This is a genomic window from Fibrobacter sp. UWB2 (assembly GCF_002210425.1).
Taxonomy (GTDB): domain Bacteria; phylum Fibrobacterota; class Fibrobacteria; order Fibrobacterales; family Fibrobacteraceae; genus Fibrobacter; species Fibrobacter elongatus.
Map to the genome: position 1 here is coordinate 113,920 of NZ_MWQK01000001.1, position 57,671 is coordinate 171,590.

At 50.1% G+C, this 57,671-nt stretch carries 50 protein-coding genes and 4 tRNA genes (2 of these 54 only partly in view); 28 read left to right on the forward strand and 26 right to left on the reverse strand.

Annotated elements, in window-relative coordinates; all coding sequences use genetic code 11:
• The 5 genes from B7982_RS00535 to B7982_RS00555 all read left to right on the forward strand — a co-directional run.
• A protein-coding gene (locus tag B7982_RS00535; RefSeq protein WP_014545217.1) for a squalene/phytoene synthase family protein crosses the window boundary here: on the forward strand, window positions 1-706 show its 3' portion. 377 nt of this gene lie to the left of the window's left edge; only the last 706 of its 1,083 coding nucleotides appear in the window; the start codon falls outside the window, past its left edge; its stop codon occupies window positions 704-706.
• Between the two features lies 1 nt (window position 707).
• A complete protein-coding gene (gene lspA / locus B7982_RS00540; RefSeq protein ID WP_088659094.1) occupies window positions 708-1,292 on the forward strand; it encodes a signal peptidase II in 585 nt (194 codons plus the stop codon).
• Window positions 1,293-1,307: 15 nt separating this feature from the next.
• Entirely contained in the window at window positions 1,308-2,582 is a 1,275-nt protein-coding gene (locus tag B7982_RS00545; RefSeq protein ID WP_088659095.1) for an RluA family pseudouridine synthase, read from the forward strand.
• A 21-nt stretch (window positions 2,583-2,603) separates the two neighbouring features.
• Entirely contained in the window at window positions 2,604-4,031 is a 1,428-nt protein-coding gene (gene murC / locus B7982_RS00550) for a UDP-N-acetylmuramate--L-alanine ligase (protein ID WP_088659096.1), read from the forward strand.
• A 65-nt stretch (window positions 4,032-4,096) separates the two neighbouring features.
• Window positions 4,097-5,353, forward strand: coding sequence for an amidohydrolase (locus B7982_RS00555; protein WP_088659097.1), 1,257 nt, complete (start codon window positions 4,097-4,099; stop codon window positions 5,351-5,353).
• 78 nt (window positions 5,354-5,431) lie between these two features.
• Here B7982_RS00555 and B7982_RS00560 read toward each other — a convergent pair whose 3' ends face one another.
• From B7982_RS00560 to nadB, 3 genes are read right to left on the reverse strand one after another with little or no spacing between them, the layout of a single operon-like run.
• Entirely contained in the window at window positions 5,432-6,166 is a 735-nt protein-coding gene (locus tag B7982_RS00560; RefSeq protein WP_088659098.1) for a CvpA family protein, read from the reverse strand.
• A gap of 12 nt (window positions 6,167-6,178) precedes the next feature.
• Window positions 6,179-7,228, reverse strand: a complete 1,050-nt coding sequence (locus B7982_RS00565; RefSeq protein WP_088659099.1) for a serine/threonine-protein kinase — start codon at window positions 7,226-7,228, stop codon at window positions 6,179-6,181.
• Between the two features lie 22 nt (window positions 7,229-7,250).
• Entirely contained in the window at window positions 7,251-8,834 is a 1,584-nt protein-coding gene (gene nadB, locus B7982_RS00570; protein WP_088659100.1) for an L-aspartate oxidase, read from the reverse strand.
• A gap of 156 nt (window positions 8,835-8,990) precedes the next feature.
• On the opposite strand from nadB, the gene B7982_RS00575 reads away from it, so the two are divergent.
• On the forward strand, window positions 8,991-10,922 hold the full coding sequence (locus B7982_RS00575; RefSeq protein WP_088659101.1) for a peptidylprolyl isomerase: 1,932 nt from the start codon (window positions 8,991-8,993) through the stop codon (window positions 10,920-10,922).
• 110 nt (window positions 10,923-11,032) lie between these two features.
• Window positions 11,033-11,105: transfer RNA gene (locus B7982_RS00580), tRNA-Glu, on the forward strand.
• Between the two features lie 317 nt (window positions 11,106-11,422).
• Here the strand turns inward: B7982_RS00580 and B7982_RS00585 are convergent.
• Window positions 11,423-12,469 carry a hypothetical protein gene (locus B7982_RS00585; protein ID WP_088659102.1) on the reverse strand — a complete coding sequence of 349 codons (1,047 nt, stop codon included), beginning with the start codon at window positions 12,467-12,469 and terminating at the stop codon, window positions 11,423-11,425.
• A 123-nt stretch (window positions 12,470-12,592) separates the two neighbouring features.
• On the opposite strand from B7982_RS00585, the gene B7982_RS00590 reads away from it, so the two are divergent.
• On the forward strand, window positions 12,593-13,291 hold the full coding sequence (locus B7982_RS00590) for an OmpA family protein (protein ID WP_014544883.1): 699 nt from the start codon (window positions 12,593-12,595) through the stop codon (window positions 13,289-13,291).
• Between the two features lie 125 nt (window positions 13,292-13,416).
• On the opposite strand, the gene B7982_RS00595 is transcribed toward B7982_RS00590, so the two are convergent.
• From B7982_RS00595 to B7982_RS00610, 4 genes are all read right to left on the reverse strand, one after another.
• A complete protein-coding gene (locus tag B7982_RS00595; protein ID WP_088659103.1) occupies window positions 13,417-14,250 on the reverse strand; it encodes a S1 RNA-binding domain-containing protein in 834 nt (277 codons plus the stop codon).
• Window positions 14,251-14,375: 125 nt separating this feature from the next.
• The gene (locus B7982_RS00600) at window positions 14,376-14,912 is read right to left on the reverse strand and encodes a DUF5662 family protein (RefSeq protein WP_088659104.1); all 537 of its coding nucleotides are present in this window, start codon (window positions 14,910-14,912) and stop codon (window positions 14,376-14,378) included.
• 38 nt (window positions 14,913-14,950) lie between these two features.
• The gene (locus tag B7982_RS00605) at window positions 14,951-15,769 is read right to left on the reverse strand and encodes an ADP-ribosylglycohydrolase family protein (RefSeq protein ID WP_088659105.1); all 819 of its coding nucleotides are present in this window, start codon (window positions 15,767-15,769) and stop codon (window positions 14,951-14,953) included.
• 150 nt (window positions 15,770-15,919) lie between these two features.
• Entirely contained in the window at window positions 15,920-17,515 is a 1,596-nt protein-coding gene (locus B7982_RS00610) for an ABC-F family ATP-binding cassette domain-containing protein (RefSeq protein WP_073424004.1), read from the reverse strand.
• Between the two features lie 126 nt (window positions 17,516-17,641).
• Between B7982_RS00610 and B7982_RS00615 the strand changes: the two genes are divergently transcribed.
• The 5 genes from B7982_RS00615 (at window position 17,642) to B7982_RS00635 (ending at window position 23,359) form a co-directional block, all read left to right on the forward strand.
• Window positions 17,642-18,391 carry a CAP domain-containing protein gene (locus B7982_RS00615; protein ID WP_088659106.1) on the forward strand — a complete coding sequence of 250 codons (750 nt, stop codon included), beginning with the start codon at window positions 17,642-17,644 and terminating at the stop codon, window positions 18,389-18,391.
• 144 nt (window positions 18,392-18,535) lie between these two features.
• Entirely contained in the window at window positions 18,536-19,270 is a 735-nt protein-coding gene (locus B7982_RS00620) for a hypothetical protein (protein ID WP_144065897.1), read from the forward strand.
• Between the two features lie 9 nt (window positions 19,271-19,279).
• A complete protein-coding gene (locus B7982_RS00625; protein ID WP_088659108.1) occupies window positions 19,280-21,052 on the forward strand; it encodes a PCMD domain-containing protein in 1,773 nt (590 codons plus the stop codon).
• A gap of 74 nt (window positions 21,053-21,126) precedes the next feature.
• On the forward strand, window positions 21,127-22,623 hold the full coding sequence (locus tag B7982_RS00630) for an ABC transporter permease subunit (RefSeq protein ID WP_088659109.1): 1,497 nt from the start codon (window positions 21,127-21,129) through the stop codon (window positions 22,621-22,623).
• Window positions 22,613-23,359, forward strand: coding sequence for an amino acid ABC transporter ATP-binding protein (locus B7982_RS00635; RefSeq protein WP_088659110.1), 747 nt, complete (start codon window positions 22,613-22,615; stop codon window positions 23,357-23,359). The genes B7982_RS00630 and B7982_RS00635 overlap by 11 nt, the downstream gene beginning before the upstream one ends.
• 170 nt (window positions 23,360-23,529) lie before the next feature.
• On the opposite strand, the gene B7982_RS00640 is transcribed toward B7982_RS00635, so the two are convergent.
• The 7 genes from B7982_RS00640 to B7982_RS00670 form a co-directional block, all read right to left on the reverse strand.
• Complete coding sequence (locus tag B7982_RS00640; protein WP_088629106.1) at window positions 23,530-23,907, reverse strand: hypothetical protein; 378 nt, start codon at window positions 23,905-23,907, stop codon at window positions 23,530-23,532.
• Between the two features lie 67 nt (window positions 23,908-23,974).
• A complete protein-coding gene (locus tag B7982_RS00645) occupies window positions 23,975-25,201 on the reverse strand; it encodes an SUMF1/EgtB/PvdO family nonheme iron enzyme (RefSeq protein WP_088659111.1) in 1,227 nt (408 codons plus the stop codon).
• Between the two features lie 3 nt (window positions 25,202-25,204).
• Complete coding sequence (cdaA, locus tag B7982_RS00650) at window positions 25,205-26,053, reverse strand: diadenylate cyclase CdaA (protein ID WP_085490523.1); 849 nt, start codon at window positions 26,051-26,053, stop codon at window positions 25,205-25,207.
• On the reverse strand, window positions 26,040-26,867 hold the full coding sequence (folP, locus tag B7982_RS00655) for a dihydropteroate synthase (RefSeq protein WP_233138295.1): 828 nt from the start codon (window positions 26,865-26,867) through the stop codon (window positions 26,040-26,042). The genes cdaA and folP overlap by 14 nt, the downstream gene beginning before the upstream one ends.
• Before the next feature lie 96 nt (window positions 26,868-26,963).
• Complete coding sequence (gene ftsH / locus B7982_RS00660; RefSeq protein ID WP_088659113.1) at window positions 26,964-29,066, reverse strand: ATP-dependent zinc metalloprotease FtsH; 2,103 nt, start codon at window positions 29,064-29,066, stop codon at window positions 26,964-26,966.
• Window positions 29,053-30,288: an ATP-binding protein gene (locus tag B7982_RS00665; protein ID WP_088659114.1), complete on the reverse strand. Its 1,236-nt coding sequence runs from the start codon at window positions 30,286-30,288 to the stop codon at window positions 29,053-29,055. Before B7982_RS00665 ends, ftsH begins: the two co-directional genes overlap by 14 nt.
• A gap of 108 nt (window positions 30,289-30,396) precedes the next feature.
• Window positions 30,397-31,413 (reverse strand): hypothetical protein, encoded by a 1,017-nt coding sequence (locus tag B7982_RS00670; protein WP_088659115.1) that lies wholly within the window; start codon window positions 31,411-31,413, stop codon window positions 30,397-30,399.
• Window positions 31,414-31,472: 59 nt separating this feature from the next.
• Between B7982_RS00670 and B7982_RS00675 the strand changes: the two genes are divergently transcribed.
• Window positions 31,473-31,682: a hypothetical protein gene (locus B7982_RS00675; protein WP_088659116.1), complete on the forward strand. Its 210-nt coding sequence runs from the start codon at window positions 31,473-31,475 to the stop codon at window positions 31,680-31,682.
• Between the two features lie 91 nt (window positions 31,683-31,773).
• A complete protein-coding gene (locus B7982_RS00680; RefSeq protein WP_088659117.1) occupies window positions 31,774-32,769 on the forward strand; it encodes a nuclease-related domain-containing protein in 996 nt (331 codons plus the stop codon).
• 65 nt (window positions 32,770-32,834) lie between these two features.
• On the opposite strand, the gene B7982_RS14975 is transcribed toward B7982_RS00680, so the two are convergent.
• The 3 genes from B7982_RS14975 to metK form a co-directional block, all read right to left on the reverse strand.
• The gene (locus B7982_RS14975; protein ID WP_198953156.1) at window positions 32,835-32,987 is read right to left on the reverse strand and encodes a hypothetical protein; all 153 of its coding nucleotides are present in this window, start codon (window positions 32,985-32,987) and stop codon (window positions 32,835-32,837) included.
• A 62-nt stretch (window positions 32,988-33,049) separates the two neighbouring features.
• Window positions 33,050-33,604 carry a hypothetical protein gene (locus tag B7982_RS00685; RefSeq protein ID WP_088659118.1) on the reverse strand — a complete coding sequence of 185 codons (555 nt, stop codon included), beginning with the start codon at window positions 33,602-33,604 and terminating at the stop codon, window positions 33,050-33,052.
• Window positions 33,605-33,712: 108 nt separating this feature from the next.
• The gene (gene metK, locus B7982_RS00690; protein ID WP_088659119.1) at window positions 33,713-34,906 is read right to left on the reverse strand and encodes a methionine adenosyltransferase; all 1,194 of its coding nucleotides are present in this window, start codon (window positions 34,904-34,906) and stop codon (window positions 33,713-33,715) included.
• Between the two features lie 235 nt (window positions 34,907-35,141).
• Between metK and B7982_RS00695 the strand changes: the two genes are divergently transcribed.
• From B7982_RS00695 to B7982_RS00715, 5 genes are all read left to right on the forward strand, one after another.
• The gene (locus B7982_RS00695) at window positions 35,142-35,906 is read left to right on the forward strand and encodes a Nif3-like dinuclear metal center hexameric protein (RefSeq protein ID WP_088659120.1); all 765 of its coding nucleotides are present in this window, start codon (window positions 35,142-35,144) and stop codon (window positions 35,904-35,906) included.
• A gap of 174 nt (window positions 35,907-36,080) precedes the next feature.
• Window positions 36,081-37,001, forward strand: a complete 921-nt coding sequence (locus B7982_RS00700; protein ID WP_088659121.1) for a M23 family metallopeptidase — start codon at window positions 36,081-36,083, stop codon at window positions 36,999-37,001.
• 50 nt (window positions 37,002-37,051) lie between these two features.
• Window positions 37,052-38,278 (forward strand): lamin tail domain-containing protein, encoded by a 1,227-nt coding sequence (locus B7982_RS00705; protein WP_088659122.1) that lies wholly within the window; start codon window positions 37,052-37,054, stop codon window positions 38,276-38,278.
• 34 nt (window positions 38,279-38,312) lie between these two features.
• Window positions 38,313-39,044: a hypothetical protein gene (locus B7982_RS00710; protein WP_233138296.1), complete on the forward strand. Its 732-nt coding sequence runs from the start codon at window positions 38,313-38,315 to the stop codon at window positions 39,042-39,044.
• Between the two features lie 9 nt (window positions 39,045-39,053).
• Window positions 39,054-39,710, forward strand: coding sequence for a hypothetical protein (locus B7982_RS00715; RefSeq protein ID WP_088659124.1), 657 nt, complete (start codon window positions 39,054-39,056; stop codon window positions 39,708-39,710).
• 35 nt (window positions 39,711-39,745) lie between these two features.
• Here the strand turns inward: B7982_RS00715 and B7982_RS00720 are convergent.
• The 7 genes from B7982_RS00720 to B7982_RS00750 all read right to left on the reverse strand — a co-directional run bounded on the left by B7982_RS00720 (window position 39,746) and on the right by B7982_RS00750 (window position 44,092).
• Window positions 39,746-39,821, reverse strand: a tRNA-Asp gene (locus tag B7982_RS00720).
• Between the two features lie 25 nt (window positions 39,822-39,846).
• Window positions 39,847-39,921: transfer RNA gene (locus B7982_RS00725), tRNA-Val, on the reverse strand.
• Window positions 39,922-39,927: 6 nt separating this feature from the next.
• Window positions 39,928-40,119, reverse strand: a complete 192-nt coding sequence (locus B7982_RS00730) for a hypothetical protein (RefSeq protein WP_088659125.1) — start codon at window positions 40,117-40,119, stop codon at window positions 39,928-39,930.
• A gap of 202 nt (window positions 40,120-40,321) precedes the next feature.
• Window positions 40,322-40,397: transfer RNA gene (locus tag B7982_RS00735), tRNA-Asp, on the reverse strand.
• A gap of 98 nt (window positions 40,398-40,495) precedes the next feature.
• The gene (locus B7982_RS00740) at window positions 40,496-42,772 is read right to left on the reverse strand and encodes an HD family phosphohydrolase (protein WP_088659126.1); all 2,277 of its coding nucleotides are present in this window, start codon (window positions 42,770-42,772) and stop codon (window positions 40,496-40,498) included.
• Window positions 42,773-42,783: 11 nt separating this feature from the next.
• The gene (locus B7982_RS00745) at window positions 42,784-43,746 is read right to left on the reverse strand and encodes a PhoH family protein (protein ID WP_088659127.1); all 963 of its coding nucleotides are present in this window, start codon (window positions 43,744-43,746) and stop codon (window positions 42,784-42,786) included.
• Complete coding sequence (locus tag B7982_RS00750; RefSeq protein WP_088659128.1) at window positions 43,736-44,092, reverse strand: hypothetical protein; 357 nt, start codon at window positions 44,090-44,092, stop codon at window positions 43,736-43,738. The genes B7982_RS00745 and B7982_RS00750 overlap by 11 nt, the downstream gene beginning before the upstream one ends.
• An 82-nt stretch (window positions 44,093-44,174) precedes the next feature.
• Between B7982_RS00750 and B7982_RS00755 the strand changes: the two genes are divergently transcribed.
• The 6 genes from B7982_RS00755 (at window position 44,175) to B7982_RS00780 (ending at window position 54,476) form a co-directional block, all read left to right on the forward strand.
• The gene (locus B7982_RS00755) at window positions 44,175-45,551 is read left to right on the forward strand and encodes a Xaa-Pro peptidase family protein (protein ID WP_088659129.1); all 1,377 of its coding nucleotides are present in this window, start codon (window positions 44,175-44,177) and stop codon (window positions 45,549-45,551) included.
• 50 nt (window positions 45,552-45,601) lie between these two features.
• Complete coding sequence (locus tag B7982_RS00760) at window positions 45,602-49,027, forward strand: MFS transporter (RefSeq protein ID WP_088659130.1); 3,426 nt, start codon at window positions 45,602-45,604, stop codon at window positions 49,025-49,027.
• A gap of 29 nt (window positions 49,028-49,056) precedes the next feature.
• Complete coding sequence (locus B7982_RS00765; protein ID WP_088659131.1) at window positions 49,057-49,974, forward strand: hypothetical protein; 918 nt, start codon at window positions 49,057-49,059, stop codon at window positions 49,972-49,974.
• A gap of 113 nt (window positions 49,975-50,087) precedes the next feature.
• On the forward strand, window positions 50,088-52,412 hold the full coding sequence (locus tag B7982_RS00770; RefSeq protein WP_233138297.1) for a DUF6055 domain-containing protein: 2,325 nt from the start codon (window positions 50,088-50,090) through the stop codon (window positions 52,410-52,412).
• Between the two features lie 97 nt (window positions 52,413-52,509).
• Window positions 52,510-53,574: a sialate O-acetylesterase gene (locus tag B7982_RS00775; protein WP_088659133.1), complete on the forward strand. Its 1,065-nt coding sequence runs from the start codon at window positions 52,510-52,512 to the stop codon at window positions 53,572-53,574.
• A 20-nt stretch (window positions 53,575-53,594) separates the two neighbouring features.
• Entirely contained in the window at window positions 53,595-54,476 is an 882-nt protein-coding gene (locus B7982_RS00780) for a toxin-antitoxin system YwqK family antitoxin (protein ID WP_088659134.1), read from the forward strand.
• 94 nt (window positions 54,477-54,570) lie between these two features.
• Here the strand turns inward: B7982_RS00780 and B7982_RS00785 are convergent, their stop codons facing one another.
• Window positions 54,571-55,956, reverse strand: a complete 1,386-nt coding sequence (locus tag B7982_RS00785; RefSeq protein ID WP_014545144.1) for a TrpB-like pyridoxal phosphate-dependent enzyme — start codon at window positions 55,954-55,956, stop codon at window positions 54,571-54,573.
• 324 nt (window positions 55,957-56,280) lie between these two features.
• Here B7982_RS00785 and tgt point away from each other — a divergent pair, with 324 nt between their 5' ends.
• Window positions 56,281-57,423, forward strand: coding sequence for a tRNA guanosine(34) transglycosylase Tgt (gene tgt, locus B7982_RS00790; protein WP_088659135.1), 1,143 nt, complete (start codon window positions 56,281-56,283; stop codon window positions 57,421-57,423).
• A gap of 21 nt (window positions 57,424-57,444) precedes the next feature.
• A protein-coding gene (locus B7982_RS00795) for a DUF2156 domain-containing protein (protein WP_088659136.1) crosses the window boundary here: on the forward strand, window positions 57,445-57,671 show its beginning. The gene runs 736 nt beyond the window's last position; the window shows 227 of its 963 coding nt (coding positions 1-227); it begins with the start codon at window positions 57,445-57,447; its stop codon lies off the right edge, out of view.

Genomic DNA, 57,671 nt, shown 5'->3' on the forward strand with positions numbered 1-57,671 from the left:
TTTGAAGTCGCTTCCTAAGAACTACCAGAAGCCGGTTTGCGACGTGGTGATTGAAATGTGCGGTGGCATGGCGAAGTTTGCACTCCGTCAGGAAGCTGCGCTTTCGGCGGGCTGGTTTACGCTTGCGAACGTGGGCGAACTCGATGAATACTGCTACTATGTGGCAGGCATTGTCGGCAAGCTCTTGACCAAGTTATTCTCGGCGGACACGTGCTTTATCAATGCAGAACGCGAGGCGGAACTTTCGAAGCTGGACGTGAGCTTTGGGCTTGCCTTGCAGGTCGTGAACATCGTGAAGGACTGCGTCGAGGATTCTGGACGCCGCGTGTGCTTTATCCCTGAAGAGATTTGCAAACGTCATGGTTTTGCGCATCCGAGCGAACTTTTTGCTGCAGGAGCTGATGCTCAAAAATGCGGCGCAGTGCTTTCGGAACTTGTCGAGAAGGCTTGGCATCATTTGGACGATGCGATTGCCTATACGAAGCTCATCCCGAACATCAAGATGCGCACGAGGCTCTTCTGCCTCTGGCCGCTCTTTATGGCGGCGGAGAACTTGAGCTTGATCGGGAATGGCGTGTCGGTGTTCACTTCGGACAAGAAGGTGAAAATCACGCGCGATACCGTGAAGCGAATTGTCAAGGAAACGTCGATGCACTTCTATTCGGACAAGTGGATTGATGAAGCTTATAAGAAAATCAAAGGATAATATGGAAAAGTTTTATAATAAGTGGCCGTTCCATGTGGCGGTGATTGTTTTTAGCATTATTTCTGACCAGTTGACGAAGCTGTGGGCGGTGTCGCGTTTTACCGACGAAGCTGGGAATTTTACGTACGAGAAAATTCCTGTGATTGGTGAACTAGTGCGCTTCCAGCTTGTGTACAACAAGGGCGCTGCGTTCAGTAGCCGTCCGCAAGACTTGATGCCGTTCTTGCCGCCTTGGGTGTTCTTTTTGTTGATTTCGATTGTCGCCGCTTTTGCACTCGCTTGGTTCTATAAGTCCATCGACAAGCGTGATTACTTGAGCCGCTTGGGCGTTGTGATGATTCTCGGCGGTGCTGTCGGAAACTTCATCGACCGCATGCGTATGCAGATGGTTGTGGACTTTATCGACTGCGATTTCCCGGACTTTATCATGACTCGATTCCCGACGTTTAACGTGGCGGACTCGTTCGTGACTGTTGGCGTTGCTCTTGTGATTCTGTCTCCCGTGATCTTGCGTAAGCTGCATAAGCAAATTAAGGAAGAAAAAGACGCGGAAAAAAGTGCTAAAGAAAACCCGCCAAACCCCTAAATCCTAATACAAAAAATGAATTATATCGTAGAAGAAAAACATAATGGTGAACGTATCGACAAGTTCCTTGTCGGCGTTATGGAAAATGTCTCCCGCACAGACGTGCAGAAGCTGATTGAAGCAGGCGAAGTCAAGGTCGGCGGTGGCAAAGTATCCAAGAACTTCCGCGTAGAAACGGGGATGGCGGTTGTCGTTGAAAAGATGATCGAGAAGGAATCTTCGACGCTTGAACCCGAAGATATTCCGCTGAACATCGTTTATGAAGATGACGATATCGTGGTTATCAACAAGCCGCGCAATTTGGTGGTGCATCCGGGTAATGGCGTGAGCAAGGGAACGCTTGCTGCAGCACTCTTGTACCATTTCAAGGAAAATCTTTCGACCGTGAACGGTCCGCTTCGTCCGGGTATTGTCCACCGTCTGGACAAGGATACGCCGGGGCTTATGGTGGTCGCAAAAAACGATGCCGCTCATAGGCATTTGGCGCACCAGCTCGAAACTCGCACGCTCCATCGCACGTACAATGCGCTTGTATGGGGTTGCCCGCGTGACCTCGAAGGAACGATTGACGCTCCGATTGGCCGCAACCCGAAGAACCGTCTCAAGATGGCGGTGGTGAAGGGCGGTAAGGAAAGCCGTACGCATTACGTTGCCAAACAGTTCTTTGCGATTGCAACGCTTTTGGAATTGCAGTTGGAATCTGGCCGTACGCACCAGATTCGTGTGCATAGCCGTTACACGGGCCATCCGGTCGTTGGCGATCCACTTTACGATGGTCGTGACGAAAGTTTGAACCGCGTGCCGCCTCTGATGAAGCCGGTGGCGGAGAAGGTTCTTGAAATTGCTCCGGCGCAGCTTTTGCAGGCCGTGAAGATTGAACTCATCCATCCGCGCACGAACAAGAAGCTTACGTTCAAGGTCCCGATGGAAGAGCCGTTTGCAAATGTGCTCAAGCTCTTGAAGAAGGAATGCCCGGCATCGGCGCCTGTGTATGACGAAGAAGAAGGTTTCCGCGATTTCGATGCGCAGATTCGCTTTGACGAAGATGATGAATTTGACGAATACGCAGAACCGCTGGAAATCTCGCCGGATGAAGCCGCTCCTGTGAAGGAACGCAAGACGCGTGCCCAGCGCCTCGCCGAGAAAAAGGCGACTGCCGCCAAGCGCCGTGCCGTTGCCGCTGAACGCAAGCTCATCAAGCAGATGAAGGCCGCTCGTCGCAAGGGAATTGCCCCGGAAGACTTTGTGGAACCAGGTTACGAACCCACAATCGATCCGGAATTGCTTTAATCTAAAACTTACAAGCTAACAATGACTAATTCTTACTTCTTTATCGGTGTTGCTGGCGTGGGCATGAGTGCTATCGCGCAGTATTTGGTGGGCAAGGGCGTTGCCGTGAGTGGTAGCGACCGTCAGTTTGGCGAGTTCCTGAACGGGAATGCCGAGAAGCCGCTTGTCATGAGTCAACTCGAAGATTGCGGAATCAAGTGCTTTGCGCAGGATGGTTCCGGAGTTGTCGAAGGTCTTACCGCCGTCGTGGTGAGCACCGCGATTGAAGATACGAATCCGGATTTGAAGCGCGCGAAGGAACTTGGCGTCCCGGTGATGCACCGCAGCGAAATGCTCGCAAAGATTTCCAAGGAAGCACGCACGATTGCGATTAGCGGTACGAGCGGAAAGTCGACGGTGACCGCGATGGTTTACCACATTCTCGAATATGCGGGACTCCAGCCGTCTGTGATGACGGGGGCTGGCCTCGTGAACTTGCAGGCTCAGGGCAAGATTGGAAATGCTGTGAGTGGCAAGGGCGAATGGCTCGTTGCCGAAGTCGATGAAAGCGATGGAACGCTTGTTCGCTATGAACCGGAAATCGGCGTCATTTTGAACATCGACAAAGACCACAAGGAAATCTCCGAGCTCGAACAAATTTTCTTGAAGTTTAGCCAGAACGTTTTGAGCGCAGGTCACATCTTGATTGTGAACGATGCGCACCCGCTCGCAAAGAAGTTTAGCGCCGGTCGTGAATTTGACTTTGGCTATGAAAGCTATGTAAGCGTCCAGGGAATTGATTTTAAGTCGGTCGGGACTCACATCCAGTTCCGCGTGCGTCATAGCAATGAACTTGTGAAGTTCGAAATTCCGCTGCCGGGCAAGCACAATATGGAAAATGCTTTGGCCGCCACAGCCGCCGCACTTCGCGCGGGCGTTTCGCTCCACACATGTGCCGATGCGCTTTCGTCTTTCCCGGGCGTGTTCCGCCGTCACCAGATTCTCGGGACATTCAACGGCGTGACGCTTGTCGATGACTTTGCTCACAATCCGGCGAAAATTGCCGCAAGCATCAAAAGCGCCCAGGACTTTACTGAAGGCCGCGTGATTGCTTGGTTCCAGCCACATGGCTTTGGTCCGACGCGATTCTTGCGCAAGGACTTGGTGGACTTTATCGCCAAGACGCTCCGCCCGATGGACATGGATTTTGACCGCAAGAACGATGTGATGTTCTTCAGTGAAATCTATTACGCTGGCGGAACGGTCACGCGTGACATTAGCGCAGGCGACCTTGCGGACGACTTGATTCTCAAGGGTTGTGAGGCTATTTACATTGCTGACCGCAACGAGTGTGCTAAGAAAATGCTAGAATATGCAGAGCCGGGTGACACGATTTTGCTGATGGGCGCGAGAGATCCTAGCTTGCAAGAGTTCGCTCGCTCGGTAAAGCAACTTTTGGAAAATCGTTAAGCGCATCAGGATCGCGCGGTCGTGTTAGACTCGTGTGGTCTTGTCAAAAATAGGGGAAAATTGCAATGGACAAAAAGATTGTTCTAAAAAATGTGTTTTTTGATGGCGCAAAGCGCGACATCTTGATCGTCGGTAATCTCTTTGAAAAGGTCACGCGTCTGCTGGAACCGTCTGATTACGATGGCGCCGAAATTGTCGATTGTTCGCATTTCGCAATTATGCCCGCGTTTTACAATGGCCATACGCATGCGGCGATGAGCTTATTGCGCGGCTATGCCGACGACATGGAACTTGGCAAATGGCTCAACGATTACATCTGGCCGATGGAAGCTAAGTTCACGGATGACGATATCCGCGCGGGGAGTCGATTGGCGATTCTTGAAATGATCAAGTCGGGAACGGTATTCTTTGCCGATATGTATTGGCATCGCGAACAAACGGTCCGTGTTGTCGAAGAAATGGGAATCCGTGCGGCTATTGGCGTTACCATGGCCGAAAATTTGTTGACTCCTGAGGGCTGGGCGAGAAATATAGACTTCATGAGAAAGCACAAGTGCGAATCGGAACGTGTGCAGCTTGTGGTGATGCCGCACGCCGTTTATACGGTGGGTGAGGAGAAAACCGCAGAACTCATAGAACTTGCCCACGAAGAAAATTACAAGATTCACACGCATTTATCCGAAACGATGACTGAAATTAAGAATTGCATGGAACAGTTCGGCTGTACGCCTGTGGAATTCTGGAAACGTTTGGGCGGTTTGAATTCGAATTTCTCGGCGGCGCACTGCACGCATTTCACGGCGTCTGACCGCAAGATTTTTGCGGAATCGGGTGCAACCGCAATTCTGAACCCGTGCTCCAACATGAAGCTGAACAGCGGCATTCCGCAGGTTGCCGAAATGCTCAAGGACGGCATGAAGCTTGGTCTTGGCACGGATGGCGATTCGTCGAATAATAATCTCGACATGCAAGAAGAAATGAAGACGATTGCGCTTTTGGCGAAGTATCTCGGAACCGCAGAAACGCTCCCAGCAGAAGAAACTCTCAAGATGGCTACATGCAATGTTGCGCAGTTCTTTGGAATCAATGCCGGCCGCATTGCAGAAGGCTATCTCGCAGATTGCTTGCTGATTGACTTGAACAATGAACGCATGGTGCCGTGCTACAACATCTATAGCAACTGGGTCTATTCCGCAAATTCTAGCGCAATCGATTCTGTGATGTGCAACGGCAAGTTCGTGATGCGTGGCCGCCACGTCGATGGGGAAGAAGAAATTCTCCGCGATGCTCGCGAATGCGCTGCACGTCTCGCTTCGAAATAAAGAGGCGACTTTCAGACGCCTCTCGTTTTCTTGCCTCTGTTTTGTCAAGCCCGCTTTTGCGGGCTTTCTCTTTTTCAGTTACTTTTTAGCAGAGCTTGAAGACGAAGCGGAATCGCTCGAGGTCCCGTTTTCGAACGTTTTTAATGCGGCGTCCTTAGCGGCAATAGCGGCGTCTTTTGCCTTCTCGGCTGTTTCGCTAACTTTGTTTGAAAGGCTATCAGCGGCGTTCTTGACGGCTGCCTTTGCGCTATCGGCTGCTTCTTCTGTCGAACCTTTAGCTTTGTCTGTAATTGTCTTTGTAAGTTCGCTTGCCTTTTCTTTTGCCATCTTGCGGAGATTTACTTCGTCAGAAGAATATCCCATGGCTTCAAGTGAAGACTTGTATATGCTATAGAATACCGCATCGTTCCTCGTGTTCTTGAGGTTCCCTTCGACGGGGAGCAAATGCAGAATTGTGAGAAATAAGAAGCAGATAAGCGAAGCTTTGATAACGCCGAAAAGCAATCCCAGAATGCGGTTTGTCTTTCCGACGATGGTGTTCTTGATGGAATCGCCGACCAGGTGCCCGATGAACGAGAACAGAAGGAACGGCACCAAAAAGCCGATGCACGTGCAAATGAGGTGCGCGGCAAAGTCTCCAAAAGCAAAATTGCGTATAAAGAAACCACACAAAAGGTCTTGGGCGAAATACGCACCAAGAATCGCTGAAATCCACGCACAGAGCCTAAACACGCTGCTCAGAAGTCCGCGCCACAACCCAAGGACGCTAAAAACGAGCAGGCAAGCTGCGCACGCAATATCTATCCAATTCATTGGACAAATCCTCTAGATAGCTAGGTGAATAGCGACGGACGCTATTGCAGTGACTATCACTCCTAGTAAAAAGCCTATACCGTACTTAAATGTAGTTTTTTGTGGCTTGGGAGAGATGACCGTGTCGACCGGTTGGTCTTCGTTTACCGTGTCAGCCCATTCGGCGATGTAGGGGGTCATGTCGCGCGGGTATTCTCTCATGAGGTCGGCAAGCTCGTTTGCGGCATCGCATGCCGAAGACGGGCGCTTGCTCGCGCGCTTGTTGAGTAGTTTCAATACGAACTTGCGGAGAGGCTTGGGGACATCATCCGGGAAAACTTCGAGCTTGAATTTCATCTTGAGGATGTTTTCGCGCGTTTCTTCGAAGTCCTTGCCGCGGAAAAGGTTCTCGCCAATGAGCATTTCGCTCGCGATGATGCCTATGCTAAAGAGGTCGCTTGCGTAGTTGACCTTTTCGCCCATGATTTGCTCGGGGCTCATGTAGGCGGCGGTGCCGATGATGCAACCGGTCTGCGTGAGTTCCTTGCCGATTTCAAGCGGGGTATCCGTGTGGGCGATGCCAAAGTCCAGGAGGCGAACACGGCCGTCCTTGTCAATCATCATGTTTGCGGGCTTTAAGTCGCGGTGGGTCACGCCGTTGCGGTGGGCATGGCTCAATGCACTCAAAAGTTCGTACAAAATGGTCTCGACAACCCAGACAGGCGGTCGCTTGTTTCTCAGGAGCAAATCCTTGAGGCTCGAGCCCTGCACGTATTCCATCGACATCGTGTAGTTGCCATCGCTATCTTTCCAGAGGGCATACGGCTGAATGATGCTTGGATGGTTAAGGTGGGCGAGGATACTCCCTTCTTGCAGGAATCTCTTGATGTAGATGTCCTGCTGGTTCAAGTTTGTATTGAGTCTCTTGGCAACGACAAGTCTGTCGAGAGACGGGTCCCGACAAAGCCACAGGCTACCCATGGCTCCGCTGTTCAGAGCTTGTATTGGTTTGTATCCGCCGATTTTAGACGGGAGCTGATCTTTGACTTTCTTTCTGGACTGTGTTGCCTTGACCTCTTCCATGCTGCCCTATATAGAAAAAGATTTATTTCTTGTCGCTCAGGTAAATGCTCTGGTGCTTTGTCTTCGGGTCCTGATTGGGGTAATCGAGGATGTAGTGGAGACCGCGAGATTCCTTGCGACGGAGGGCGGCAATGAGAATCATCTTGGAAACCTGAAGGGCGTTCAGGAATTCAAGGTAGTGCAAGTTTTCAGTTTCTTTGTTCTTGATGGCGGTATCGACATCCTTCTGGAGTTCTTCGATGACCTTGAGACCTTGGTTGAGGCCAGCGACGGTACGGACAATGCCGCAGTGCGTCCACATCATGTCTTGGAGCATCTTCTTGCGCTTGCGCCAGTAGGCGGCCTTTGCGAAGCTGACTGATTCCTTGGCGGAGGACTTGCTTGGAATTATCTTGTCTTTAACGATGCCGCTCTTTTCGATATCATCGACAGCGCGGATGGCAAATACGACGCTTTCCAAAAGCGAGTTAGATGCAAGACGGTTTGCGCCATGGACGCCCGTTGCAGCAACTTCGCCGCAAGCATAGAGTCCCTTGATTTCGGTGCGGGACCATGTGTCGACGAGAACGCCACCGCACATGTAGTGGGCAGCCGGGACGACCGGAATCCATTCCTTGGTGATATCGATGCCTGCATCCATGCACTTAGAATAAATGTGCGGGAAGTGGCTCTTGATGTCCTTCGGGGTGCGGCCAGAGAGGTCGATAAACATGTGGTCCTTGCCGAGACGCTGCATTTCGCTGTGGATGGCGCGAGCGACAATGTCGCGCGGGGCGAGGGAGTGCAGCGGGTGCACCTGGTTCATGAATTCTTCGCCCTTGTCGTTCTTGAGGATGCCGCCAAAACCGCGCACCGCTTCGGAAATGAGGAACGGCTTCTTGAACTTCGGTGCGTACAAACTTGTCGGGTGGAACTGCATGAACTCGATATCCTGGAGGGCGGCGCCAGCGCGTGCTGCAATTGCCATGCCATCGCCACAGCTATCGGGCGGGCAGACGGTGTACTGCCAAATGCGGCCTGCACCACCAGTCGAAAGAATGGTAGCCTTTGCGTAGATGCGTTCGACTTCGCCAGACTTCTGGTGAATAATCTTTGCACCGATGCAACGCTTGTTCTTGCCTTCGCCTTCGCAAATCAAATCCTTGATGTAGCAGTTCTCGAGGTAGTCGATGTTCTTTTGCTTGTGAAGTTCGCAAAGGAGGGCGCGCATAATCTCTTTACCGGTGAGGTCTGCGGCGTGCAAAATGCGGTGGTGACTGTGTCCGCCTTCGAGGTGGAGGTCAAATTGAGTCTTGTCTTCGGGCGACGGTGTGAACTGGACGCCCCACTTGACGAGCTGCTTGATAGTCGTGGGACCGTTCTTCACGAGAATTTTCACGGAGTCCTTTTTGCAAAGACCTGCACCTGCTTCGAGGGTGTCTGCCACATGGAATTCAAATTTGTCTGTTTTTTCGGTGACAGAGCAGATACCGCCTTGAGCGTAGTTCGATGAGCCGTCCGGCTTTGCACCTTTGGTTAAAATGACAACGTGGAACCCTTTTTCTGCCGCGTGGAGGGCGGCGCTCAATCCAGAAATGCCGGCACCCAGAACCAAAATATCGTACATGAGATACTCCAAAGGAATTGTTGTATTTTTATATCCCATAAATAGAAAAAATAGGGCTTTTCGGCATTATATTTGGCTTGTAATTTCGATAAAATAAAATGCAAACATTTTTTTTTGCTATTTTTCGAGCGACAAAATTTTAATGGAGTTGTCTCTATGTTAACGTGGATTAATGAAAAAGCCAAGTGGGTAATTGTGATCTTTGCCGCCGGTATCGCTATCGGTCTTCTCGCCATGGACCGTGTTCCGGACCAGGGCCGCAGCTATCCTATTGGTGTTGTCAACGATACCAAGATTTCCTATGCGGACTTCGATTCTCGCGTGAAGATGATCGTGCAGAACCAGTATCAGAACCAGCACTTGGATGACGAACAGTATTCTCAGCTCCGTGCCCAGGTGTTCTCGAGCTTCGTTCGCCAGGCTCTCTTTGCCGAACAGTACGAAACGGCCGAACTTAGCGCCTCGGTTGCTGAACTCAAGAACGAATTCAAGCGCAATTCCGACGCCGTTCGCGCACGCTTGGTCCAGGAAGCTCAGGCTCGCCTCTATGCCATCCAGCAGCAGGCTTCTTCTCAGGAAGACTTGATGCAGCGCACTCAGGCCTACATCTCTTCTCTCCCGAAGTTCCTCACCGACACGACTTTCAACAAGGCTGACTATGACGCTTGGATTGAAACTCCGGCCGCTTACCGCTGGAGTGCCATGCTCATGCTCGAAGACGAAATGAAGAACAATACCATTCCGGCTCGTCAGCTTCAGACCTTGGTCGGCGCTTCTGTCCATCCGACTTCTCTCGAAGCCAAGTGGGCTGTTGAACGCCGCATGACGGACTACGAACTGCAGGTGGCGGTCGCCCCGAGCGCATCCTTTGTTGTGGATAGCAACGCCGTTGATAGCGTCATGGTCGCTGGCTATTTCAACGCTCACATGGATAGCTTCTTTGTGCAGAAGGACGTGGCTCAGTTCCAGTACGTCTCTCTCCCGGTTGAAGCTACTGCCGGTGATGATGCTAGCATCCGCGAATACGCAATGACCCTTTACTACCAGCTCACGGATTCTTCTTCTACGACGACGTTCGAAGACATGGCTCGCGTTTCTTCTGAAGATCCGGGCAGCGCAGAAAAGGGGGGCGTCCTGAGTGAAGATTTCGTCGGTCGTGGCACTTACGTCAAGCCGTTCGAAGATGCTGCTTTCGCTCTTGATTCTGGCAAGATTTCTGAACCGGTCCGCTCTCAGTTCGGTTACCACATCATCAAGTCCTACGGCAACGTGAAGAATGCTAAGGGCGAAGTTGAAAAGGTCAAGGTCGGTCACATCCTCCTCACCGTGACGGCTTCTTCCAATACTATTGATAGCCTCGAAAAGATTCTCACCAACATCAAGAAGGATGTTGATGCTGGTTCTGACTTGCTGACCGAAGCTCAGGCTCGTGGTCTCGAAGTCAAGACTTCTGAATGGGTTTCTAACGATGGCAACATTGCAGCTTTCGGTTACCTCAAGGGTCTCGCTTCTTTCGCTTGGCCGAACGAAAACCTCCCGAAGGAAGAAAGCGAAATTTCTGGCGTGCTCAGAAACAACAAGTGGGTTGTTATCGCCAAGAAGATTGGTTCTTACAAGGCTGGCGAACGTAGCCTTCCGCTTTACTACAACGATATCAAGGCAACGCTTATCAAGCAGAAGTCTGCCAAGGCTGCTGAAAGCTACTTGAACTCTGTTGCCGCCCAGGTCAAGGCTTGGAATCCGGCTGATACCGCTACCAAGATTGAAAAGGTTGAACTCGAAACCAAGAACGCTTCTGTCGACGGCTTTGTTCCGGGCTTCGGCTACGGCAATGCTCAGATTGCACGCGTTGTGGGCAAGGCTACTGTTGGTGAATGGACCGCTCCGGTTGTTGCCGAAAATGGCGCCGTGATGCTCAAGGTCGTTTCCAAGAAGACTCCGAAGCTCGAAGAAGTAGAAGAAGCCATCAAGCAGGATGTGGACAACTCCTACCGCTTTGGCGTGATGACTGCTTTCAACGACTACGTCACTTCTCTCGAAGCTTCTACGCCGGTCAAGAGCAACCTCGACCTCTTCTACAGAGACTAAGGGCTTTTGCGAGAGCTTGACTCTCGTGAGCGTGCACAAAAATCCGTCAGCAAATAAACTCAATTATTGGTTGACGGAATTTGCTTAATTTGCTATAATGTGCCGCACTCGCCCCCATCGTCTAGTGGCCCAGGACTCGGGATTCTCATTCCCGCAACAGCGGTTCGAGTCCGCTTGGGGGTACTAAAAACGACCAACGAAAAGTTGGTCGTTTTTATTTTCCGCCCCAGGGGTATAAAAAAGTCTAACCGAAAAGGTTAGGCTTTTTTTGTAATATGAAAGTCTTGCGGGCGGGGCCCCAGCTCGGAGTTGACGCCTACGGCGTCAGCGGCTTCACTCGGTCATGTGCGCCTGCAAGCAGTCGCCCGCGACTCTCGTTTTGCACGCTACTGCGAAGGATTCTGTAAAACTAAAAAAGCCTGGGTGTTTTACCCTGGCTTTTCAAATGCTTTAGCGAGCTTCGCGCAGTTTAGTTAATACCCGCGCATTTTAGCTTTCAATTACTTGATGGTGCTTGTGAGGCGGAAGGCAAAACCAACGTCGCTGATTTCGTTACCGCTGTAGACGCTGAACTGGAGCTTGGACTTGCCGACCTTCTTGGCCCATGCAACGGTCCATGCCCAATCGTCGATGTTCTTGCCATCGGTGAGGTCTGCGCGGTCATTGATGTGTTCCCATTCCACGTAGAGGCTGCTCATGAGTGTGTTCAAGAAACCGGACTTCGGAGCAAATTCAGCACCAATGTAGAACGGATGGTAAGAAGCAGACTTCAGGTACTTATATTCCGGAGCGACATAGTTCGACACTTTTTCGTTGATGCCATCTTCTTGCGTGAAAATGAAACCGTATTCACCGTAGAGGCGGAAGAATTCCACCGGGTTGAAGCTCAAGTAGGTAGCAAGGCGGTGGGTGACGTATGCGGTGTTTTGGATCAGGTCAAGGGCGTTCACGCGGTAGGCAAACTTTGCTTCGAGCGGGAAGTCGAACTTGAGGTCTTCTTCAATGCGAACGTAGCCGGTGTTGGCCTTGTTGTCTCTTGTGGCAATCATGGCGTTGAAGTTGGAGTAACCTGTCTTCCAGCCAAGTTCAATGGCGTTGTGGCTGTAGTCGCGCATCCAGAGGCCGCGAGCCGTGAGGTCCTTATCGATGTAAGTACCGAAGTGAGTGGACTGAGACCAGTCCGTCTTCCAGTGACCGACCTTGATATTGAAGGCGTGGTCATTGTATGCCCACTTGTAGTTAGCCCAGTAGAGGTCTGCGAGAATCTTGTCGTAGCTAGTGGTTTTGCCGTCGCCGTCCTTAATCTTGTTGCCGAACTGCGGGGCGAAAATGCGCAACATGACCTGTGCGTCGAAGTTATCGCTCTTGTAGAGACCGCCAATGTTAGCGCGGATCCAGAAGGAGCTCAGGTTGTTGTCGTCATCGGCGAGAGTCTTGGTTGCCTGAGTCTGGACGTTGCCCTTGAGGCTGAATTCGCCATCGGCTGCGAAGGCGGCAGTGCACATACCTGCGACCAAAAGTGCGCTTGTCATTTTTTTGAAGTTCATAGTTTCTCCATGTAAGTTTTTCGTGCACAAATTTAGAAAAATCGGAAAATATTTAAAGATAATTTGAAAGTAAGCGATTCAATTTTTATTTTTGCCTCACAAAATATCCATTGGAGTACAAGAATGAGAATGATTTCCCGCATTGCATTTTCGGCAATAGTGGCAGTTTCTTTTGCATCTGCCGGCAAACTTGCACCGAACAAGACGCACGCCGTGCTGAACGTGACTTACACGAACGAAGAAAACGTTCCGCATGCCAAGAAAAAGCTCACGTTTGTGGGGCAGAACAAGGGAAAAAAGGTGGTCATCACGACGGACGTGTATGGTGAAGCTAGCTTCCATATCCCGCGTGAAGATTCCTACACGATTCTCTGCGAAAGCTTGACGGGACCGTTTGAATGCGGCGAAACTCCGTATGTTTCCCGCACGGCAAGCACGGGTGGAATTTCGGTCGTTTTTGACGATACTCGTTCCGAACTTACGGGCGTGACGTTCAAGGCGGGCAGCGCTGAACTTGTGCCGAGCTCCTTGAAGACTCTCAATGCCGCGATTGCAGGGCTCAAGCGCAATCCGAAGGCCAAGATTGAGGTGGAAGGCCATACAAGTAGCGATGGCTCCGCAGAACTCAACCAGCAACTTTCTGAAGATCGCGCAAACAGTGTCCGCAATTATATGATTGAACAGGGGATTGATGCTGACCGCGTGACTGCTGTGGGTTATGGCCCGAGTCGCCCGAAGGGTGACAACTCGACAGAAGCGGGTCGCCGCGCCAACCGTCGTATTGAGCTTAAAGTGCTCAACGCCGACGAAGTGAATTTCTAAAAACGAAATCTAAATAACCGAGATGCGCGGCCGATGAGCCGCGCGAATCTTGAAAATGCAAAAAGCCGCAATCGCGGCTTTTTTTATAGAGTCATCCTGAAGCGAAGCGACGGGATCCATTATTTTTAAACTGCGCGAATCCCGTCTTCGGTGATCACGATTTTTTCTTCGCGGAAAAGCGTCCCGATAATCTTCTTGAACGTCTTTTTGGACATGCCGAATTCACGACGGATAGTTTCCGGATCGGTGTGGTCGCCGTAGGGGAGGAATCCGCCCGCAGCTTCGAGCTTTTGCATGACCGCATTGGGACTTTCGCTCTTCATCATGCCCTTGTAACCGATCGGAGTCAAGTTGAGCGTAATCTTTCCGTCGCTCGTGAAACGCTGGATGAATCCGGGCATCGTATCGCCGATGTAGATGCGTTCCATGCCGGGCGTCATCATGAGGCGGCCCGTGTAGCGGTAATCTACGAGGCAATCGACATAGTCGGGCGTGACTTCGTAAGCGGCAAGTTCTACGCGCTGGCCGATATGCAAGTCGTTCGTGTCCGGATCGATAAAGCTCTTGATTTTTTCGGTGGCGATGATGCGTCCGCTCTTTTCGTCTTCGAGTACAAAGACTACGCAGCGGTCGCCTTTCTGCAATTCGCCAAGTTGCTGCTTGAAGGGGAGGTACAAATCCTTGTTGAGCCCCCAATCCAAGAATGCGCCAACGCGGTTGACTTCCTTGACGGTGAGCACCGCAAATTCGCCTACCTGGGCGAGCGGCTTCTCGAGTGTTGCGATCGGGCGGTCTTCGGAGTCCGTGTAAACGAACACGTCAATGATTTCGCCTTCGACAAGCGTGAATTTGTTGCGGTTGCCGGGGAGGAGCACGCTTCCGCCAGTTTCAAGTTCCAGGTAGTAACCCTGTGGCGTGATAGATTCGACGCGTGCGCGGTTAATTCTTCCAAGTTCCATAATTTGCCTTTCCGTTCAAGTGATGCCGCGAACAATCGCGGTTCATTTTTGTCATGCCCGCCATCGAGCGGGCATCTCCTATAAATATACTTTTTTGTGCGAGTGCCCGCAAGGGCTCTTGTTGTTTACTCAGTCGGCAGTTCCTTGCAATGCCGCATGAACCTAAGCGTTTCTTTTTCGCCATCCGTCGCAAGCTTCTTGAGCAAGAACAGCAACTTCTTGTAAGTCGTTTCCGTCATTTTCTCGTGCGCAGTGCTTTTCGTCAAATACTGGAGCGGAGCTTCTTGCGTGTAGTTTTTCTTGTTGTACGTCTTGGAGGCAGCCACGCGGTCGCAGAACATCTCCTTGATGTAGCGGTCCGGCATGTCCATCGGCACGATTTTCTTTGTCTTCATGTCGTAATCGTACCAAAATTCAAAGTGGTGCTTGTTGCGCCCCTTGTGGTGCATCCATGCAAGACTGTAGCCCGTATCGCGGCGTTCGCCGTTGTTTGGCGATTCCTTGCCCGTGTAATACTTTGCACCAGGAATGAATTCGGTAGGGCTGTACTTCGACAAATCGTGGAACAGCCCCTGCAACCCGATACCGGCCTTGATGCAAAGCCGAATCACTTCGTTCCTGTGCTTGGTAATCGTAATGAAATGACGAATAGGATGGAACATGCCAAAAAATTAGCAAAAGCCGGGCATCCCGGCAATGTTTATTGCAAAATCCGATTCCCGTATTTATTTTCGAATTCCGTCACGAGCTTGTGTGGTTCCGGGAAGTAGTACTTGAGAATGTTCATGCCTACTTTATAGATTTTTTGCGGAATGCCGAATACTGCTTCGGCGATACCGCCCGCAATGCAGGCGAGCGTATCGCTATCCCCGCCGAGGGACACTGCGTTTCTGATGGCATCTTCGTAGTCCGTCGCTTCCAAGACGCAGCGGATGGCTTGCGGAACCGTCCCTTGGCAAAGCGCCGCTCCCGGATAAGACCAGCTATATTCCGGACGCAGTTCATCAATTGTGAAATTCAGATCATAGCTGAATTCGCTCTCGATGGTCGTCTTGATTTCGTCCTTGCTCGCTCCCATGCGGGCTATGAAAATTGCAAGTGCAGTCGCCTGCGCTCCCTTGATTCCTTCGGGATGGTTGTGCGTGCATTCGGCAGATTCCTTGGCCTTGGCGAGCACCTCTTCCTTGGTGTTAAACGCCCAGCCTACCGGCGAAATGCGCATGGCAGAACCGTTCCCGCAACTGTCGTATGGCGTGCCAAAACCATCGCGGCGTGCCTTGACGACATATCTGGTGAACCCTCCGCCGTAACCGCCGACAGGGCATTCGTACTTGCTTGCGTAAGCGACGTAATACTTCCACGCTTCGCCTCCGCGCATAATCCAGTCTGCCGTAGCAAACGAGAGAATGCTATCGTCTGTGGGCGATACCCCATCAGGGAACAGCTCAAAATCCTTAGCTTTGTAGTTTTCGAATTCGTAAATGGAACCGACGGTATCGCCGATAATTGCTCCAATCATAAAAATCTCCTTATTCCAATAATAATATCGTATAATGCGTGCGAATTGTAAAATGAAAAAAAATCCCTGCCACTTGCTGTGACAGGGATCTTAACTTTGTCATGCCCGCCACTGAGCGGGCATCTCCGTTTCAAAACAGAGAACTGCTAATTACTTCTTCTTCGTCTTCTTGGTTTCAAGCCATTCGTCGAAGGTGATGCTGCGGTCAACAACACCATTCGGCGTGAGTTCCAAAACGCGGTTTGCGACAGTTTGGACAAATTCATGGTCCTGCGAGCAGAAGATGACCGGGCCCTGGAATGCCTTGAGGCCGTTATTCAAAGCGGTGATGGCTTCCAAGTCGAGGTGAGCGGTCGGTTCGTCGAGGAGCAAGCAGTTGGCGTTCGAGAGCATCATCTTCGAAAGCATGCAGCGTACCTTTTCACCACCGGAGAGCACGTTGGCGCTCTTGAGGGCTTCTTCACCGGTAAAGAGCATACGGCCGAGGAAGCCGCGGATGAACGTTTCGTCCTGTTCCTTGCTGTACTGGCGCAGCCAATCCACGAGGGAGAGGTCTGTCTTGAAGTAAGCGTCGTTGTTTTTCGGGAAGTAGTTGTAGCTGATGGTGTTACCCCACTTGAGCACGCCATCCGGAGCCTTGATTTCTTCGGCGATGAGCTGGAAGAATGCGGTCTTGAGTGTGTCGTATTCACCGACGAGAGCGACCTTGTCCTGGTTGCCGAGCGAGAAGTCGAATCCCTTGCAGACGATGCCGTCGCCGCCATCAACGGTGGCATTCTTGACTTCGAGCACAATCTTACCTGGTTCGCGGTCCATCTTGAAGTTCACCCACGGGAACTTACGGCTCGATGCCGGCATTTCTTCGACGGTCATCTTGTCCAAAAGCTTCTTACGGCTGGTGGCCTGCTTGGCCTTTGCAGCGTTAGAGGCGAAGCGGCGGATGAACGCCTTGAGTTCTTCAATCTTTTCTTCAGCGCGGCGGTTCTGGTCCTTGCGCTGCTTCTGGGCGAGCTGGCTTGCTGCGTACCAGAATTCGTAGTTACCGCCGTAAATGTTGATCTTGCCGTAGTCGATATCGCATGTGTGCGTGCAGACAGCGTTCAAGAAGTGACGGTCATGGCTCACCACGATCACGATGTTTTCGAAACGTTCGAGGTAGTCTTCGAGCCAGCCGACGGTTTCCAAATCAAGGTGGTTCGTCGGTTCGTCCAAGAGCAAAATGTCCGGGTTGCCAAACAGAGCCTGGGCGAGGAGCACGCGGATCTTCTGGCCGCCATCGAGTTCGGACATCAAGTTGTAGTGGAATTCTTCGGGAATGCCGAGGCCCTTGAGGAGCACGGCTGCGTTGGAGTCGGCTTCGTAACCGCCGATTTCACCAAAGCGCGTTTCGATTTCCATGGCCTGCATGCCCTGTTCTTCGGTCATTTCAGGGAGCGCGTAAAGTTCGTCGCGCTTCTTGCTCAGTTCATAAAGTTCCGGGAAACCCATCATCACGGTTTCGAGGACCGTGTTATTTTCGTAGGCGAAATGGTCCTGCTTCAAAACGGCGATACGTTCGCCCGGGTCCTTCGTGACTTCACCCGTGTTCGGTTCGAGTTCGCCCGAAAGAATCTTGAGGAATGTGGACTTGCCGGCACCGTTTGCGCCGATGACACCGTAGCAGTTGCCTCTCTTGAAGGAAAGATTCACTTCCTTGAAGAGGACGCGGCTACCATACTGGAGACTGACATTAGAAACATTAAGCATGGCGCCAAAGATAGTAAATTGTGGGTCGGGATTGTAGAGGGCTTGGGCATTGCTAGCCCGAAAAAGCTATTATTAAACGAGTCATCCTGAGCAATGTGAGGGATCCAGTTATTTTTGAGGGAGACTATGAAAATTAATTTATTCGGTAATATGGCTAAGTATGCGACTTGCGCTGCTTTTGCGTTTGCGTTTACATCGTGCTCTGATCATGCTTCGGTCGTGAGGTATGAATACCATGAATATGAACAAGAAGCAGAACAGCAGCCTTCACCTTCCGAAGTCTTGAATTCATCGTCTTCCGTAAAATCTTCATCTTCCAAAAAGTCTGCGAGCAGTTCATCATCTGAAAAGGCTGCCACATCTTCGTCTTCCGAGAAATCGGCCGCCTCGTCTTCATCCTCGGCAAGGTCTTCGTCTTCTTCCGCGGAAAAGTCCTTTTTCAGCGAAACCTGGCGCGAAGATTGCCTTGCGAAAATCAACGAATACCGTGCGACAGAAAATCTTGACCCGCTGACGCTTGCACCTGAAGAAAAGCAGACCTGTACCGATCAGGAAGCTGCAGACGATCTCGCCGAAAACAAGGCTCATGGTCACTTTGGCAATTGCGGCGAAGGCGCGCAAAACTCGGGTCCGAACTTCAATACCTCTTGGCGCAAAACGGCAACTGAAGCTACCGATGCTTTCCTCAAGATGATGTGGGAAGATGAAAAGGCTCTCGTGACTAGTGGCGAGCGCGATCCCGACAAAAAAGAGGATTATTCCTACATCGGCCACTACCTCAACATGAAGGGCAATTATAAAACAGTCGCCTGCGGTATTGCTCTCACAGAAGATGGCAAAAAAGGCTGGCTGAATATCAATTTCTTCAGAAAGTAAAATCCTAATAAAATTGTAAGAAATTCCCATGTTATTTTGTAATATGGGAATTTTTTTGTAATAAAAGTTCTATTTACCTCATGGGCTCATTTTTTTATTTTTGGCCTTATGAGTTTAAAGTCAAAAATTTTCATTTTTTTGCTGATGCTTGTTGCATTTGCATTTTCGGCAACACCTGCGGATTCTACTAAAACAACGAAAAAAGGTGGACTTCTCGGGAGCCTTTTCTCAGTTGAAGAGGATGAGGCGATTCATCGTGGCAATATCCTCACGGGTGCAACACTTTTCTTGCTTCAAGGAAATTCTGATGAAGATGCGCTGAACATTCTTTTCGGAGATATTTACAAGGCGGAAGGTTATACTTTTACAGCCGAAGTATTTGGCGGATATTTTGTTCGTGATGCAATGGCGGTGGGGATGCGCTCCGGCTACAGCCGCACGTATGTCGATATCGACTATTCAATCCTTGAAGATCTTGCTGATGTTAAGGAACACCGCAAGTATGTGAGCAATGGCTTTTTCGTGCAGCCTTTCCTCAAGAATTATTTGAAGGTATTTGATTCCAAGACGATTTACTTCTTTAATGAAACTTCTCTTACGGTAGAATATTCCTATGGCATTTCGCAATCGGATGATGGCGAGGATGTTTCGAAAACGAAAAATCATGGATGGACGTTTAAATTTGGCATCAATCCCGGCTTGAGTATTATGGTGTTGGATCGCTTGGCGTTTGAAACTTCTGTCGGGCTTTTAGGCTTGAACTCTTCGTGGGTTGTCATCGAAGAAAATGGTGAAAAACGTAGTGAAGTTTCTTACAACATAGTGAACTTTAAGGTTAATTTGCTTGCGCTTGATTTCTCGTTGGTTTATTTCTTTTAGGGGTGAGTAATGTTGTTCGAAATTTTTAATTGTACAAAAAATGGTCGTTACGCAAATGCTACGCTCTCGCTCCTTGGCATTTTAGCGTTCGTTATTTTGAATGGTTGCTCTGCAGATTACGATACATTTGGTGTATCGGATTATCGCAATTTAGAAGAAATCTCGTTTGCAGAACAGGATGGCTCATCTGCTGTATATTCGGCAGAACACCGCATGGAATTTGATTTTGTTGCCCCATCGGAATCTCAAAAAATTTGGGACTCGTTGACTATTGAAAATATCGACATGAGCCATTTCGCGTCACTCCATTTAGTCGATGATGAAATAGAAGAGTTCCCGACGGACTCGCTTGAATTGGATTCCTTGGCGCAAAAGGTGCCGTGTTCAAAAAATGCTGTAAAAGTAGGCGATAAGATTCAAGTGCCTTCGAGCCATATTGTTTATGTAGTTGTTGTTTCTGAAAGTGGAATGAAGTCCATTTGGCAATTGGTTTTGAATATTCCGGAGCCCGAATCAGAACGCAGTTCATCTTCTGTAAAATCCGCAAAGTCTAGCAGTTCCGTGAAAAGTGCTGCGTCTAGTAGTGCTTCCAGTAGCTCCGCGAAAAGTGCTGCTTCTAGTAGCGCATCTAGCAGCTCCACGAATAAATCGAGCAGTTCAAATAGCGGCGAATCTCGTGAATCTAGCGAATCTCGTGACTCTAGCAGTTCTGCTGTTGAAAATCCCGTCGAATCCAGCGGCTCTCGTGAATCTAGCGATTCTCGCGAAGCTCCCGCCCCGCGCATCCTCTCGCTTTCCATCGCAGGCAAATCCGCTGAATTTGATGCAGACCGCAAAACTTTCCATGTGGACAATTTGGATTTCCGTACAGACCTCACAGCGCTTGAACTTTCTGAAATTGAACTTTCAGAAGGCGCTACTGCAAATATCGAAGTGGGCGAGTCTTACGACTTTGGCGCGGGCGTTCAAGTGACTGTCACGAATGCAAACGACGAATCTGAAACGTACATCGTCAAGGCGGGCTATCAGCTGCCGGGATCGAATTTTAACACCTGGAAAGGTGACAATGTCACGCCAGATTCCATCTGGGGCAATGCCAATACCATTTTAACGACGACGGAAAAAATCACGTCTGGCTCCATGATCGGTGCTCAAATCCAGACGAGTTCTGCTCTTACCAAAATGGCTAGCGGCAGCCTCTATACGGCGGATTTCAATCCCAAAGGCGTCGGTACACTCTCGATGGCAAGTTCTTCGACATGGCCCGATGGCAATGAACTCTTGGATTTCGGTAAGCCATTTGCTGCACGCCCGGAATTTATGGAAGTCAAGTTCAGCTACGATGGCAAGGGCGATAGCTGCGATATTTACATCCTTCTTGAAAATCGCACTGGCGATAAGAACGTCAATCGTAAGTCTAGCGACGTAAACAAGCTGGTTGCTTCTGCTTGGTTCCGCTCTACGAAGGCGGATAATTCCGGCCGCGAGAATCCTGATGTCGTTAGCGTCTCGGAACCGGACGAAAACAAGATGCGCACGCTCCGTCTCAAGCTCCAATACGGCGAACCGCTCGCAGGCTCACCGATTGAAAATTCTTCGACGTTCAACACGAAACTTGAATCCTCGAACAAGTCTGCCATTAATAACGGCTTGGTGCAGGGGACAGGCGACGAGCCCGTGACGCATATCCGTGTGGTGTTTGCTTCGAGTGCCGATGGTAACCATTACAAGGGTACAAAGGGCGCGATACTCGTCATTGACGAAATGAAACTTATTTATTAGTCCATATATTATATAATACTCACAAGGGTTCCCAAACTTTCGCCTTTTAACTAACTTTTAATTAAGGTTAGAAAATGATACGAAAGTTATATCTCACTCTTTTTATTGCACTGTTCTCACTTGCGCTCACATCGTGCCAAAGCGAGAATCAGACCGTCATCCCCAACAGGGTTCATTCCATCAGCGATCTCGGCCACAAAAAGGTGGGCGTGCAGATAGGCAACACCGCCGATATCTACGCATCGGACTTTGGTGGCGACACGGCTAAGATCGATGTCGAACGCTACACGAAGCTTGCCGATGCCGTGCAGGCACTGTTGCAGGGGAAGATTGACGCGGTCATGAGTGACGACCAGCCCGCCAAGGCTTTTGTGCTCCAGAATCCGTCGCTTCGCATTCTCGAAGAAGTCTTCGTCGAAGAAATGTATGCAGGCGTTGTCGCGAAGGGCAACGAAGCGCTTTTGGATTCAGTGAACCAGGCGCTTGAAGCGATGAAGAAGGATGGCGTTTACGATTCCCTCTTCAACACGTACATTTACCGTTCGGGCAATTACCACTACCAGAAAAAAGTGACCGAAGGCCCGAAGCTCGTTGTTTCGACCAACGCTCAGTTCCCGCCGTACGAATACTACGAGAACACAAAGATTGTCGGTCTCGATATCGAAATCGTGAATTACATTGCCGATTACCTCAATCGCACTGTTGAAATTCAAGACATTGAATTCGACGCGATTATCAATGCGGTTGCTTCGGGCAAGGCTGATGTCGGATTCTCGGGATTCACCGTGACCGAAGAACGCAAAAAGTCCATCAACTTTACGACTCCGTACACGCTCTCGAAAGTCGTCGTGATTGTTCGCGGTGACCAAGCTGTCGAAAGTGAAGAAAGCTTTGGCGATCATGTCTACAAGAATTTCGTGAAGGATTCCCGCTGGAAGTTCATTGTTGAAGGTCTCCGCAACACGCTCGTGATTTCGTTCTTTGCGGCTCTTCTCGGCATCATGATTGGCTTTGTGATTGCGCAGATTCGTACGAGCAACGAATTCAACGGCCGCTTCAAAGTGCTGAACTGGTTTGCTAAGGCTTACCTCGCCGTGATTCGCGGCACGCCGATGATGATTCAGCTCCTCATCATTTACTACATCGTCTTTTCGTCGGTGAACATCAACAAGATTCTCGTCGCGATTGTTGCTTTCGGCATTAACTCGGGCGCATACGTTTCCGAAATCATCCGTAGCGGCATCAAGGGCGTTGATCCGGGACAGATTGAAGCGGGCCGCAGTCTTGGTCTCAAGTTCCGTACTGTGCTTTATTACATCGTTTACCCGCAGGCGTTCAAGAACTCGCTTCCGGCTCTCACGAACGAATTTATCTCGCTCATCAAGGAAACGTCCATTTGCGGTTACATCGGCCTTACCGACCTCACTCGCGGTGGCGATATCATCCGCAGTATGACTTACGAAGCCATGCTCCCGCTCCTTGCTGTGGCTGCTATTTACTTTATCATTGTCGCCGGGCTTTCGGCTTGTGTTGCAAAACTTGAAAAGAGGTTGAAGAAAAATGAACGCTAATGCAGAAACTTTAATCCAGGTCAAGAACCTTTGCAAATCTTACGGTGACAAGCAAATCCTCAAGGGCATTTCGCTTGATATCCATCGCGGTGACGTGATTGCAATTATCGGCCCGTCTGGTTGTGGCAAGTCCACTTTCTTGCGCCAGTTGAATTTGCTGGAGCACCCGACGAGCGGCGATATCCTTTTGGATGGCAAGAGCATTTTGGCGAAGGATGTTTCGAAGCCTTCGATTCGCGAGCGCGTTGGCATGGTTTTCCAGCAGTTCAACCTGTTCAAGAACATGACCGCCCTCAAGAACATCATGTTTGCTCCGGTGAAACTCGGTCGCCTGTCCAAGGCAGAAGCCGAAACGCGCGCTCGTGAACTCTTGAAGCGCGTGGGACTTTTGGACCGTGCAGACCATTATCCAGCACAGCTTTCGGGCGGTCAGCAGCAGCGTATCGCCATTGCCCGTGCCATGGCTATGCAGCCTGAAGCAATCCTTTTTGACGAACCGACGAGCGCGTTGGACCCGGAAATGGTGGGCGAAGTGCTCAAGATCATGAAGGACCTTGCAAAGTCTGGAATGACGATGATTGTCGTGACGCACGAAATGAGCTTTGCTCGCGAAGTGGCAAACCGTGTGCTCTTCTTTGCCGATGGTTACGTTAAGGAAGACGGAACCCCCGAAGAAGTCTTCGACAACCCGAAGGACACCCGCCTTAAGGAATTCTTGTCCGCACTGAAGAAGTAGCTTTGCTAAGGTCCCTGAGCTTGTCGAAGGGCGCGGCACTTCCGCATTAAGTTGTCATCCCCGCCTCCGAGCGGGGACCTCCTTTAAAAAACGAGAAACCCCGGCTTTAAACCGGGGTTTCTTGCATAAGTTCGCGGGCTTCTCGTCGGCATTTACCGGCGTTTCTGCACTTAGTTATAGCTATTCTTAGCTTCGGACTGAGCCTTGAAAATCTTGTCGTATTCGTCCTTCGAGATTCTCATGTAACCCGTCACAATCTTGCCAGATTCGTCTTCGCCGAATTCATAGTAGGCGGAGTCGCCCTTGACGCGCATCAAAATGTCCATGTTGAGCGAATTCTTGCCACGGAGAGCGTTGTTCTCGTATTTGGCCGTGAGGTCGCCGTTCACGTTTCTGATGGTGTAATCGACGTTGTTTTCGGTAAGAACTTCGAAAATCATGTCGGCTTCGCCTTTCCAGTAACCCGTATAGTTGGGCTTTTCATTGTTGCAGCCGAAGAACGTAAACGAAGAAATTAAAAGTGCGGAGAGTATAAGTTTCGTTTTCATGCTCTTAAATTAGATAATTTTTTCCGGTTGGGTTAGCTAATCTATGTAATGTTGTTTTAACGGTGAGTTATTTACAACACCTGAAACCGACACTCGGGTACTGGTTTTGCGGATAGAAGCTGAATTTGCTTACGGAACAGCTACTTTCGTTGTTGGTATTCCATGCACCGCCTGCGACCAGGAACTTGTCCGGGTGCTGCTTGCTTGTTGAGGCTGTCCATTCCCAGAGATTTCCGTTCATGTCGTACATGCCATACCAACTACGGCATTGCGTCTTGCGGCCACTTCTCTTGGCGGCCTTCGTGTTGGTGTTGCACTTGCTCTGCTTGTAACCATTACCGTAAGAGAACTTGAAACCGTCCTTGCCACGGCATGCGGCTTGCCATTCTTCGATTGTGCAGAGGTGCTTGCCTTCGTTCTTGCAAATGCGTGCGGCTTCTTCCTGGCTTACCATGTCCTTCGGCGTAGCGTCCGGCTGGTTCGGGTATTCGTAAGCGTCTACGCAGACGGTCTTTCCGCCAACCGGGACGGGGTAGGCGTTCTTGCCGCAAATGTTATCGCTTGCCATATCGTACTTGGCTTCTTCCCAAGCGGAGCGGTTACCGACGGAGTCGGTAGCGTAGAAGAACACGGAACCGGTCTTATTGTATTCAATGCCCTTGCTTGCGTCTTGCGGATTGAGCGTATCGCCGATGGAAACAAACGTCTTGCACTTGATTTCGTCGCACTTGACCTTGAGCTTGATCGGGGCGTAGTAGCGGCCTGCAGGCGGCGTGATTTCGGCTGTGGGCGGGACCTTGTCCGAGTTGCGGAGGCTATCGGCGAAGCGAGCCTTGTTCAGGGAATCCTGGCGGTCTCTCTCGATACGTGCGAGTGAGTCGTTAACGCGGGCGAGGCTATCCCTGCGGAACTTGCGATAGGCACGGATGCTGTCCTTGTTGACTGCCGGGACTTTGGGCAAATTGGCGAGCGAATCTGCCGTGCGGATGGAGTCCGCGATGCGCAAACTGTCTGCGATTCTAGCTTCTTCGAGAGCCTTCAAGCTGTCGGCCTTGGCCTGCTCGGCGCGGAGGCTATCAAGAATCTGCTGCTGGCGGAGTGCGAGTTCCGAGAGCTTCTGTTCTTCAAGCGCTTGCTGCTTGACCTTGTTGAGCTGGCACTGCACTACAAAAAGGCAGATGAGCAAAAGGAACATCAAAATCAAGATGACGAGATTGCGTTTCCCGTTTTTCTTCTTTTGGTTGCCCTGCGCATTTTGTGTGTTCTTCGTAGAATTCTTTTCGTTGTTTGCCATAAGTTACACCTTGTTTTCGACTGCTTCGTTTTCACCTTCGGCTTGATCTTCTTCAATCACTTCGTTGAAGAGGTCGTGCCAGTGGCGGAAAATTTCTGCTTTAAGTTCTTTCGGGGTGAGGCCGCGTCTCAGGTTGTTTCTGTAAGCGGTAGAAATTTTACCTGTTTCTTCGGAGACGATGATGATGAGGGCATCACTTTCGGCAGCGAGAGCTTTAGCGGCGCGGTGGCGCATACCGTAGCCTGCATCGCCTTCGGCGTTACCGGTCGGCATCGGCAAAATACAGCCTGCGGCGACAATCGACTTGCAGTTGAGAATCACAGCACCGTCGTGCAAAGCGGAGTTCGGGAAGAACAATGCGCGCAAAAGTCTGGAGCTGATTCGTGCGTCGAGGTATTCACCTGTATCTGCGTAGTTCTTGAGGCCCACGCGCTTTTCAAGTACAATGAGCGCACCGGTTTTTGTCTTTGCCAAATCCTGAACGGCAGAGCAAATTTTCTGGGCGATGTCATCGAGACCGCTCGCGTGGAAGAGGATGTTTCTCAAGTCCACTTTACTCACGCTCTGACCGATTCGCGTAAGGGCGCTTCGAATTTCGGGCTGGAACAAAATCACGATGGCGATAATACCGAGCGTAGCGAGGTTACTGAGCATCCACACGAGCGTATGGAGTTCCCACCACTGCGCAATGAGCCATGCGAGAATGAGCAAAAAGCCGCCGAAAATCATCTGTGCTGCACGCGTCCCGCGGAACAGTAAAAAGATGTAATACAGAATGACTGATATGAGGAGAACGTCCAGAATGTCAGCCATACGAACATCGATGATGCCGAATAACTTAAACAGCGTCATGGGACTTCAAAGCCTCCAAATATAAAAGTGATTCTTTTGCTTCGCGAACATCGTGAACGCGGATAACGCTTGCTCCGCCAAGGGCGGCGATAATGTCTGCGGTCACGGTCGGGATAAGTCTATCGCTTGTTTCTAGCCCAGGCATCTTTCCGATGTAAGACTTTCTCGACGTGCCAATCAAAACGGGGTAGCCGTCCTTGAGCATCACGTCCACGGACTTCATCAAGTCTATGTTGTCTTGAACCGTCTTTCCAAAACCGATACCCGGGTCAATGCAAATGCGTTCTTTTTCGACACCGGCGTCGAGGAGCTTCTTCACCTGTGCCAAGAGTTCTTCTTGAACTTCCTGGACCACGTTCGTGTACGGCTTGAAGTCCTGCTGCATCGTTCCGAAGTTTCCGCGCATGTGGTTCAGCACCACGCTTGCCTTTGTGCTTGCAACGGTTTCTATCATCTTCGGGTCCATCATGCAGGCGCTGATGTCGTTGATGATGTGCGCCCCGAGCTTCATGCATTCTTCGGCGACTTTAGCCTTGACCGTATCGACCGAGATGTAGAACTTGCGGAATCCCGGATTGTCGAGGTCTTCCGAAATGGTTGCGGTCTGTGCGAGCGCTTCTACGATGGGGCATACGCGGTCGAGTTCTTCCTGAACGCTCACGGGTGCGCTTCCCGGGCGGCTGCTTTCACCGCCGATATCGAGAATCACGGCGCCTTGTTCCACCAACGAAATAGCGTGCTCGTAAGCGGCTTCGGGCGTGTTATGCTTGCCTCCATCAAAGAAACTGTCCGGGGTAACATTCACGATACCCATGACAAGCGGCATCCTCGAAGCTGGAATGATGTCGTTTCCAATTTTCCAAGAGATTGCACGATTAGATTCTAATAGAGAGCGGAGCATTGAGCGACCTTATTCGTTTTCTTTCACAGAATTTGTAGCGGTTTCATTGCCTGTTGTAGAGGTGGGGGCGGGGGCCGGCTGGACGTCGGCAATCGGAGCTACCGGCGGTTGGTCACCCGGGTCAGGCGGCGGAGTGTTTTCTTCTTCGCGCTTTTTGGCGAGCTCTTCCATGGCCTTGTACTGGCGGCTCTTCTTTGTACCGGTGAGCTTTTCGCCAGCCATGACCTTGTCGATTTCTTCGCGGTCGAGCACTTCAAATTCAAACAGCGCTTCGGCGAGGTCGGTGAGCTTGTCCTTGTTTTCTTCAAGGAGTTCTCTTGCCTTGTTGTCCATGCGCTTGATCAAGTTGTTGATGGCGTTGTCAATCTTTTCGGCCATCATTTCAGACATTTCCTTCGGCTTGCTGATTTCGCGTCCGAGGAACACTTCGCCATCGGCGCGGCTGTAGCAGACCGGTCCGATTTCTTCGTCGAAGCCCCATTCCGTCACCATCTTACGGGCAAGTTCTGTAGCGCGCTGGATGTCGTTACTTGCACCCGTGCTCTGGTGGTTGAAGAAGATGAGCTCGGCGAGACGGCCGGACATCATGATCATGATGCGTTCTTCGGCGTATTCGCGGCTGTAGCTCACCTGATCGCGTTCGGGCAAACTCATGGTCACACCGAGAGCGCGTCCGCGAGGGATAATCGTAATTTTGTGGAGCGGGTCAGAATGCTTGCAGAGAAGCGTCATGAGGGCATGGCCTGCTTCATGGTAAGCGGTGTGGCGCTTTTCTTCGTCGGTCATGAGGAGCGTGCGGCGTTCAGCACCCATGCTGAGCTTGTCGCGGGCTTCTTCAAAGTCGAGCATCGTCACTTTCTTGTTGTTGAACCTTGCGGCGAGGAGCGCTGCTTCGTTCACCAAGTTTTCGAGGTCTGCACCGGCAAGTCCCGGAGTTCCCTTAGCGACTGCCTTCACATCGACATCATCGCCAAGAGGAACCTTGCGTTTCTTCAAGTGGACTTTCAAAATTTCTTCACGGCCCTTGAGGTCGGGGAGGCCCACCACAATCTGGCGGTCAAAGCGGCCCGGGCGGAGGAGAGCCTTGTCGAGCACATCCGGACGGTTCGTGGCGGCAATCAAAATCACGCCTTCGTTAGCGGTAAAGCCGTCCATTTCCACGAGCAACTGGTTCAAAGTCTGTTCGCGTTCGTCGTGACCGCCACCGAGACCAGCACCACGCTGGCGACCCACGGCATCGATTTCGTCGATGAACAAAATGCACGGAGCGTTCTTCTTACCGGTTTCAAACAAGTCACGCACGCGGGATGCACCCACGCCAACGAACATTTCCACGAAGTCCGAACCCGACATGCTAAAGAACGGCACGCCTGCTTCGCCTGCAACAGCGCGGGCGAGGAGTGTCTTACCCGTACCCGGAGGACCAACGAGGAGAGCACCCTTCGGGATGCGGCCACCGAGCTTGTCGTACTTCTTCGGGTCCTTCAAAAATTCAACGAGTTCCTGCAAGTCCTGCTTGGCTTCGTCGCAACCGGCAACATCATTGAACGTCGTCTTCTTCTGCGAGTTCAGCTGGCGCACTTGGCTCTTGCCAAACGAGAACGGGCTCTTACCGCCACCGCCCATCTGACGGCTCATCATGATGTAGAAGAACGCAATCAGCAAAATGGCCGGGAGGAACGCCACAAGCGTATCAATCCACGTGGTCGATTCGTGAATAACCTTGACTTTCACGCCCTTGAATGCTTCCCAAGTCGAAATCTGCTCGTTTGAAATTTCGAGCATGTGGCTCTTGAAATGCTTGTTCTTGGTGTCGGTGCTGTTGCGAGTGAACCTGGCGAGCGCGCTTTGGCCCTTCTTGGCCTCGGCGATTTCTTCCGGGGACATCTCGTAAGCGCCTTCGATAATCACGCCATCGGGAGTCTTCTGGAGAGTAAGTTCAGTAATGACCTTGGTCGAGTCGCCCATCAATGCCAAAAATTCGGTGCGGGTAATATCCTTGCTGGAATCTTTCCCGGTCATGGGGAACATGACGAAAAGCATGAGGAGCATGATGAGAACAATGATAAAATTCTTGTTCTTAAACGGAGCTGGCTTCTTAGGTTGATTCATTATAATCCTTTTCTTTCTTCTCGCAAGATACAAATTTTGCGGCTGAAAGCGCGTCCTTGAACTCGCAAATCCAGACAGTATGCGCTATTTTGACGACGGAACGCCGGCGATAAACCGCCCGGACCGGGATTTTCACGTGGGCAGGCTCTTTAGGACCGTAGAAAAAGCCAATCGGGAACCGAAAACCCTTTTCCGTGAGCCACAACCGGAACATTTCGGACAGATCTGCATCCGCGTATTCGCGTAGAATTTTATTGAGTTTTTTCTTGTCTAATGAGACGAAAGACGAGAGACTAGAGACTAGAGAATCTTTGTCATTCCCGCCACCGAGCGGGAATCCCCTTGTGTCATCCTGAGCGAAGTCGAAGGATCTAGAGCATTTTGCCAGCACTTTCGCATACGCTCTGTCCGCAAGCCCCGCAATCTTGCAGAGCTGTTTGTTTGCCCCCGGACATTCTTGTTCCAGATTCGGCAAAAACTCGTGCCTAATTTTATTGCGTGCGAATTTCACATCCGCATTGCTTTCGTCCTCGCACCAGCTTAAACCATTTTCGCGAGCATAGGCGAGGAGTTCGTTGCGAGAGATGTTCAGGAACGGCCGATAGATGTGAATGCAGGGAATGTCATGCCCGCCGTGAGCGGGCATCTCCTTCTTGTCCTGAATTATTCTTACTTCTTGAATTCCGCGCAGCCCGGCAAGCGTTGTCCCGCGCTTGAGACGCATATACATTGTCTCCGCCTGATCCCCCGCATGATGCGCCGTCACGATAGCGATTGGGCTATGGGGTATGGGGGCGCAGCCTTCGTCATCCTGGAGGGGCAAAGCCCCGATAGGATCCAAAGCATAATGGACTCTATCGCCTGTTGGCTCCAGAGTGACAATGCTTTTCACAATTTCTGTTAACGCTTTATACCTTGCGTCTCGTGCATTTTCTTCAAGTGAACCATCTGCACTTTTCAGCGCTTCTCCATCTAGCTTCTTCAAGAAAAAAGGAACATTGTGCGACTTTGCAAATTCTTCTACAAATTTTGCGTCTCTGTCTGCCGTTCCTTCGCGTAGCCCGTGATGCACATGCGCAATACCCAGCCATTCAATGCCAAGCGCGGCACTGTTCTCGATAAAATAATGCGCCAAGCAAATAGAATCCAATCCGCCCGAAACTGCAAGCAACAGGCGCTTAAAACCATGATGGCGAATATTTTCAATTAAATCGAGTGGCAACCCGATAGACCTTCTAATAAAGACAAAAGAGAACTGTCTTTTGAAACAGTTCTCCTTTTAAATTAGAATTTTACGATTATTCTGTTTTTACTCTCTAAACTATTTCCCTTAATTCTTGGCGTACTGGCTCAACAATTGCTTTGTTTCTTCTGTCGGGAGTCCCTTTGTGCATTCGTAGAATTCGTTATTGTTGTCGATTCTGAAACCTTCTACAGGACCTTCTTCATAGTAGAATTGCTCTTCGCTTTTGTCGCGGTCGCTCAGCAGAAATTCTGCACTTTCTTCTTTGCACAATTTCTCGTTGATGAATCCCAATCTTTGTGTGTTAGTGCATGTTTTTCCGTTGCTAGACATTGTTGTAATGTAGTTCATTCCTGATGCATCAAATTTAGGAGCAGAGACAACTTCAAAGAGTTGGTTGCCGATAGAGAATGATTGCTTTAATAATTCTTTGGGTTCCTTTGTTATCGTTTTTTCAACAAGCAGTTGCTTGATGATAGCGTCGCCAATATCATAACCAAAATTGCGATCCAAAATGGCTCCGATGTTGATATCATTTTGTTCTAAATTGTCCGTATCAACGGTCGTTGTGATATAAACGGAGTCTTTGGTAATCTTCATGGTTCTTGCGATTCCGCTCATACCACCAATGAATTTTGAACACTTGATATCAGTTTCTCCGAGTTGTCTTTTGCAACCGGTGACTTTCCACGTTCCGTAAATATCATTGTGGTCATTGCTCAGCGACAACGTTTCATAGTTACGGTATAAGTCAAGAAACTCTTGTTCGTCCGGATTGTCTGAAACTTGCTTTTCGGCTGGCCCCATCCAAAGCGAATCACCGACAATCTTGTAAGAACCCGGATCCAGTGATTCTGGATATTCTTCCCAAGCAAACGTTTTTGTATCGGGGTGGTAATTGCAAACGTATGTTCCTTGGTAAACACGTCCCGTTGTTTCATCGTACTTAATCGGGATGACATAAGTGTATCCTTCACCGAAATCAACATTTGTTTGAGCTGATGGATTTGTATTTTGTGTATTGTTGAGACCCGATGTCGGATTGTCATCGCTACAAGCAACGAACATGAACATGCCAAATAAAACTGCGTAAGCCTTTTTCATATTAGAACCCTTCTTTGTTTAACGATAATATATTAAATTTGTCTATTAAGGAGGCTGTCATGGCTAAAAATAAAGATAAAGTGTTCAGCAAGGTTGCTGAAACCGCCAAAGAAAGCGATATGATGCGCATACGACGCATAGACGGCTCCCAAAACGGAGCCACGTTACGGACAAGAGTTGTCCGAGACAAGACAAAGTACAACAGAAATTTGAAACATAAGAAGTCCCTCGCAGACGCGGGGGATTTCCCTTTTTTATGGGGGTGTTGAAACGAATATGTTAAGTTGGAGTGCGTTTTTTTAGATATTTCTTTAAATACAGTATATATTTGGAATTGAATTGTTCAGTAAGGAGTTTGGTATGTCTATTCTTGATGCTTTGTTTTTTAAGTATTTTGGTCCTGTATTCATTAAAGAGGATAGTGATGCTGAATCTTTTGTTGAAAAGATGAAGTCGCTTTCATCAAGAGCTTCTGGAAAAATCAAAGACAAAATTGATGAACAAATAGCTATTGCTGAAGCAGGGCTTAAGGGCGAAAATCAGATTGCTTTCGAATTGAAAAATAGCGGTATGGATATGCTTATTATGCATGACCTCTATTTGGAAAAGAACGGCCTTTCAGCTCAAATAGATTTTTTAGTGATTACTCGAAAGCATATTTTTGTTATTGAATGCAAAAACCTTTATGGTAATATTGAAATTGATGAAAAGGGAAACTTTATTCGTCATATGGGGCAAGGAAAGTTTTATCGTAAAGAGGGATTCCCATCTCCTGTTTCCCAAAACGAAAGGCATTTGAATATTCTCAAAGAAATTCGTCGAGAATACAAAAATAATTTTGTAACACAGGGCTTGTTTGATAAGTTGTTCCCTCAAACATATCGCTCTATTGTTGTCTTGGCGAATCCGAAGACGATTTTGAATGACTCAAAAGCTCCTGAAGAGATTCGCAAAGTTGTTATTCGTTTAGATCAGCTTGTTGCCTATATAAAGAAAATTGAAGATGAGGATGATTCTTTAAAATCTTCCGAGAAAGATATGCACGAATTGTTAGATTCGTTCATTAAGTGTAGTAAGCCGATAAAATCAGATTATGCAAAGAAATATGAGGAAATGCTTACGGAGTTGATAGCAAATAAGGCAGAACCTCAGAGTGAAAAACATTTGGAAAAATCAACTTCAAAAGTTGTTGAAACGTTTAAAGAAGAAACTGTTTCAAAAAATGTTAAAATGACTGAAAAAATTTGCCCCAAGTGCGGAAAACCTTTAGTTTTGCGAACAGCGAAAAAAGGTGAAAATGCAGGCAATCAGTTTTGGGGGTGTAGTGGCTTCCCGAAATGTTGGTATAGAGAGTGAAATACTGCGATTTTCTCCAGTAACTATAAAAATCCTATACTTTCTGGAGGAAACAAGCGCGTTTTCTATCCTCCGCAGAACCATAGGCAACAGACTATCCCGACGATAATCAGGAAGGGGAGGATTTGTAGCAACAGCGTTATGGCGCAGGCGTCGCCCACACCTCCAAGCCCTAAAATGGCAAGGACTGCAAAAATGATAAGGAATGTCGTCAGCATAAGAACCTCACAACTATAATTTAATAGTTGAATGTGTCATATACTGACAATTTGCGACTTTTTTAAAACGCTACGTCCAGTTTTAAACCGGCGGAGCCTCCGAGTAAATCGACGGCTGGTGTAACAATGACTTTTGCGCCGTCCTTGAGCTCGGCGCGTTTGCGCTTGTAAATCTCGTAGGCGCGTTCGTACGAGGCGCGTTTGCTATTTTCGCCGGTGCCGCAGATAATTTCGCGAAGGCTGAATACTAGACCGATTGTCCCTGCGACTGTGAGGCTTACGCCCGCGATTTGTAAAGTCTGCCTGTGAACTTCAGTCCATGTATTCTTGTCGATGTTCTTATTGTCGCTAAAAGCGATAATCGTGGTGAAAACGCCGAATCCTAAAGTGATTCCGCTGATGATGCTTGTCGTGGTTGCGCGGCTGACCATATCCTTTTCGGATTGAATCAGGTTCTGGTAATAGCCGTCAAAGTCTACCTGCGTGAATTCTGCATGCTGGATGGCCTGCACGGAATCCTTGTAAAAACGCGTTTGTCCGTTATCTTCGGTGGCGTTTGCCTGTCCGAATCCGAGTGCGGCTGCGATAATCAAAAATGCAAATATTTGTTTGATCATATTTTCTCTACGAATAAAATACAAAAACAGACCGCTTGAATGCGGTCTGCTTTGTAGATAAAGAACGGGAGATTCCCGCTCGGAGGCGGGAATGACAACATCCTTTTTTTAGACGGCTTCTGCGGCCTTCTTCAAAGCTTCGGCCTTGTCGGTCTTTTCCCACGTGAAGCGGGCACCGGTACGGCCAAAGTGGCCGAGAGCGGCGGTAGCGACGTAACCCGGCTTGCGGAGGTCGAGCATCTTTTCGATGCCGGCCGGAGAGAGGTCGAAGTTCTGTGCGACAATTTCTTCAATCTTACGGTCATCGATCTTGCCTGTGCCGAAGGTATTCACGAGCACAGAAACCGGCTTGGAGTAACCGATAGCGTAAGCGAGCTGCACTTCGCAACGGTAGGCGAGGCCTGCTGCGACAATGTTCTTAGCGACATAGCGTGCTGCGTATGCTGCGCTGCGGTCGACCTTGGACGGGTCCTTGCCGCTGAATGCGCCACCACCATGACGACCCATGCCACCGTAGGTGTCGACGATGATCTTACGGCCAGTGAGGCCGCAGTCGCCGTGCGGGCCACCGACAACGAACTTGCCGGTCGGGTTCACGAGGTAACGGGTCTTCTTGTCCAAGAGCTTGGCCGGGATGACCTTCTTGATAAGCTTTTCGATGATTTCCTTTTCGATCTGGGAATGCTTGAGTTCCTTGCCGTTCACCTTTTCGTCGTGCTGGGTGGAGATGACGACGGTGTCAACGCGGACCGGCTTGTCGTTTTCGTCATATTCGACGGTGACCTGGGACTTGGCATCCGGGCGGAGCCACTTGATCTTGCCCTTTTCGCGGAGGTTCTGGATTTCTTCCATGAGCTTGTGAGCGAGGCTGATCGGGAGCGGCATGAGTTCCTTGGTTTCCTTGACGGCGTAACCGAACATCATACCCTGGTCGCCAGCACCCTGCTTGTCGTCTTCCTTGCCTTCGGCAGCCTTGGCGTCAACGCCCTGGGCGATATCCGGAGACTGCTTGTCCATAGCGACGAGCACGGCGCAGCCCTTATAGTCGAACTGGAGGTCCGGGTTCACGTAGCCGATGTTCTTGATGGTGTTGCGGGCAACTTCCTGGAAATCAACAACAGCCTTGGTGGTGATTTCACCAGAGATAACGACGAGACCGGTGTTCACGAGAGTTTCGCAAGCGACACGGCTTTTCGGGTCCTGGGCGAGGCAGGCGTCGAGGATGGAGTCGGAGATCTGGTCGGCGACCTTGTCCGGGTGACCTTTAGAAACGGATTCAGAGGTAAAAAGATAATGTGCCATTTGGGGCTCCTATAATAATTCTTTCAATTTTCTTTCTATGCGTAAATTTAGTTAAATGCATAGATTGTGGCAACGATAATTTAATCCAATAAGGCTTTTTATACCCAAAATCGCACTTTTGTGTTGTAAATAAAAATTATGTATCTATATTTCCTATAGCTAATAATAGAAAGTTGGATGGTGGAGAGTCGATTCTGGCATGGTGCCGGGATGTTTTGCTTAACAAGGAGATTTTATGGATCTGTCTTTTATGACTGCATGGTTTGACGACCTGCTCGACCCGAAATCCTTTAATGATTACTGTGTAAATGGCCTTTGTGTCGAGGCTAGCGACAAGGTGACCAAAATCGTGACGGGTGTGAGCCTGCGCGACCAGTTGATTGATGCCGCCATTGCCGAGCATGCTGACTGCATCATCGTTCATCATCCGAATGGTTTTTGGAAGGGCGAGTCTCAGCTCCCGGTTGGCAAGTTCGCAGAACGCCTCCGCAAGCTTATGAACAACGGAATTTCTGTGTTCGGTTTCCATTTGCCGCTCGACGGGCATCGTGAAATCGGCAACAATGCCGTTATTGCAAAACTTCTCGGCTTGAATCCGGTCCGTGAATTTTTGTACGAGGGCATGAGGGCTATTGGCGTGATTGCCGAATGGAATACGCCTGCCACGAGAGAAGAATTTGTGGACTGCCTGGATACGGCGTTTGCTCATGGCGTGCAGAACAAGCTGTTCTATGGTCCCGAAGAAATCAAGCGCGTCGCTATCTGCAGCGGCAGTTGCGGTGAAGCTGGTATCCGTGAAGCTATGGAGATGAACTGTGATGCGTTTGTCACGGGTAGCATCAAGGAAAGTGTCCCTATATTCTGCCAGGAAAACGGGATAAACCTTGTTTCGTGCGGGCACCACCGTTCGGAGATTTTTGGTGTGAGCGCTCTTGCCGAAAAAATCCAGACTGAACTCAGCATTCCCTCGAAATTCATCGATTTGGACAATCCTATTTAAGGGTGATGTTTGCCCTCAGGCCGCTTGTAAACTTTTGTTATGAATGGCCTGGGGTGTATCAAATGGCGTTTGGGTTATTACAAAAACCATATCAATTTCTATATATGGTTTGTAATAAAAAAATAGGGATAAAACCTTTGAAAAAATCATGCCATTTATTTACATTATCCTCTGATGAATTTTGTTAAGGCATCTATACATTTTCAGAAGTCGTCACGGGCATTGACCGTGAAGGTGCCTTCTTTTGTTCTCCGCGGTTCGCTCTTTTTGCGGATCGTCGTTGTTATTGGCTTTATCCTTTTCCTTGTGCAAGTGCTTTCGACGTCTGTCTATGACGGCATTTTGAAGCACGCCTTTTCGAGCCGCCAAAAGCTGAATAAGGAGCTTTCGCAAATCCAGAGCACGGTGGATTATATTTCCAACACTTCTGGTGATTTCTTCAAGGCCGAAAAGATGCTCCATGCAAAGCTTGGACTCCCGCTGCCAGACGAGGCTTCCCGCAAGCTCTCGACGGGTGGCCATATCGAGCCGAACGTGCAGCTTTTGCGCAAGACCTCTCCGGTGTTTGAACGTACGGCCAAGATGCACGAAGACGTTTGGCGCATCTATGGACAGATACAGAACAACGAAGAGTCCTTTAACGCTCTGACCAAGTACATTGACCAGAGCCGCTCCGTTTTACGCTACATTCCGTCGATTTCGCCTACGAATGGTCGCTATGCGTCCGCTTTTGGACCGCGTATCCATCCGGTAACGGGTGAAATTGGCAAGATGCACCAGGGCATCGATATTTCCAACGACCGTTGGACTCCGATTTATGCCCCGGCCGATGGCGTGGTCGAGATTTCCCAGCTGAGTTCCTCTTTTGGGAATTTTGTAGTCCTGAATCATGGCAATGGTCTTAAGACCCGTTATGGGCACATGCAGATGTCCGCCGTGACTCCGGGCGAGTTTGTACATCGTTATCAGATTCTTGGCTATATGGGCAATACAGGACGTTCCGTCGGTCCGCACCTCCACTATGAGGTTTGGAAGAACGGTGTCCCGGTGAACCCTCTTCCTTATATTCTCCCTAACGACTATGAAGTCGACTAATTCTCGCTAGCGTTTTTTACGCTTGGAGGGATGCGCCCGGGGAGGGTGCAATGAAAAACTATGGTGTCGTGCCGGTGGTGAGCCTGGCGCTTTTTTCGTGGGCATTCGCATGCCCGGTGTTTACTGAATTCTATCCGGACCCGAAGGATGTTTCGGACCAGGAGGGCGAGTACGTCGAAATTCGCATGGACGATTTTCGGGCGGAGTCGCTTTATGTGCAATTTGAATCCAAGGCTGCGATGGCTTTTGCGTGGCCGGAGGCGGAGCGCTTTGTGCTCGTGCATGACACGGCTAAGTGTCCGGTGGGTGCTGCGTGCGGTTCGCTTGGGAAAATCTCGCTGCCGAATTCGCGAGAGTCCGTTTGGAAACTCTGGGCTGGCTCGTGTATGGATTCTGTGACGGTGATGCAGCCAAAGCCTGGGAAAGTCATTCAGCGAGTGGGGCTGACGGATAACTGGGAATTTGTCGAAGCTTCCAAGGCTGTGTTGGAATCTCAAGAGGCGTCGGATTCTCTATTGGAGGGCGTGATGGCGGGATTGTCGCCATTGCGGGTGACGGAGGTGCATCATTGCCCGGAAGAGCCGATGCCGGAATGGGTGGAACTCTATAATTCGGGTGAGTATCCGCTCCCGCTAGAATCGTTCCGCTTTTGCGATCGTGGAGGCGCGCTAGGGAAGGCGGGTGATTCGATTCGGCCTTACCAGGCGGTGCTTGTTAGTAAGGATACGTCGTCTCTGCGTTCGGCTCTTGGCATTCCCGATATCCGGATGATTCAGGTGTCGCTAGGGTTCCTGAATAACAATGAGGGGACGCTCCGGCTTTGTTTCCGTGATAATGTCATTGATAGTGTGTATTGGAACAAGGGAACTGTTTCTTGCCCTTCGGGATTTAATCCGCTCTCGATGCGGCGGGAATTTACGCCGGGGTATTTGCCTAATGGCTTGCAAGTGAATGCGTGGAACAAGTCCCGGGCGGGAGTCGCAAATAAAGAATCGTCAAATCCGGTTCCAGCGAAGGTTCCTGTTGAATACAAACTATCGTCGCGCGTCATCTCGAAAAAGGGCTCTCCGCTTCGAGTGCGCGTGGAATCAGAACACAACGTGACGCTTTCGCTTTTGGATTCTGCAGGGCGTTGCGTGTGGAAATCCGTAGTTTCGGCAATGTCGTACGAATGGGTGAAAGTTCCGGCGCAGGAATATCTTGGCGTTGGTGCCGCTTTTGTTTCTTTGTCTGTGGGGGAATACGAGGATGTGGTCGGTATTCTTGTTCGCCCGTAGGTTTGTTTGTGCGTGCTTGTGCGCTCGGCTCTGTATGGGCCTGCTTTTGCTTCTGGGATTGCTGTTGGCGCCGGGACGCGTCTTGGCTGCGGAGGGGCATGCTTCGTTTGCCTCGCTTTTGGCAGGCGGGCTTTCGCCTGTCGGGCTTGGCGGTTACCATTCGACTCCTGCACGGTATGCGGTACCTTCGTACGGCGTTTCGTATTACTGGATGGACGATGTGGACGAATCTTCGTGGAATTTGTCGCTTGAATTTGGGAGCGATGCTTACCGCGTGGGGGCTTTTGTCGCTTATCTGTCGATGGATTCGCTGTACCGCAATTTGTATTCAGAAATGTCGTTTGCTAAGACCTGGACACTGTTAGCTTTAGGCGTGAGCTATGGGCTTGATGTGAACTGGGTTCCGGGTGATGCGCTTTGGACGCGTCACCGGTTCAAGTGGGCGTGCGATTTTAAATGGCGCGAGATCCATTTGGCGGGAATGCTGAGCGGATTTTTGGATGAGGGCGTTTCTCCTATGGTGGGGGTTCACTGGAATACAGACGAGGTTGTCTCCGCATTTATGGAATGCGATTTTGACTACATCTATGTGGGGGCGAATTTTCGCTGGAAAATCGCTGAAATTAGCACGTCTTATCGTTTTCCGGACTTTGCCGTGGCGCTCCAGTTTTCTGTTAGCGGTGCGCATTATGGTGCGTCTTACGCACGAGGTTTCAAACACAATTCTATAGGGTGGAATGGTTTTCATCTTAAGAAAAAAATCTAAATTTGGGGCATGAAACGCATCGTCCTTCTTTTGCTTGCATTGTCTGTATTTTGTGTTGCTAAACCTGCGGACGAGTCTACGGATGCGCAGGCCTTGCCCGAAGAAGAGTCCTTGCGTGATTCAACGATTACGGTGTACATCCATCCGTTGAACTTTATGGTGCCGTATTCGCACTTTTGGGGCGGCATCAACGTTCCGAACGGCATTACGGACTATCCGCAGTTTTTTTTGACGCTGGAATGGAAGTTGATGGAGAAAATTTCTCTTATCTCGACTCCGCATTTTGTACGCGTGGACCGCACCGAAGACGACGACGATGGCTACAAAATTTACGATATCGGCTTGCAGGAAAGTTTCCGCTTGTATGGCGTTGGCGGCAAGCGCTGGCGCTATTTCCAGGCGGGAATGATTGTGGATCACCTGAATATCGATACGGAAAAGCATGGGGACTTTAATGGCTGGCTGTGGGGCTTTATGCTCAATGGCGGTGTCAAGAAGGTCCTGAATGATGGGGAAGGTTTCTTTGGGCGTTTTGCCGTGTTCCTCGATGCCGGATTTGGCTATGTCTGGACGAGTAAATTTGAAGCGGACCGCAAGAACGCCTTCTTCAAGATGGACAAGGGCCTTGTCATCGATATTAATGCCGCAATAGGCTTCCAGATTTAAACGAAAAGCACTTCTCAAAGAGAAGTGCTTTATCGCGGGATAGACGAGGCTTGAACTCGCAACCTCCGGCGTGACAGGCCGGTGCTCTAACCAAAATTGAGCTACCACCCCAAAATCGTTTCCGATTCTTTGGTAGTGGACGATAACGGATTCGAACCGCTGACATTCTGCTTGTAAGGCAGACGCTCTGAACCAGCTGAGCTAATCGTCCGAATAATTACTTGTCTTTTTCCTTGCCGCTGTAAAGGATTCCAAGAGGAATAATCACAACATAAGCAATCGTCAAGATAATCGGTGCAACAGAAAGGCTTACCGGATTATCTGCCGGACCTGTACCCAAGCAAATAAAGCCAATAATGAGTAGTAAAATGCCAATACCGATAAGAATGAGATTCTTTTTGTTCAACATTTTCTACAACCTCGAGTTACGAGCCAAATATACAAATATTAAAAGTCTTGTCAACCGAAAACGCCTGTTTTTCACAAAAAAATGAAATTTTTATGTGGGTGGAAAATTTGACTGTGAAGGCTTGTGTGTATGCTGACCCCGGCACAGAGGCCGGGGTGACTGCAAAAACGAAAAGCACTTCTCAAAGAGAAGTGCTTTATCGCGGGATAGACGAGGCTTGAACTCGCAACCTCCGGCGTGACAGGCCGGTGCTCTAACCAAAATTGAGCTACCACCCCAGTGGTTTGATTCAGTCTTTCAACCGAACGAACCAAATATAAAAAGAATTAATTCGTGTGTCAAGGGATATAGGCGATTTTCTTTAAATTTTTTTCGCCTATCTCTGACCAGGGTATTTGACGCGGGTGTGGTACGTGCCGTCGAGACTGTGGAGGAACGCTTCTTCGAGCTTGGAAAGTTCCTTTACAGACAAATTGCTCTCGTTGAACTGCCCGTCCATGAACTTGTCAAGAATCGTCTTGTGGATCATGGATATGAGCGCTTCGGAGGAGGTGTCTGTCATGGAACGGCTGGTTGCTTCGATGACGTCTGCAAGCATGAGGATTGCGGTTTCCATGCTCTGTGGGCGCGGGCCCTTGTAGCGGAAATCCTCTTCCTTGACTTCCTTACCGGTTTCCTTGGCGAGTTCAGTTGCTTTATGGTGGAAGAACTGGATAAGCGTTGTGCCGTGGTGTTCCTGGATGCCTGTGGCGACGAGTTCCGGAATCTTGTATTCCTTGGCGAGCAGCATGCCCTGCGAAACGTGACCGGTCAAAATCTTGACGGACTGGTATGGGTCGAGGTTGTTGTGCGGGTTCACGCCTTGCTTCTGGTTTTCGGTGAAGTATTCGGGGCGCATCGTCTTGCCGAGGTCATGGTAGAGCGCCATCACGCGGACGAGGAGCGAATTTGCACCAATGCTTTCGGCAACGCTTTCGGCGAGGTTCGAAACCTGGATGCTGTGGTGGAACGTACCCGGTGCAAGTTCCGAAATGCGCTTGAGGGCCGGGCGGTTGAAGTCCGACATTTCCATGAGCGTAAGCACTGTCGTGATGCTGAAGACCTTTTCGACGACGTGGATCAAGAGCACGGATGCGACTGCGGTAAAGATGATGATGTTTGCGCTTGCCGCAATGAGCGTCTGGTAGAATGTCGCAAAGTTGAATCGGTTACGCAGGAGAAGCATAATGCTCACGGATGCGGCTGCGGCGACAATGCCTGCGATCATGCTCCAGGCAAACTGCACACGGTAGCGCATACGGAAGAGCGGGGCAATCACGGCGATGTTTACGACCAAACTTGTAAGCGTTGCGGCGAGGTCGTAGCCGTTCAAAATGCCGTAGAACCCGGCAGAGAATGTCGCAAATGCAAGTCCCATGCGGGCGTCATAGAGCACGACTGCAATCACAGGCGTAAACGTAATCGGGTACAGCCACATGAAGTCGATGGCGTCGGGGAGGATACTTTCGGGGCGGCTGAGCGTACCCGAGAGATTGTGGATAATCCAGAACGCAAGGAGCTGCAACACCGTGAGGAAAATAAGGCTCCACAGCTGGCGCGGTGTCTTGAACATAGTGCGCGTCGGCGTGTAAAGGCAGAACATGATGAGGAGCGTAATGATGATGACAAAGACAAGCACGTTACCATACGGGGCGGTGAGCATCTTCGAGTTTTCTTCGTTCTGCTGGGCGAGCTGGAGTGCGTCGATCTTTTCGAGAATTTCCTTGGTGATGGGGGCACCCTGGGCTACGATTTCCATGCCGCGCGGGACCATGCCCTTGATGAGCGTGACCTTGTTGCTCGCGTCGAGCTTGCGGGCTTCAGTTTCTTTTTCGAGATAGAATACGTTCGGGCTCGTGAAAACGTAAAGGGCTTCGTAGAAGGCGCTTTGCAATCCCTGTTCGGCGGAGAACGAATTTTGCAGCTGGCCGAATGCTTCTTCGATGCGGCGCTGCATGGGCTGGATTTCGCTGATTTCGAGCGTGCTTTCTTCGTTTTCCTTGATGAGCGAAATGTTCGGCTTGTTATAGATGATGTTCTTGATCTGCTTGATGTTGTAGCTGCTGCAGAACAAGCTGACTTCGGTTTCGGTCTTGGCAAGGAGCGTGTTCGAAACACCCTTTTGCATCATCTGGTAGAATACGGACATCAATGAATCGCGTGCAACGGCGTTTGTGCTAAGCGGCTTGATGGCGGTAATGGAAAGGCGCTGCTTGAGCTGGTCGTAAATGCTCGAAGCTTCCTTGATTTTCTCCTGCATGGCGGCGCTGCCGTCGTCTTTGCTGGTGCTGATGACGGCTTGCATCTTGCCGTACTGTTCGAGTTTCTTGAGGTACTGTTCCAGTTCGCGCAAGAGGCGCGTTGTTTCGTCGGCATTGAATTCAAAAATGGCGTTGATCTTGTCGGCGGCACGGGCCCTTTCGGCCTGGATTTCCTGTTCGCTCTTCGGAACTTCGAACTTGAACGGGGCGACAATCGTCCTCGTACTGAGCTGGCCCAAGTGCGGGCGCTCGGCGCGGAGGGCAATGTTCTTGTCCGGGAATAAGAGAATGGCTATAAGGATTAAGATAACCCAGCCAATAAACAGATGAATCTTTTTCTCTTTCTTGTTCATTTATTTCTCTTCTATTTTTTTTGCTCGTTCTGTTCGTAAGCTAGCAAAATGTCCTTGACTAGATGATGACGAAGAACGTCAGTTGCGCTAAATTCGACTTCCGCGATTCCCCGGATCCCCTGGAGGATTTTCATCGCGTGCTCGAGACCGGAAGTTTGGCCTTTGGCTAGGTCAATCTGGCTTGTGTCTCCGGTGATAATCGCCTTGCTGTGGGGGCCAAGTCGCGTGAGGAACATCTTCATCTGGGCAATGGTCGTATTTTGCGCTTCGTCAAGGATGATGAAGGCTCGTTTCAAAGTGCGGCCGCGCATGTAGGCGAGGGGAGCCACTTCGATGGCGCCCGTTTCTTCGTAACGCTTGAGTTTCTCGGCGGGTAAAAGCTCGGAGAGGCTGTCGTGGATCGGGCGAAGGTACGGGGCTATCTTTTCTTTGAGGTCGCCGGGCAGGTAACCGAGCGATTCGCCGGCTTCGACGGCGGGGCGCACAAGGCAGATGCGTTCGGCTTCGCCGCGTTCAAGGCTTGCGACGGCAAGCGTTACGGCAAGGAATGTCTTGCCTGTACCTGCGGGGCCCTTTGCAAAAATGATGTCGTTTTTTTCGACTGCCTTGACCAGTTCCGCCTGAGCGGGAGTCTTTGCGGAGACGCTGATGCCGAACCTGTTCCTAAAGACGGGGCTGTCGGGAATGAGTTCGGTGTAGCTTGTTTCGGAAGTTTCCTTGGGACCGAGCATGCGGTCGAGCTGGGTGGCGTCAAGAATCTCGCCGTTGCGTGCGGCGATTTTGAGCTGGTCGAGCACGGCCAGCAGGCCTGACAAGTCGGCACCTTCCTGGGGGACGAGGTCCAGACCCGGAAGACGGGTGCGTATTTCAACGCAAAAACGGCTCTCCAGTAATCGGAAAACCGTTTCACGTTCGCCTGAAATAACTCGTTTCAGGTTGTCAGACAGTGAGTAATGCCTTATACTACTCTTCATCTGTAGAAGGTTGCTGAATCGGGAGACCAAGCTTGGTCCTTGCTTCGAAGATTTCCTTGCGGAGCTTGTGGTTGTCTTCGTTAGCGGCGACTGCTTCGTCCTGAGTCTTCTTCAGAGTCTTTTCGTTGATGACTTCCTTGGGCGGTTCCTTCTTTGCAGGAGCAGCCGGCTTAGCGGCTTCGGCCTGGTTTTCGCTGTAACCCGTGTAAGAAGAGGATTCAGAAGTGGATTCGTTGCTTCCGGTGTAGCTAGCATCGCTGCTGCCAGAGTTAGAAGAACCTGCGCAAGCTGTGAAAAGTGCTACAGAAACAGAGGCGAGAACTAATTTCCATTTTTTAAGAGACATTATTAAGCTCCATTCTAGTCTTTGATGGCTAAAATATATATAGTTGTGGCAGAAAAAATGTTAAAAAAGGTAAAAATTGACTATGCAAGCACGTAAAAATGACGTTCAAGCCTATTCTCAGGTCTTTTTATCGTCCAAAAATTACGATTCCAAGAAAATTTATGCGAAAAGACGCTTGTCCTTGATGAAAAAGTTGGACTCTTTTGGCGTTTTTGCCGGGATGCCCATTGAACCGGGGGGCGAGGAAGCCTTTGTTCAAACTTGGACGCGCTTTGTGCAGGACCCGGCGTTTCTGTATTTGACGGGCGTGAACCAGGCGGGTTGCTATCTGGTGCTGGACCCGCGTGCTATGCGTTCGACGCTCTTTGTGCCGCGCAAGGACCCGTTCAAGGAATTCTGGAACGGCAAGCGCCTTGGCTTTGTGGATGGCGAAAACGTTGTTGCATGTTTGACGGGCGTCGAGGAAGTTCGACCGATTGATGATCTTTGGGATTTTGTCGAGTCGCTTGCGAAGAAATATACGAACGGCAAGAATGCGGTGGACCACGCTTATGCTTTCTATTACGAGAAGTTCAAGGGCGACCACAACGAAAAGCTCAAGAACGATTTGAAGAAGGTGCTCCGCCCCTATAAGTTGAGCGTCAAGAGCTGTGCCGACAAACACTTTGAAGACCGCCTGGTGCTGGAACCGGAGCGCATTGATGATGCCCGCGTGGCGCAAAAGATTACGGATGAGGCTTTCCGTGCGCTTTTGCCCGAGATGAAGAACATGAAGACCGAGCGCGATGTGGCGCTGTTCCTCAATTACGAAATGCAGCGCCGTGGCGATGGCGACCTTGCGTTCCCGACGATTATTGCGGGCGGCAAGAACGCTTGCTGTCTGCATTACGTGAAGAACGACGAGCAATTGCGCGATGGCGAACTTGTGCTCTTTGACTTTGGTGTGCGGTTCGGGACGCTCCATAGCGATATCTCGCGCACCATCCCTGTAAATGGCAGGTTTGACCCGCTTCAAAAAATGTTGTACGAAATCGTGCTCGAGTCTGCGAAGGTGTACCAGCGCGTGGTGCGTCCGGGTGTTGCTCTCAAGGAAATCGGCATGATTTGCTGGGAGTTCATCATGATGGAACTCGACCGCCGCCTTGTAAAGGGGGCGAAGGGGAGTTTCAAGCTCCTGTACGACAAGAGGCCGCATGGGGTGAGCCACTTTATCGGGGAACATATCCACGAAGGCGACCCGGGTTCCCGTTCTTTGGATGTGGTGTTGAAACCGGGAATGCTCATCTCTTGCGAGCCGGGGTTGTATGGCGATTTTACGGCGACAATTGATGGCAAGCGCTACCGCGAAAGTATCGGCATCCGCATCGAAGATGATTTAATTATTACAAAAAGCGGTTTTGAAAATATTTCGGAGCATATTCCGCGCACAGTAGGGGAGATTGAGGCGCTCATGAAGTGATTTTTCTATCTTTGGACAAAAGGACATTTTGCAAAAAAAGGGTTTTGTAAATGTGGAAAGTTAAAGGTTCTATAAGATTCTTCTTATCAATCCTTGCAACAGCTTTTGTTCAGGCGGGTGTGTTTATTTACGCCCAAAAAATTCTGTCGGGATCGTTCTTTGCCAAAGACGGTATCATCTGGCAGAACTTCATGCTTCAAATCTTCTTCCTCGCGCCATACGTGTTGATGGTGTTCTTTGCGGGGTTCTTCACCAATAAGTTCTCGAAGAACAAGGTGATGGCTTGGTCGTCACTCATGATGACGCTATTTGTGATAGCGCAGTCGGTCTTGGTGACGGTCGATTACCCGCGAATCGCATTCTGGCTCTCGATAGGCCTGAGCTGCGGTTTTGCCATCCACAGTGCGGCAAAGTACGCCATTATCAAGGAAATGTTCGGCGTGCGCAATTTGAGCTACGCGAACGCTTTCCTCCAGATATTTAGTATTAGCGGTATTATCGCGGCATCCTGGCTTGCGATTGTCGGCGTGAACCTGATCAACCTCGATCAGCTCGTTTCTTACGAAGCCGTGCGTCGCATTACGGAAAAGTCCGTCGTGATTCCGTGGATTTTGACGGCAGTGAGCGTGCTCGGTACGGTTGCAAACTTCATGATTCCGCGTGTGAAGTTCGAAGACTTGAACGTGAGCATTGACAAGGTCAAGCGCCATTTGAGTCTCGGTTTCCGCGTGCCTACGCTCCGTGCGTCCATCATCGCCCTTTCGATGTTCTGGGCTTTGGCTCAGGTGTTCGTGTTGACTTACCAGGACGTGTCCGGTTCTTCGACCGTGAACATGATGCAGGACTATATGTCGTTTGCAATTGTGGGTCTCATGGTCGGAACGATTGTGGCTGCGCACTTCTCCAAGGACTTTATTGAATCTGGTTTTGTGCCGCTTGGCATGTTTGGTGCCTCGATCTGCATGTTCCTCGTGCCGTTTCTTGTACATCCGGTTGCACTTGTGCTTCTTTACTCCTTGACCGGTTTCTTTGGCGGTCTCATCTTGGTGCCGGTGAATGCGCTTTTGCAGTATAACACGCGTCCGAATAACTCCGGTTCCGTGATTGCTCTTGCGAACTTGATTCAGGCTGTGGTGCTTGTGGCGTTCCTATTTGTGTTCACGATGATGGTCCGCAACACCGATGTCCGTCCGCAGAACTACTTCATTGGCCTTGCCGTGATTTCTGTGGGTGTGTTCGTCTGGTCGATTTCCAACTTGCCGCAGGCAATGCTCCGTACGCTTTTACGTTTTGTGTTCAGCCGCTATAGAATCCGCGTGTTGAACGTTCAGAACATCCCGAACGAAGGCCCGATTCTCTTGGTCGGTAACCACCACAGCTTTATTGACTGGGCTATGGTGCAGATGGCATCTCCGCGTCCGCTTTGCATTGCAAGTAACAAGGACCATTTCGACAAGTGGTATTTGCGCGCTGTGCTCAAGCGCTTGGGCATGATCCGTATTGATAACCGCAATCCCAAGGTTGCGATGGACAAGATTCATGCAGCCCTCCTCGCAGGTAAGGCTGTCGTGATTTTCCCGTCGGGCGAAGTTTCCAAGTCTCCGCACGTGGAACCGTTTACGATTGATTATTCTTCTGCTGTCGATGGTACGAAGGCTCAGGTGATTCCGTTCTACATCCAGGGCTTGTGGGGCTCTAACTATAGCTATAGCTCTTCGAACATGTTCGGTGCTTCGGCTGAACGTTCTGTGACGGTCGCCTTTGGTGAAGCTCTCCCGGCGAACACGCCGCCTAACGAAATCCGTGCTGTTATCCGCCGTATTTCTATTGACGCCTGGAACTATGCGGTTTCGTTTGTGCACCCGATTGCCGATAGCTGGATCCGCACTTACAAAAAGTATGTGAAGAACGGCCCTGCTATTTACAGCCCGGATGGCGCTCACTTCTCGGGTTACAAGCTGATGGGCGCTGTGATGGCGTTCCGTGGCTACCTCAAGAAGACGCTTGGCAAGAATGAACAGAACGTGGGCATTATGCTCCCGCCGAGCCCTGCGGGCGTGATTGTGAACCTCGCTCTCTGGGTAATTGGCAAGACGAATGTGAACTTGAACTATACGTCTTCTGTTGATAACGTGAAGTTCTGCTGCGATCGCGCTGAATGCTCAACCGTGATTACGAGCCGCCAGTTTGTGCAAAAGCTGAAAGGCCGTGGTAACGATTACTCGCAGATTGCTTCGGACAAGGTGCGCTTGCTCTATGCCGAAGACATCATGAAGGAAATCCCGAAGGTTAAGATTGCTGCTTTCCTCGTGCTTTGCATGATTATGCCGAGCTGGCTGATTCGCTTTGTGTTTGTGAAGCGCCGTGCCATGGATGATAATGCTGTTATCGTGTTTAGCTCTGGTTCTGAAGGTACGCCGAAGGGTGTGGAACTTACGCAGCGCAACTTGATGGGTAACATCCAGCAGCTTGCCTGTATTTTGAACGTGAGCCGTGGTGACGTGATGCTCTCGGAACTCCCTCTGTTCCATAGCTTTGGCCTTACGGTGACGACGCTTTTGAACCTTACGGAAGGCTGCCCGATTGTGGCAGTGGCTGACCCGACCGATGTGAAGACGATGTCTCGCGTTTGTGCGGAATTCCAGGTGACGTTCCTTGTGGCAACGCCGACGTTCCTCCGCGCCTTTACGGTGAGCCGCTATGTGCACCCGTTGATGTTTAAGTCTGTGCGTATCATTATCGCTGGTGCTGAAGCGCTCCGTCCGGAACTTGCAACGGCATTCCGCCTCAAGTTCGGTAAGGAAATTTACGAAGGTTACGGCTGTACCGAAACGGCTCCGGTGGCCTCGGTCAATACCGAAAATACGTTGTTTGATGACTATACCACGTTGCAGGTGAACAACAAGCCGGGGACGGTGGGTCCTGCGCTCCCGGGTACGCAGTTCTTGATTGTCGATCCTGAAACAAACGAAGAACTCCCGACTGGTGAAGCGGGCATGATTCTCATTGGCGGTTGCCAGGTGATGAAGGGTTACCTCAAGGATGAAGACCGCACGAAGAGTGTGATTGTCCAGAAGGATGGCATACGCTATTACCGCACGGGTGACAAGGGCTATCTCGATGAAGACGGCTTCCTTACGATTGTGGACCGCTATAGCCGCTTTGCAAAGCTCGGCGGTGAAATGATTAGCCTTGGTGCAGTCGAAAAGAAGATTCAGGATACGCCTGTTTTGCAGGGTTGCGATTACGTTGTTACGGCAATCCCGGATGCCACCAAGGGTGAAAAGATTGTTCTTTTGTACCAGGGCGAAAAGGATCCGAAGGATGTGCTCTCGGAATTGCGTGCAAGCGGCATGCCGCCTCTCATGCTCCCGTCCGCTGCGTTTAACGTAGATGTGATGCCGAAGCTTGGTTCTGGCAAGGCTGACTTTGTGGCCGCAAAGAAGATGGCGAAGGAACTGGTGGAGAAGAAGTAAGCGGCGGAGCCGCAACATGGAGTAAATAGATGAATGCTCTGACATCTGTACGTACTGCGCGTTTGGTTGCATCGCTGATTGCAATCCTTGGAATGTTCTTCTTTGCTGCCGAACGTGTGCTTGCGAAAGTTTGCGTTATGGCAAAAGACGGCGTGCAGATGGGGCTCAACCGTTATTCCAATTCGTTCACGGGGCGCTTTGCTGCCGAGAATTTCTCGGATGACAAAAAGCTTTTGGATGTTCTCCGTCAGGCAAATGAGCTTTTCCCGATTGCAGAGAAAGTCTCGCTTGCCTTGTTCATTATTTGCTTGATTCTCTTTATCGTGGCTGCTTTTGGAATAGCGTTCCCGAAGCAGTTTTGCCATGTGCTTGTGGCGATGAAGCTCCTCAAGTGGCAAGACGGGATTGTTTTGCAGGATATGAAACTCTCGGGAACTCCGTCAGAGGGACCTCGCGTTTCTGATAAACTTAAGGTACTTTGCGGAAAAATTGCCGCTGCTGCGAAAAAAGTTCAGCCGAAGTACTGGATTTTTATCGGTTGCTCGCTTGTGTTTGTGCTTGTGCTCGTCTTTGGCGTGCGCGGTTGTTCGGCTCCGAGCGTTTTCGGCGGCTCGCAGGCTGTGACCGATGACTTGAACGGACAGACTTTGTACTATATCCAGGCGCAAAAGTCGTTCTTTGCAAAGACGAATAAGGTGGGCGGGCCGAAATCCCTCCAGATGCCGGATTCTTTAGTGTCTGACTACTTTACGTATCGCATTACGGGCGGTAAGTTTACGGCGACTTTGAACAAGAATGTCAAGGATTGCCCTGCCGGTACCCGCTGGTCGGTGAGTGCGGCCACCAAGGGAATTTTCACCTTGGATCTAGTGCTTTATCGCTCTGCTCCCAAAGACTCCAATTGCGTGTTCATTTCGCCTAATTTCAAAAATCTCGGAAGAAAGTAAACTCAAACGAGTTGTCTAGAGACAACAATTTGCTAGTTGGTTCTTGCGCTTGAGGGGGCGAGAATATATATTAGTAATACCTAGAATGTTCTAGGTTTGTGATGGGTGGTGGTATGAAATTTACGCAGATAGTCTGTGCTATGGTCGTTGCGTCGTTTGCCGACGTGACTTGGGTCCCGCAGTGTGAAGATAATGGCTTTACGCTGATTCGTTCTTCAGAACATTTTGAAGTTTGTAAAAAGCCAAAGACCGACGATGGTGCGGCGAATAATGTTTCAATCTCGACTTCTGATGCCGAGGGTGTGCTCCAGTCGCTAGAAAAGGTGTATTCGTTCTACATCGATTCGCTCGGCTGGATGTTGCCGTTCCCGAAAAGTTCGGATAAAAAGCTCAAGAGCAACATTTACGTGTTCGACAACTCTGTGATGGCGGCACTTTACGGCGGCCAGGATTACGTGAAGGGACTGAATAACGAATTTGGCCCCGGCATGTGGATTGGCGTTGGTTCCCTCAAGGATTATTGGGGGACATCGCACGAGTTTGCGCATGGTTTGCAGGGCGTTGCCGGCTGGATGGGCAACAACAGCCATTCGGGATGGTTCGCCGAGAGCCACGCGAATTGGATGGCGCACCAGTACAATCCAAATGACGCTCATTGCTCGGAATATCTGATAAATTATCCGTATTTGTATTACGGTTCCACGCGCGACCGTTATTGCAACTGGCAATTCTTGGAACACCTCAAAGAAGAGTTTGGCGGTGGCTACAAGGGAGCACACGAAGTCAACCGCATTTGGATGGAATCAATTCGCGATGGGGAAGATGGCCGCATGGAGCAGACTCCGTTTAGCGCGATGATGATGGTCTATGGCTGGTCGCTGGAACAGTTGAATGAACAGTTCGGAAAGTTCGCCATGAAAAACGCGACGCTTGAATACGCTCCGGCAAAAAAGAGTTTGTACAAAAAATCCTATGGCGATTATGAATTTAAGACGCGTCGTGACGCAAGCTGGGGCGACAATTACCGTAGGCATACGCGTGTGACCATGCTGAACAAGATGGAGTGTGATGGTTCTGGTAATTCGGATGGGAACGCCGCGGTCGAGGATTGCGCAAACCGCTATATTTCGCCGAGCTACTGGGCTCCGCAGCGTTGGGGCTACAACCTTGTACGCATTTATCCGGATTCGGCAGGGAAGGTGACGGTCAAGTTCCGTGGAATTGTGCAGGAAAAGCCGACGGTTAATGGTTACACTTGCTTTGGCGATAACACAGACTATTACAAAGGTAAAACTTATAAATGGTGCAATTATGCTCCGGACAAATTGCCGGATCCTGCATCGGGTTGGACGGTTGGCTTGGTCGCGGAAGGTGCTGATGGCACGCCGCGATACAGCGAAATGAAACATGGTACAGGTTTTAATCTTGAAATCGAAACGAAGGCGAATGACAAGGCTTTGTGGCTTGCGGTGACGGCGACTCCGACCGAAATGCAGACGATTTTGTGGGACCAGTTCTATTACAGCATTTATCGCTATCCGTACATGATTGAAGTTGTGAACGGCGCGCCTGAAGGTTATACGAAAGATTTCTGGAAGCCTGCTGGATTTAATGGAACGACTGCTTCGGGATATACGCAACATAGCAATGGCGGTGGCTGGGTCAGTAACAAGGCGAAAGTGGCGGCTACCGCTTATGTGGGGCCCGATGCTGTCGTGAACGGCGGTACGATTTCTGGGAATGCCCGCATTGAAGATTTTGCGGTCGTGAATGGCGGAACGATTAGCGGTAACGCCGTGGTGCGCGGGCGCGCTCTTGTGACAGCAGGCACGATTAGCGATGATGCTGTGCTTGAAGACGATGCCTGGCTTGTAAGCGGAACGATTAGTGGCAAGGCTAAAGTCGGTGCGCTTTCGCTGATTGTGAATTCTACCGTGACCGACAACGCACAGGTCTATGGCGTGATGTGGGCGGTAAATGGCAAGAAACTTTCCGGCACGGCTCAGCTTCGCGGCGACCTCGAAAACAACTTCGATAAGGAAATCTCAAAGGGAATTTTCTACGGCATGGTCGATAATGGAATGCTTGGCAATGCAAATTACGGTGCAAACCTCACGACGCCCCCGACCGATGCGACCGCAAGCATAGAAAATGCCAAGTGGTACGCCGTTGCGGATGATTCCACGCAGACTGATCCGGGGCCAACAGGAATTGTTTCTAGGGTGGCTTCGCTCCAGTTGAGTGACGTGAATGAAACATATGATGTGTTCGATTTGAATGGAAAACATCTTGGTTTTGCGAAAGTAACGCCCTCTGAATGGAATGCGCTTGGCAACAAATCTTTACAAAAAACGCTTCGTGCATCAGGATTCAACGCTGGAATGTATATTGTTCGTGCAAAACGTTCGCACCGCCTGGTTCGTGTAAATGTGCGTTAACGTCTTGTCGATTTGGCAATAAAATAAATTTGAGAAACCTCGAAATGGGGTTTCTTTTTGGTTATAATAATATTGGTGGGATATTTATGGAGTAAAAATGGTTAAAAAGTTTTTGTTTTCGCTTGCTGTTTTGGGAGCGGTGTCTTTTGCTCAGGACCCGAACTTGCATATTTACCTCGCTTACGGGCAGTCCAATATGTCGGGGCAGGCGACTATTACGGATACGGACCGTCAAACGAATCCGCGTTTCTTGGTGTTACGTGCTGGGAATCATTCCAACCAGAAAGTTGGTGAATTTTATCCGGCGGCACCTCCCATGGGTCATAGCGGTTCCAAGGTCGGCATTGTCGATTTCTTTGGTCGCAAAATGATCAAGGAACTCCCGGATAGCATCACGGTGGCGGTCGCGAATGTGGCAATTGGCGGGCAGAGCATTGACCTGTTCGATAAAGACCGCAATGCGGCTTATGTGCAGAATGCCAAAAACAAGAACGATACTTGGTGGATTCAGTATCTGAATGAATACGGTGGCGATGTGCACAAGCGCATTGTCGAAATGGGTAAAATTGCAAAGCAAAAGGGCGTCATCAAGGGATTCCTTTTCCACCAGGGCGAAGCGGATTACCAGATGAAGGACTGGCCCGAACGCGTCAAGAAGGTTTATGACCAGTTCATTGAAGAACTGGAACTCGACCCGGAAAAAACTCCGATTTTGCTTGGGGAGCTTGCGCCTACGGGTGATTTGGGCTGGCGAAACGATGCGGTGAAAGAGGCGGCGGACTTGATTCCGAATGGCTATGTGATTTCGGCTCAGGGGTGCCCTGCGATTAAGGAACCGAGCTATACGCTCCATTTCACTCGCGATGGATACCAGACATTGGGCGAACGCTATGCGGAAAAGATGCTTGAATTGCTCAAGGCTCAGGAACCGGCTCCAGATTCATCTAAAACGGATTCCTCGAAGGTCGCGCCTTCTGATTCGATAGGTCGTGATTCTACTGCTTCGGATAGTACAAACGCTATTCGCAATTCGGCTGTTGCGCGTGCTGTGGAATCGCATTTACCGAGACTTTTCTACGATGTTCGCGAACATAGTTTGTTTGTTCGATTCAAGAAAAACGGTGTAGAACATCGTTATCGTTTGACCGGACGGAAAGAGTAGAATTTATATTTTAGAGTGTTATGGTCTCTAAAATATTTGAAAAAATGTCCGTTTTTTTGCTTTTGGCGTTTTCGCTCTCGTTTTCTTGCGATGGAAGGTCGTCGTGCGAAGGTGGCTGCGCCATTTTCCTCAATATTCTTGATTTGAAAAATAATCCGAAAATGGCGGAATTGTTTGCGTCCATTGATGATTCTCTATATGCAAGGAAGATGAATCATAAATATCAAGACCCGGAACCCGATGGCTTGGCGGGATTGTGCGGATGCGATCCCGGTGGAATCTTTTTGGAATCGCGTCATGTTGATTTGATGGATTCCGGCTGGCATTTCAACAGTTGCGGAAATCCTGATTCTATAGTCAAGTTGCAAACTTATAGCAGTTCTATACCTGAGGAAAATTACATTGTAGAAAGTAATTCTGTCTTGTCGCGTAATATTGAAACTTTGAAAAGGTTCCTCAAGGATGATGGTTGCATTGTTGATTCCGTTTATGAAATTTCAGCAGCGGAGTTGACTCCTGAAAATGCTAAAAAGGGAATTTATGCGACTTCGATAAATGTCCTTAATAGAGATGTTGTTGTCCCTAAAAATGTGAGAGTTCTAAAAACGTACCATCCCAATGGAAAACTGGCGCAGAAAATTCAGTTTGAACAAGGTAAACGTAATGGAACTGAAATGCGTTATTTTCCGCATGGGAAAAAATACAAGGTGACAAATTTTAAAAATGGATTGCGCCACGGAACTGAAATTGAATATGATGAGTCCGGTTACAAAAAGTATGAAGAGCCTTATAGGAACGGAAAATTACACGGCATAAAAAAGTACTACGATGAAAAAGGACGAATTTGGTCAAAACAGAAATATGTGGATGATGTAGAAATTTCTTCGGAACGGGTAAATTAATAAAGAATATACAGAAAAACGCCCAGCGAGTGCTGGACGTTTCTGCTTAATGTCTTTAGATCATCACGTGATGCCTTGCGGCATCTCGTTGAAATTAGCCTTCGACCTTCGGAAGCTGGGCGAGACTCTTCGCGATGTCTTCATCCGTCGGGATGTAGTCGCTCATTTCGCCGTCGTTGAACTTCTGGTAAGCAACCATGTCGAAGTAACCCGTGCCAGTGAGGCCGAACACGATGTTCTTGGCCTGGCCGGATTCCTTGCACTTGAGAGCTTCGTCAATTGTAGCGCGAATGGCGTGGCTGGATTCCGGAGCCGGGAGGATACCTTCGGTCTGGGCGAAGAGCTTTGCTGCTTCGAAGACCTTAGTTTGTTCGACAGACGTTGCACGCATGAGGCCCTGATCGTAAAGTTCAGAGAGAATGCTGCTCATACCGTGGTAGCGGAGGCCACCAGCATGGTTTGCAGACGGGATGAAGCTAGAACCGAGGGTGTACATCTTGGCGAGCGGGCAAACCTTACCGGTATCGCAGAAGTCGTAAGCGTACTTACCGCGAGTGAAGCTCGGGCAGCTTGCCGGTTCCACAGCGAGAATATCGTAGTCGGCTTCGCCACGGAGCTTTTCACCGATGAACGGGCTCACGAGACCACCGAGGTTAGAACCACCGCCAGCGCAACCGATGATGAGGTCGGCCTTCACGCCAATCTTGTCGAGTGCGGCCTTTGTTTCGAGACCGATGACGGACTGGTGGAGGAGCACCTGGTTCAGCACGGAACCGAGAACGTAGCGGTAACCCGGCTGCTTCACAGCGGCTTCCACAGCTTCGGAAATGGCGCAACCAAGGCTACCCGTGGTGCCCGGGAATTCGGCGTTGATCTTGCGGCCGATGTCGGTCGTCATGGACGGGGACGGGGTGACGGATGCACCGTAGGTGCGCATCACTTCGCGGCGGAACGGCTTCTGTTCGTAAGAAACCTTCACCATGTAAACCTGGCAGTCCAGTCCGAAGAAGGCGCTGGACATAGAAAGTGCTGTACCCCACTGGCCTGCACCCGTTTCAGTCGTCACGCCCTTGAGGCCCTGCTTCTTAGCGTAGTAGGCCTGAGCGATAGCGGAGTTGAGCTTGTGGCTGCCCGAGGTGTTGTTTCCTTCGAACTTGTAGTAGATGTGTGCCGGAGTGCCGAGCGCCTGTTCCAAGAAGTAAGCGCGAACGAGCGGAGACGGACGGTACATCTTATAGAACGTGCGGATGTCTTCCGGAATTTCGATGTAAGCGGTATCGTTATCGAGTTCCTGCTTGATGAGTTCATCGCAGAAAACTGGCTGCAGGTCTTCGAAAGTCACCGGCTTGCCGGTACCTGGGTTCAGAAGCGGAGCGGGCTTCTTCTTCATGTCGGCGCGGACGTTATACCATGCCTTCGGAAGTTCATCTTCGTGGAGATAAGTCTTGACCTGACCATCGATCTTGAGCGAGTTTCTCATTTTTAATTCCTTTATGTGCTGTAGCGGGGTGCTACAAATTTATGCGCAAAATATACGAAAAGTGAGGAATGTTGGCAGAGGAAAAATCTATATTTACCATATCACCATCATAAACATTAGGAGCTCCTATGGCCATTGACCACAATCTCTTAACGGGACAGTTTCGTCCTCTTGGCGAAAACAAAATTGAGCATACCCTTTCTGCAAGCCAGAAGGTTTTGCCTACACATACGGGGAAAAGCGCAGTACGCCATTTGACCCCGCGAAACCGAAAGCCGAAACTCGAAAAGTCGTAACGGCGAGAAGATTTCTATTTTTGGTTTCGTGAACGAAAATCCTTTTGAACTGTTAAAGAAATCTGCAAAGTCCAAGGCGCGTCTTGGCGTTATCCATACGGCGCATGGCGAAGTGACAACACCCGTGTTTATGCCTGTAGGCACAGCCGCGACGGTCAAGGGGCTTACGAGCCGCGACATCCGCGAAATCGATGCAGAAATCATCTTGGCGAATACGTACCACCTCTATTTGCGACCGGGCACAAAGCTCATTGCAGAGGCGGGTGGCGTGCAAAAGTTCATGAGCTGGAACAAGCCGATGCTTACGGACAGTGGCGGATTCCAGGTGTGGAGTTTAAAACAGTTCCGAAAGATTACCGAAGAGGGCGTCCAGTTCAAGAGTTTGCTGGACGGTTCTCGTCATTTGTTCACGCCGGCGAGCGTGATGAATGCGCAACGTGAAATCGGTGCGGATATCATCATGGCGTTTGACGAATGTACTCCGTACCCGAGCACTGTTGAAGAGGCGGAAAAGTCGCTTGCGCTTACGCTCAAGTGGACGCGCGAGGCGAAGGAATGGCTTTTGGCAAATCCGCCGATTCACGGCTATCCGCAGTTTTTCTTTGGAATTGTGCAGGGCGGCATGCACAAGGAATTGCGACAGAAGTCTATCGAGGCGCTCAAGGAAATTGAGCCGGATGGTTATGCGATGGGTGGGCTTTCGGTAGGCGAGCCTGTCGAGACGATGTACGAAATTGCAGACTTTTGTACAAACTTATTGCCCGAAGATCGTGCCCGCTATGTAATGGGTGTGGGAACACCGTGGAATTTGCTGGAGCTTGTGAAACGCGGTGTGGATATGTGCGATTGCATTTTGCCTGCGAAAAATGCACAGGATGGACTAGTTTATACGAGCCGAGGCGTGCTCCGCTACAAGGGCGCGAAATTTGCGCACCAACACGATTTGCCGCTCGACCCGAACTGCGATTGCTATTGCTGCCGTAACTATAGCCGTGCGTATTTGCGCCATCTGTTCAAGGAAAAGGAACCGCTTGGCTGGACGCTTGCGGCGATTCATAATTTGCATTTCTACATCCATTCGATGAAGTCCGTGAAAGCCCATATCGCAGATGATACTTTTGAAGAATGGGCGGACGAGCAAATCAAGATTCTGCAGCAGAGCGCTGAGTAGATTTTTTTATAAATTGAAAGTATGCTAGAATTTCGAATTCCAGAACTTTCAGATCGAGAAAATGCGGCGAGGGCGGTGGCTGAATCCGGTTATATCGGGAGTGATGCTGCGTTTGCAAGCCTTTTCTTGTGGCGCAAAAAATACGGCACACTGATGGCGTTACAAAATGGTTTCCTCTTCCGCTATTATCAAGGCGAGGGGAGCCGTCGCGGTTACGCATTCCCGCTTGGGGCCGAAGACCCGCGTGA

Coding starts and splice junctions, on each gene's coding strand:
- lspA (WP_088659094.1), top strand. CDS start 708: ATGGAAAAGTTTTATAATAAGTGGCCGTTCCATGTGGCGGTGATTGTT.
- B7982_RS00545 (WP_088659095.1), top strand. CDS start 1,308: ATGAATTATATCGTAGAAGAAAAACATAATGGTGAACGTATCGACAAG.
- murC (WP_088659096.1), top strand. CDS start 2,604: ATGACTAATTCTTACTTCTTTATCGGTGTTGCTGGCGTGGGCATGAGT.
- B7982_RS00555 (WP_088659097.1), top strand. CDS start 4,097: ATGGACAAAAAGATTGTTCTAAAAAATGTGTTTTTTGATGGCGCAAAG.
- B7982_RS00560 (WP_088659098.1), bottom strand. CDS start 6,166: ATGAATTGGATAGATATTGCGTGCGCAGCTTGCCTGCTCGTTTTTAGC.
- B7982_RS00565 (WP_088659099.1), bottom strand. CDS start 7,228: ATGGAAGAGGTCAAGGCAACACAGTCCAGAAAGAAAGTCAAAGATCAG.
- nadB (WP_088659100.1), bottom strand. CDS start 8,834: ATGTACGATATTTTGGTTCTGGGTGCCGGCATTTCTGGATTGAGCGCC.
- B7982_RS00575 (WP_088659101.1), top strand. CDS start 8,991: ATGTTAACGTGGATTAATGAAAAAGCCAAGTGGGTAATTGTGATCTTT.
- B7982_RS00585 (WP_088659102.1), bottom strand. CDS start 12,469: ATGAACTTCAAAAAAATGACAAGCGCACTTTTGGTCGCAGGTATGTGC.
- B7982_RS00590 (WP_014544883.1), top strand. CDS start 12,593: ATGAGAATGATTTCCCGCATTGCATTTTCGGCAATAGTGGCAGTTTCT.
- B7982_RS00595 (WP_088659103.1), bottom strand. CDS start 14,250: ATGGAACTTGGAAGAATTAACCGCGCACGCGTCGAATCTATCACGCCA.
- B7982_RS00600 (WP_088659104.1), bottom strand. CDS start 14,912: ATGTTCCATCCTATTCGTCATTTCATTACGATTACCAAGCACAGGAAC.
- B7982_RS00605 (WP_088659105.1), bottom strand. CDS start 15,769: ATGATTGGAGCAATTATCGGCGATACCGTCGGTTCCATTTACGAATTC.
- B7982_RS00610 (WP_073424004.1), bottom strand. CDS start 17,515: ATGCTTAATGTTTCTAATGTCAGTCTCCAGTATGGTAGCCGCGTCCTC.
- B7982_RS00615 (WP_088659106.1), top strand. CDS start 17,642: ATGAAAATTAATTTATTCGGTAATATGGCTAAGTATGCGACTTGCGCT.
- B7982_RS00620 (WP_144065897.1), top strand. CDS start 18,536: ATGCTTGTTGCATTTGCATTTTCGGCAACACCTGCGGATTCTACTAAA.
- B7982_RS00625 (WP_088659108.1), top strand. CDS start 19,280: ATGTTGTTCGAAATTTTTAATTGTACAAAAAATGGTCGTTACGCAAAT.
- B7982_RS00630 (WP_088659109.1), top strand. CDS start 21,127: ATGATACGAAAGTTATATCTCACTCTTTTTATTGCACTGTTCTCACTT.
- B7982_RS00635 (WP_088659110.1), top strand. CDS start 22,613: ATGAACGCTAATGCAGAAACTTTAATCCAGGTCAAGAACCTTTGCAAA.
- B7982_RS00640 (WP_088629106.1), bottom strand. CDS start 23,907: ATGAAAACGAAACTTATACTCTCCGCACTTTTAATTTCTTCGTTTACG.
- B7982_RS00645 (WP_088659111.1), bottom strand. CDS start 25,201: ATGGCAAACAACGAAAAGAATTCTACGAAGAACACACAAAATGCGCAG.
- cdaA (WP_085490523.1), bottom strand. CDS start 26,053: ATGACGCTGTTTAAGTTATTCGGCATCATCGATGTTCGTATGGCTGAC.
- folP (WP_233138295.1), bottom strand. CDS start 26,867: ATGGGTATCGTGAATGTTACCCCGGACAGTTTCTTTGATGGAGGCAAG.
- ftsH (WP_088659113.1), bottom strand. CDS start 29,066: ATGAATCAACCTAAGAAGCCAGCTCCGTTTAAGAACAAGAATTTTATC.
- B7982_RS00670 (WP_088659115.1), bottom strand. CDS start 31,413: ATGAAAAAGGCTTACGCAGTTTTATTTGGCATGTTCATGTTCGTTGCT.
- B7982_RS00675 (WP_088659116.1), top strand. CDS start 31,473: ATGGCTAAAAATAAAGATAAAGTGTTCAGCAAGGTTGCTGAAACCGCC.
- B7982_RS00680 (WP_088659117.1), top strand. CDS start 31,774: ATGTCTATTCTTGATGCTTTGTTTTTTAAGTATTTTGGTCCTGTATTC.
- B7982_RS14975 (WP_198953156.1), bottom strand. CDS start 32,987: ATGCTGACGACATTCCTTATCATTTTTGCAGTCCTTGCCATTTTAGGG.
- B7982_RS00685 (WP_088659118.1), bottom strand. CDS start 33,604: ATGATCAAACAAATATTTGCATTTTTGATTATCGCAGCCGCACTCGGA.
- metK (WP_088659119.1), bottom strand. CDS start 34,906: ATGGCACATTATCTTTTTACCTCTGAATCCGTTTCTAAAGGTCACCCG.
- B7982_RS00695 (WP_088659120.1), top strand. CDS start 35,142: ATGGATCTGTCTTTTATGACTGCATGGTTTGACGACCTGCTCGACCCG.
- B7982_RS00700 (WP_088659121.1), top strand. CDS start 36,081: ATGAATTTTGTTAAGGCATCTATACATTTTCAGAAGTCGTCACGGGCA.
- B7982_RS00705 (WP_088659122.1), top strand. CDS start 37,052: ATGAAAAACTATGGTGTCGTGCCGGTGGTGAGCCTGGCGCTTTTTTCG.
- B7982_RS00710 (WP_233138296.1), top strand. CDS start 38,313: ATGGGCCTGCTTTTGCTTCTGGGATTGCTGTTGGCGCCGGGACGCGTC.
- B7982_RS00715 (WP_088659124.1), top strand. CDS start 39,054: ATGAAACGCATCGTCCTTCTTTTGCTTGCATTGTCTGTATTTTGTGTT.
- B7982_RS00730 (WP_088659125.1), bottom strand. CDS start 40,119: ATGTTGAACAAAAAGAATCTCATTCTTATCGGTATTGGCATTTTACTA.
- B7982_RS00740 (WP_088659126.1), bottom strand. CDS start 42,772: ATGAACAAGAAAGAGAAAAAGATTCATCTGTTTATTGGCTGGGTTATC.
- B7982_RS00745 (WP_088659127.1), bottom strand. CDS start 43,746: ATGAAGAGTAGTATAAGGCATTACTCACTGTCTGACAACCTGAAACGA.
- B7982_RS00750 (WP_088659128.1), bottom strand. CDS start 44,092: ATGTCTCTTAAAAAATGGAAATTAGTTCTCGCCTCTGTTTCTGTAGCA.
- B7982_RS00755 (WP_088659129.1), top strand. CDS start 44,175: ATGCAAGCACGTAAAAATGACGTTCAAGCCTATTCTCAGGTCTTTTTA.
- B7982_RS00760 (WP_088659130.1), top strand. CDS start 45,602: ATGTGGAAAGTTAAAGGTTCTATAAGATTCTTCTTATCAATCCTTGCA.
- B7982_RS00765 (WP_088659131.1), top strand. CDS start 49,057: ATGAATGCTCTGACATCTGTACGTACTGCGCGTTTGGTTGCATCGCTG.
- B7982_RS00770 (WP_233138297.1), top strand. CDS start 50,088: ATGAAATTTACGCAGATAGTCTGTGCTATGGTCGTTGCGTCGTTTGCC.
- B7982_RS00775 (WP_088659133.1), top strand. CDS start 52,510: ATGGTTAAAAAGTTTTTGTTTTCGCTTGCTGTTTTGGGAGCGGTGTCT.
- B7982_RS00780 (WP_088659134.1), top strand. CDS start 53,595: ATGGTCTCTAAAATATTTGAAAAAATGTCCGTTTTTTTGCTTTTGGCG.
- B7982_RS00785 (WP_014545144.1), bottom strand. CDS start 55,956: ATGAGAAACTCGCTCAAGATCGATGGTCAGGTCAAGACTTATCTCCAC.